Here is a 56,521-nt window from a genome sequence, read left to right as displayed (position 1 = left end):
TCCGCAAGGCGATCCGCGCGCAGCCTGTCTGCTGTCGATGTTGGCGCCGTCGCGAACGACGAGCGAGCTGATTGCTTGCGTGGACAGCCTGACGGGCATGCAGCCCACCATCGATATTGCGTTTGCCGCACTCGTCGAGCAGTGCGAGTTGCAAAGAGACGCGGCCTTCGCGCTGTTCGCGATCGCACGAAGCGTAGGCTGGGCCGCGCACTCCATCGAACAGATGACGAGCGGCAGTCTGTTGCGTCCTCGCGCGCACTATAACGGGCCTGCCGTCGCGGAAGAGGACGACCTCGAAGCTTGAGCCCCGCGCCTTCACTACCAGCGCAACAACTTCGGCCCCAGCCACGCGCCGATGCCCGCGGGCAGCAACATCCCGATGGCGTACCACACGCTCCAGAACGCCGGACTCATCTCCGGGCAATGGAGGCAATAGACGATCGTCGCCGTGGAACTCGCAAGCAGTCCAGCGACGGCGCCCGCAAGCCGCAACTGCGTCGGCGCCAGCGATTTGACGGCCCAGAACACGGCAGGAAACGTCGGCACGGACAGCAGCACGATGTTGAACGGACACGTGCGCCACGTATGACCGAGCACGATCGGCAAGCGTGTGCCGGGCTCCGCGCTATCGAGCACCATCATGCTCGCGATCCACACCGCGACGAACGGCAGCGCGATGATCGCCCACGAATAGCCGGCGCGCGCGCCCGGCCGGCCGAGCCGCATCACGGCGAGCATCGCGCCGACCGCGATCGCGAGCGGATACGCCATCTTCGCCCAGAAGATCGTGGTGCGCGCGACGCTGCCAAGATCGTGCCGCACGCCGAACACCACGCTCATCAGGATCAGCGAGCCCAACGCGCCGAGCAGCAGCGCTTTGGTAAAGCGGCGCGCAACGGCGCCTCGCTCGATACGCGTCACCTGGTTCGACAGGAGGCCAATGAGATCGTCGGTCTTCATCGCAGCCCCCGAATGAGCGCGGACAGCGCCTTGAGACCCCGGTGCACGCCGACCTTCACGGCCGATTCGGACAGGCCCGTGATGCGCGCCGTCTCCGTCACCGACAGGCCTTCGAGCTTCATGTGCACGATGGGCAAGCGCTGCTTGTCGGGCAGATGTTCGAGCAGCTTGCCGATGTCGTGACGCGCCTGAGCGGGTTCGTCGTCGGTGTCGGCGAGCAGTTCGGCGTAGTCGTCGAGCGGGTCGTTCAGGGACTCGCGGCGTGCGCGCGAGCGGAAGAAATCCATCAGCTTGTAGCGGGCGATCGCGTGCAGCCAGGCAGTCAGCGGCTCGTCCGGACGATAGGTGTGACGCGCATTGTGCACGGCGAGCAGAATCTCCTGGACGAGGTCTTCGACGTCGTCGCGATAGTGCGGAATGCGCCTGCGCAGAAAGGCGCGCAGATGTCGTGTGAGTGCTTGCAGAAAGCTGCGATAAGCGTCGGCATCGCCGTCGAGTCCGCGCACGAACAATGCTTTCAGGCGGCTTTCCGCTTCTTGCAACATGGCTCCCTTATTGGCAGAACGGCGATTCGACGACCCGTGCGCGTGGCTCGCCGCCGCCGCTAGCGGGGCGCTGAGCTTCAGATCGAGCGTTTCGGCGTAGCCGAAACCGTGATGCGCCACTATAGCGCGGTCGTCGTCCATCGTCGTCACCCGCCTCCTTTATGGGGTTAATTCGCTCTTTCGCCCTCTCCGGTTACACCGCGCAAAAAAATTTCGCGAGCGGAGGAAATTGATCGCAAAAGAACGCGAGGCTGTAACCAATCCCGTGTCCCCGACGAATTGACGAGTAACAGACCGTCATGGTGATCGACATGGACACGATGAAAGCGACACTCACTCCGGCGCGCGAAGCCGCACCGCGCAATACGCCGATTCATCCAATCTGGCTGCGCATCACGCATTGGCTCAATGCGATTGCCGCACTGGTGATGATGTTCTCCGGCTGGCGCATCTATGACGCCTCGCCGGTGTTTCATCAAATCGTCATTCCGCCGTCGATCACCCTCGGTGGCTGGCTCGGCGGCGCGCTGCAATGGCACTTCGCGGCGATGTGGCTGCTGGTGTTCAACGGCATCGTGTATCTCGCGCTCAACATCGCGAGCGGGCGCTTTGCCGCAAAGTTCTTTCCGGTCTCGCCGCGCGCCGTGCTGCGCGACCTCATCGCCGCATTGAGCGGCAAGCTCTCGCACACGGATTTGCGTCAGTACAACGCGGTGCAGAAGCTCGCGTATCTCGTCGTCATCGTCGATCTGATCGTGCTCGTCCTGTCAGGGCTGGCGATCTGGAAGTCGGTTCAGTTCCCGCTGTTGCGCGAACTGATGGGCGGTTATGACAACGCGCGCATCGTGCACTTCTGCGCGATGGCCGTGATGGCGGCGTTCGTCGTCGTGCATGTCGCGATGGTCGCGCTCGTGCCGCGCTCGCTGCTGACCATGCTGCGCGGCCGCTGATCCCAGCACGAGGACACGATATGAAGCCCAACGACAAACCCATCATGAAGCTCGACCGCGCAGCGATTCTCGCGGATGCGCGCCGCGAACTCGACATGCCTTCGCGCCGTCTGTTCGGCAAGCGCCTGTTGACCCTGGGCGGCCTGTCGCTGCTCACAGGCTGCTCGATCACCGACGACAAATCGGTTAACGCGTTTCTGACTGCCGTCTCACGGCTGAACGATCGCGCGCAGGCCTTCCTGTTCGATCCGCACCAGCTCGCGCCGACCTACACCGAAGCGCAACTCACGCGGCCGTTTCCGTTCAATGCGTTCTATGGCATCGACGACGTGCCCGAAGTGAACGGCAGCGACTACCGGCTGAAGGTGAGCGGCCTCGTGACAGGGCAACGCGTGTGGACGCTGCCCGAGTTGTACGCGCTGCCGCACGCGGAGCAGATCACGCGGCATATCTGCGTGGAAGGGTGGAGCGCAATCGGACGCTGGGGCGGCACGCCGTTCTCGGAGTTTCTGCGCCGCGTCGGCGCGGATACGAGCGCGAAGTATGTCGGCTTTCGCTGCGCGGACGACTACTACGAAAGCATCGACATGCCGACGGCGCTGCATCCGCAGACCTTGCTCACGTTCGAGTACGACGGCCAGCGTTTGCCCGCGAAATACGGCTATCCGATGAAGCTGCGGATGCCGACCAAGCTCGGCTACAAGAATCCGAAGCATATCGTCGAGATGTTCGTCACCAACACCTATCCCGGCGGCTATTGGGTCGACCAGGGCTACAACTGGTTCGGCGGTTCCTGAGCGTATGCAGTGCTTTTTCTGGTGCCGGTCATGCCGGATGCCACTTTTAACCCACGAAGGAGATGAGCAATGAAACGACTGATGACGGCAGTAGTGGTAGCAGCGATGGCCATGGGCACGACGGCTGCATTCGCGCAGGCAAGCGGCGCAATGGCAAACGACGCGATGAGCAAAGACAGCATGTCGCACGACGCGATGAAAAAGGATAACATGTCGCACGATTCGATGAAGAAGAGCAACAAGATGAAGAAGCACGACGCGATGGGCATGGATCATCCCGCATCGGGCGCGATGTCGCAGTAAGTCTGCGCGACCACGCAAGCCGGGCGTGTGACCGCGCCCGGCTGATTCCGTATTGCCCGTTCAGGCCTGTGCCTGAAAAACCAGATTGAACGGCGTTTGCGTCGCGCGCCTGAAACGCGTGAAGCCGCCCGCCATCACGACCTCTCTGAGCCGCGCTTCCCCCGCCTGCGCACCAAGCGCTTTTCTGCCTTCCTGCGACAGCGACGCGCCCGTGCAGATCATCGTCGATGCCGAATAGAACACGCGCCCTATCGGGTTGAGATTGTCTTCGAGCCGGTCGTTCGCAAAGGGCTCGACGATCATCCACGAGCCCCCGGGCTTCAGCGATTGCAACACATGGGCTGCCGCGCCCGTCGGGTCGCCCATATCGTGCAGGCAATCGAAGAATGCGACGAGATCGTAGTCGTTTCCCGGATATTGTTGTGCGCTCGCGAGTTCGAACGTGACACGCTCGCTGAGACCCGATTCATCGGCGAGGTCCCGGGCTCGCTGCACGGACGGTTCGTGATAGTCGAAGCCGACGAAGGTCGCATCCGGATAGGCCTGCGCCATCAGCATCGTCGAAACGCCGTGGCCGCAGCCGACGTCCGCCACTTTCGCGCCGCGCCCCTTGAGTACCGCCTCGACGCCGTTCAGAGCGGGAATCCACTCGTCGACCAGATGCGCCGCATAGCCCGGACGAAAGAACCGCTCGGTGCCCGTGAACAGCGATGGATGATGCTGATGCCACCCGACGCCCAGGCCCGTGCGGAACGCGGCTTCGAGCTTCGGCAGGCTGCGGAACATTGCTTCGGCGCAGTCGGCGAAACCCGGGATGAACGTCGGGCTGCCTTCTTCCGCAAAGCACATCGCCATTTCGTTTTCGAGCTGGTAGCGGGCGGTGTCGGCATCGTAGCGGACGAAACCCGACGCGGCTTGCGCCGCCAGCCATTCGCGCACGTATCGCTCGGCGAGGCCGGCGCGTTCGGCGACCTGTTCCGAGGTCATCCAGCCCTGTTCGGTCATCGCCTTGTACAGGCCGAGCCGGTCGCCCAGCGCGATCAGCGGCGCCGACGCGACCGCGCCGAACTCTCCGACCATGCGCACCATGAAGTCCTGCACTTTCTGTTCGTCGTATTGCACGTGCCACCTCCCGGAAGAAGGCAGAATTGATATGACGAAAAGCGCGTCAGCCGAGGCTTGCGTTTCGCCGACTTCGCCCATGCAAAGTATAGATAGTGAAAAGACAGATGAAAGGCAAAGTCGATGCGACAACGGGCGATCTAACCGTGTGTGTATGATCCGCGACATCACGGTGTATTCATCCAATTCTCCAGGACTTCAGATGAGTTCAAGCAGACAGTCCAAACGTGACCTTCCGGGCAAACAGGATCTGGAAGCGATGTCGGTATTCCGTTACGAGCTGCGCAAGTTCTTGCGCGTGTCGGAAGAGATTTCGAACGCGGCGGGCATTACGACGCTGCAGTATCAGCTGCTGTTGCATGTGCGCGGTTTCGAGGGGCGGCAGTGGGCCACCGTCGGCGAACTGGCGGAGCGTCTGCAGGCCGCGCCGAACGGTACGGCGGCGCTCGTGTCGCGTTGCGAATCGGCCGGTCTCGTGACGCGCAAGCCCGACGCCGAAGATCGCCGCCAGGTGCAGGTGCATCTGACGCCGAAGGGCGAGCGCTGCCTGCTCAAGCTCGCAGCCGAGCACAAGGCGCATTACGGCTCGTTTGGCTGGGTGTTCGGCGACGCTGACGAATAGCCATTCGCGCGGGGGCTGCACGCGTCGAAACGGAGGATCGCGCATTTATGTCACAATGTGCCTTACTTTGTCTTGGTCACACTGACGCCCCGATGCGCATTCCCGTACTTCTCGACCGACGCGCGTTGCTGCGCGCCAGGCGGCTTTGGCTGCATTACGGCGTGTTCTGGCTCGGCGCAGTCGCGACCGGCCTGGTCGCCGTTATGTATGCGCGGCTGATCGATTTCGGCTACGACGCTTTTCTGCGCTACACGACGGAGTTCCGTTGGCTGCCGCTCGTGCTCACACCCGCGGTCGCGGCGCTGGGTGTGTGGATCACACGGCGCTGGTTCGCGGGCGCCGAAGGCAGCGGCATTCCGCAAGTCATCGCGACGCTGCACGAAGGGCGCGACCTCGGCCCGCGTCTGCTGAACATGCGCATTCTGGTGGGCAAGATCGCCGTGTCGTTTCTGTCGATACTCGGCGGGTTCACCATCGGACGCGAAGGGCCGACCATCCACGTCGGCGCCGCGCTGATGTTCAGCCTGCGGCGCTTCTATCCGGCGCGCTTGCGCAGCCTGCGCGGCGAAGGCCTGGAGCGCAAGCTCGCGCTGGCGGGCGCGGCGGCGGGATTGTCCGCTGCATTCAATGCGCCGCTGGCGGGCGTCGTCTTCGCAATCGAAGAATTGACGCGCAGTTTCGAAACGCGAACCAGCGGGGTGCTGATTACGGCGATCATCTTCGCGGGCATCGTCTCGCTGGGCTTACAAGGCAACTACACGTACTTCGGCACGATCGACATCGACGGGCATTTTCCCGATCTGCTCGCGGTCGCCGTCGTGATGCTGGGTGTCGTGACGGGCGTGGCAGGCGGCGCGTTCTGCTGGCTGCTGCTGAATACCGATCGCTGGATGCCCGCGCGGCTCGTAGCGTGGAGAAAGGCGCATCCGGTTGCATTCGGTGCGGCGTGCGGTCTCTTCATTGCGGTGATCGGCGTCGCGGCGGGCGGTCAGACGTTCGGCAGCGGCTATGCCGAAGCGCGCGGCATGCTGGAAGGCAATTCGCAGCTTGGCGCGAGTTATCCGCTGCTGAAGATGGCGTCGATGGTCGGATCGTATCTGCCCGGGGCGCCGGGCGGCTTGTTCGCGCCATCGCTGGCGATCGGCGCGGGCATCGGCAACGCACTGCACCTGGTGTTCGGGCAAATGCAGCTGCCGATGCTTATCGCGCTCGGCATGGTCGGCTATCTCGCGGCCGTCACGCAGAGTCCGATCACCGCGTTCGTGATCGTCATCGAGATGATCAACGGACACGCGCTCGTGCTGTCGCTGATGGCGACCGCGCTCATCTCCAGCCAGGTGTCGAAGCTGTTTGCGCCACCGCTTTATGAAGCGCTGGCGCAGCGGTACATCGCAAAGCAGTGAGCGTCATTTGTCCGGCAGCGCATACGCGATCACGTAATCGCCGAGCTTCGTGCCGAACGACCCGTGTCCGCCCGCAGCAATCACCACGTACTGCTTGCCGTTCGCTTCATAGGTCATCGGCGTGGCCTGGCCGCCAGCGGGAAGCCGCGCGCGCCATAGCTCCTCGCCCGTATCGGTGCTGTAGGCGCGCAGATAGTTGTCGGCCGTCGCGCCGATGAAGAACACGTGTCCTGCCGTCGTCATCGGGCCGCCCAGCATCGGCATGCCCATCTTGAACGGCAGCGGAATGGGCGCGCTATCGCGAACGGTGCCGATGCGTTTTTTCCACACCACCTGATTGGTCTTCAGATCGAGCGCTGCGACGTAGCCCCATGCGGGCTGCTTGCAGGGCAAGCCGACCGGCGACAGGAACGGGTTCAGCTCCACGCCGAACGGCACGCCGTATTGCGGCTGGATGCCCGCTTCCGTGCCCGTGCCGCCCTGGCTGTTCTCAGGCGGCTGAATCGGGTTGTGCGGCCCGCGTGGGATGAGCTTCGAGACGAACGGCAGCGCGATCGGGTTTGCGATGGCGAGTTGCCGGTCGGTATCGACGGCGAGACCGCCCCATTCGAACATGCCGAGATTGCCCGGAAACACGAGCGTGCCGTTTTCGGACGGCGGCGTGAACGGACCTTCGTAGCGCAGCCGGTGAAACATCACGCGGCATGCGAGCTGATCGAACATCGTGGCGCCCCACATGTCGGCGCCCGTCAGGTTCTTCGCCGGACGGAAGGTCAGTTGCGAGTACGGCTGTGTCGGCGACACATGATCGCCTTCGGCCGCGCCCTGCGGCACGGGCTGCTCGGGCGCGGGGACGATCGGCGTACCCGTGCGGCGATCCAGTACGAAGATGTTGCCCGTCTTGGCAGGCGCGTAGATCGCGGGCACGACGTTGCCGCTGCGGTCGGTGATATCGGCGATGGTGGGTTGTGCGGGCAGGTCCATGTCCCACAGATCGTGATGCACCGTCTGATAGAACCACGCAAGCTTGCCCGTCGATGCATTCAGCGCCAGCAACCCGCTCGCGTAACGCTCGTACAGCGGCGTGCGATCACCGCCCCAGATGTCGGGCGTCTTCACGCCCATCGGCAGATAGACGAGGTCGAGTTTCGCATCGTAGGCGGCGGGCGCCCACGAGTTGGGAGAATTGAACGTGAACGTGTGCTGGTCGTCGGGAATGGCGTTCGGTGTGGCCGAGCCTGGATCGAACGCCCACACGAGTTGCCCCGTTTCGACGTCGAAGCCGCGTATTACGCCGGACGGCTCGCGGGTCGAGTAGTTGTCCGTCACCGATCCCGCCATGACGATGATCTTGTCGGTGACGATGGGCGGCGAGGTCGGCTCGTACTGCCCCGCCGTCGTCACCGGTTGCAGATGTTGCAGGTCGAGGTCGCCGTTGCTGCCGAAGCCAGCGCAGCGCTGTCCCGTTGCGGCATCGACTTCGAACAGATGGCCGTTGTTGACGGGCAGGATCACGCGGCGCGCACATGCGGGTAACGCGCTTCGCGCAGCTTCGTCTTTTGCGGCGGCGGCAGCCGCCGTCTCGTGATACGACACGCCGCGGCAGGTCACGTGCTGGAAGCTCGGGTCGGTTTTCAGGCCCGGATCGAAGCGCCATTTTTCCTTGCCTGTCGCAGCGTCCAGCGCGAACAGGATCTGGTGCGGCGAGCACAGATAGAGCATGTCGCCGACCTTGAGCGGCGTCACTTCGTCAGTGATTTCACCGGGATCGTTGGGGCCTTTCTTGTCGCCCGTCTGGAAGGTCCACGCGACCTGCAAGTCCTTCGCGTTGTCCTGGTTGATCTGCGTGAGCGGCGAATAGCGGGTGCCCGCCTGCGTGCGGCCGTATGCCGTCCAGTCGCCGGGATGCGCGTCGGGTTGCGCCGGCGACACGGCCGCGTTGTCCACGACCTTGCCGTTGATCTCCTGCGGGTCGTTGAAGGCCGCATACGCGAGCGCGACGCCCGTAAGAACGAGGCACACCAGGAGCGCAACGGCGCCGCCGCGCCGCGCCGACACATCGAATAGACGGAAGACGAACGGCAACAGCAGCCAGATGCCGAACAGAACGAGGATATCGGTGCGCGGCGCGAGCGCCCAGAAATCGAAACCTGCTTCGAAGACAGCCCAGATCAGCGTGCCGATCAGCAGAAGCGCATAGAGCGACAACGCCAGCCCATTGCCGCGATAGATCAGCCATGCGACGGCAAGCAGAACGATGCCGGCAACGATGTAATAAGGCGAGCCGCCCATCATGACGAGCCAGATGCCGCCTGTCAGCAGATACAGACCTGCCAGCAGCGCGAAGAGAATCGTCAGCCATGCGATGACGGGCGGCGACGTGTCCCTCGACGGGCCTTTGGAGATGTTCGCTTTGCTCTCGTTGTTCATGCTGTAGGCCTCCTGTTTCGTGCTTCACGGCGCGTTGCGCGTGCGACGCTCAAGCTGTATCGCCTAGCAACATGCGGACCTGATCGCTTATGCGAAGTGAATCATTGCGGAAGGCAATGCGCTAGCATGCGGCGCATGAGTCCTGCTGACGCGACTCATCGTGCACCCTGTCCTGATACATCGCAAGCCCGAGGTCATTACACGAAACTTTCGAGAGGGGTGATGCGTGCGATCGCACGCGCGCCCATTCAGGCCACGCTGAATTCGAGCGTGCGCGTATCGATCGGCCTGATGACGCTTTCGCAAGCAGGCGCGCCCGTCTTCAGATGAACGACGAGATCGTAGGTTGTCGAAGGGCGGGTCAGCATGAGGCAGGTGGACTCTGTGTTCGTGACACGCGTCGCGTGCCAGACGTCAGGCCGCATGCAAAGACCTTTACCGACGGGAATCTCGAATGCGCGCAGTGAATTGAGGTCCGGCTCGCCGTCTTCAAGCGACGTCGCCACGATATGCACGACGGGCGCTGTCAACGGCACGATGGCCTGTTGCGTCAGCCGATGCAGTTCGAGCGCGGAGATCTCTGCGCTGCGATTGCGGTACACGACCCAGAGTATTTCGGTTTCGCCCGCCGTGCCCGTATCGAACAGATGCTCGCGCCAGAAGTCCGAGGCCGGGCTGACGAACGCCGGCGCGTCGCCGTCCGTGCGCACAGGCTTGCCGAGCATCCAGCCGTACGGTTCACAGCGATTTGCTTCGAGCGGTTCGATTGGAATGGAGAGCGTAGTCAGCATATCGGCGTACTCGTGTTGATGAATGGATCGGTCATGCAGGCGAGATGGCGTCGTCCGATGGCGGGAACAGCGCGAACTCCGGCCCATGTTTCAGGCTGAAATCGAGCACGACGTTCAGCGCGAGGCGCGTGATCGACTCGGCAAGCAGGCTGTCGGGCGTGCGCCGGTACGCGGCGACCAGCGGCAACGCGGGCACGCGATGCGTGACTTGCAGCAGTTGCAACTGGCCTGCTTCGAGTTCGCGCATCACGAACGCGGGCGGCAGCACGGCAATGCCGAATCCGTCGACCACCAGCCGGATGATGGCCGCCACCGACGACAGACAATTGATCTGCACCTGCACGTCCCCGCTGGCCGCGAACAGGCCCGTCAGAAACTCATGCGGCGGCGAATGGCGCGCGAAGCTGATCACGGGATACGCGGCCAGTTCGGTTTCGGTCAGCGCCTGCGCGGACAAGTTGAGCGCCGGGCTCGCCATCCAGCGCATCGGCAGACTGCCGAGCGGAACATTCGTCATGTCCGCGCCGGCGACGCTCGTCGTCTGAAACGACACGTCGATATGGCCGTTCGCCAGTTGCGCGGAGAGGTTTGCGGACGTGTCGCTGGTCAGTTCGATCACGAGATTCGGATATTCGTCGCGGATGCGCTTGAGCAGATCGGGCAGCCACGTATGCACGATCGACTCGATCGCGCCGAGCCGCAGCAGGCCCGACACCTTTGAGCGATCGCCGACACTCGCGAGCATCGCCTGATTCAGCTTCAGCATCTGTTCGGCGAACGGCAGCGCCTTGCTGCCGTCCTGCGTGAGCGTCGCTTCCTTCGAGCCGCGCTCGAACAGCCGCACGCCGAGTTCCTGTTCGAGCGCGGAGATGCGGCTCGAAATGGCCGCCTGGGTCGCGTGCAGCCGCTCGGCCGTCAGGCGGAAGCTGCGCAGCCGCGCCAGCCAGACGAAGGTTTCCAGAAATCGCAGATTCATTCACAACCCTGACGAGGCAAGCACGAATGGCTCAGTGTAGCGCCGCGTCCCGCCTTGGGTGACAAGAAAAATTTCCACCGCGCGACAACTTTAATTTGTTGGACACGCCTGCGGCGCGCGCCAAAACTTTGCAACAGATGCCCGTCGATGAAAGGGCAAACACACTGTCAAACCAGAGGACGTTGCGATGAAGAAAGTGTCATGCGAAATCGAAGGCGGATTGCCGGTCGAAGTGAGCGCGAGCCGTCTCGTGATTGCGGGGTGGGCGGGACGGGACCATGCGGAGGTCGAGCATCATATTCGCGAGCTGGAAGCGATCGGCGTGCGCCGGCCGTCGAGCGTGCCATGCTTCTATGAAGTCGCGGCCGCCTTGCTGACGACGGCGGACAGCATCGAAGTGATCGGCGAGCATTCGTCGGGCGAAGTGGAAGTCGTGCTGATCCAGACGCAAGAGGACGGCTTGCTGGTCGGCATCGGTTCGGATCACACGGACCGCAAGGTCGAGGGCTATGACGTTGCCGTGTCGAAGCAGATGTGCGCGAAGCCGCTCGGCACAACGCTGTGGCGTTATGCGGACGTGGCCGCGCATTGGGACGCGCTGATCGCGCGCAGCTGGCGTATCGATGCGAGCGGCGAGCGCATCCGTTATCAGGAAGGCACGCTTGCGCGGCTGATGCATCCCGAGCCGCTGATCTGGCGCGCGTTCGGTTCGACGTCGATGATTCCCGAGACCGTGCTGTTCTGCGGCACGCAGCCCGTGCTCGGCGCGCTGACATCCGCGGGCGCGTATGAACTGGAGTTGCACGATCCTGTGCTTGGACGCAGCTTGCGGCATCGCTACAGCGTCGATGCGCTGGCGCATGCGGAGTGACCGCGATGCGCACCCTTCGTGATTCCGGCAAGGCGCTCGCGAGCAGAAGCCTGTCGGCAAGCGAACTGCTCGACGCGAGCCTCGCGGCTATCGATGCCGACCTCGCGCGAGGCGGATCGACCTACACGCATATCGACCGGCTGGCGGCGCGCGAAGCGGCCTCCAGCAGCGACGCGTTTCGCCAGCGCGGCTATGTGCCTTCCGCGCTGGCGGGCGTGCCGGTTTCCGTGAAGGATCTGTTCGACATCAAAGGGCAGGTGACGACAGCGGGCTCGCGCATACTTCGCGACGCCGCGCCTGCCGTGCGAGACGCCGCCGCCGTTGCGCGCTTGCGCGAGGCGGGCGCGGTGTTCGTGGGCCGCACCAACATGAGCGAGTTCGCGTTCTCCGGCCTCGGGCTGAACCCGCACTACGGAACGCCGCTGAATCCCGCTCATGCAAAGCGTCTGGCGGGCGGTTCCAGTTCAGGCGCCGCTGTGTCCGTTGCGCTCGGTCATGTGGCCGCTGCGCTCGGCACCGACACGGGCGGCTCGGTGCGCATCCCTGCCGCGTTCTGCGGACTGGTCGGATTCAAGCCGACCGCGCGGCGCGTGCCGCTCGACGGCACCGTGCCGCTGTCGACGTCGTTCGATTCGATCGGGCCCATTGCGCGCAGCGTCGACTGTTGCGCGCTGATCGACGGCATCGTCTCGGGCCAGGCGCTCGACACGGCGCCACGCGCGCTCGCGGGACTTCGGCTGGGTGTCACGTCCGACTATGTGGCCGACGATCTCGACGAGACCGTCAGCACCGCGTTCAATCGCGCGATCGGTATGTTGCGGCGCGCGGGCGCGTCGGTGGAGCGCTTTGCGTTTCCCGAGTTGCATGAGGTGGCGGGCCGCTATCCGCTGGCGGGCATCACGGCTGCGCAGGCGTGGGCGTGGCATCGCGAGCACGTCGCGCGCGATGCCGATGCGTACGACCCGCGCGTGCTCAAGCGGCTGCGTGCGGGAGAAGGGCGCAGCGCCGCCGACTATATCGACCTGCTTGCCGCGCGCGAGCGCTTCGTGCGCGATACGCGAGCCCGTCTGGCGAGATTCGATGCCTGGCTGATGCCGACTGTCGCCATCGTGCCGCCTGCTATTGCGAGCGTCGAAAGCGACGACGAGGCGTTCTCGTCGACGAATGCGAAGGTGCTGCGCAATCCCGCTGTCGTGAACTTCATGGACGGCTGCGCGTTGACGCTGCCTTGCCATCGGGAAGGCGAACTGCCCGTCGGCCTGTCGATCTGCGGGCCTGCGCTTGCCGATGCCTCGGTCCTCGCAATAGCGCGCAGCGTCGAAGTGTTGCTGCGGCATGGCGAGACGGTGGTGACCGCGAGTTCTCAAGTTTGAAGTGCAACACCCCGCCTCATATAAGGTGTTGCTATGGAAAAACGATACCAACAACTCCAGCCTGAAGAGCGGCTGACGATTGCCAGCCAGCATCTGCAGGGTTCAAGCATACGGGCCATGGCCCGTATGCTTGGGCGCTCACCTGCAACGGTGAGTCGCGAACTGGCTCGCAACTGCGGGCCTGACCGCTATGCTTCGGTGCCGGCCCAGGCGTTAAGCGTGGCGCGACGTGTGGCTGGCCGGCGCCCCGCCAAGCTCGATCCGCAGGGTGTTACATGGCGCATCGTCCTCACGCTGCTGGACTGGAAATGGTCGCCTCAGCAGATATCAGGTACGCTCAAACGTATGCACCCGAATGATTCGTCCCAGCGGGTCTCGCATGAGACCATCTATACGGCTATCTACGCTCGTCCGTATGGGGAACTGCGTCGCCAGCTCGTCGCCTGTCTGCGCCACCATCGCAGCGATCGCATGCCGCGAAGTCGAGGCACAGACCGGCGCGGTCAGATTCCAGATATGGTCAGCATTCATGTGCGCCCACCCGAGGTGGACGACCGCGTGATGCCGGGCCACTGGGAAGGCGACTTCATCAAGGGTGCAAACAATGCCTCTTCCGTGGGCGTGCTGGTCGAACGCTCCAGCCGCCTTGTGCTGCTTGCCCGCATGGACGATGCGACAGCTGCCTCGGCACTCGCGGGCTTCTCTGCCAAACTGAATTCCATCGCTGCGCCGCTACGACAGAGCTTCACGTACGACCAGGGCAAGGAAATGGCGTGCCACCAGGAGCTCGCTGCCGCGACCGGTGTGAAGGTCTATTTCTGCGACCCTCACAGCCCCTGGCAGCGTGGCACGTGCGAGAACACCAATGGTCTGCTACGCCAGTATCTGCCCAAGGGCACAGATCTCTCGGTCTACAGCCAGGACGACCTTGATGGCATCGCTGACAGCCTCAACAGCCGGCCACGTGCCACACACGCTTTCCACTCGCCGTTCGAAGTCTTCGCCACCATGCTTGCACTTGCTTCTCAACCTGATAATTCCGTTCACTAGGCATTGTGTTGCGCTTCACATTTGAAACCGCCCCGCATAAGGTTTGTTTATCGGCAGCAAAAGAAATTTCTCGTTGGACGCGCAATTACGGCGAACGAATACTGGATTTCAGGCGCAATCAACTCAATACCGCGCTTCTTCTTCATCACCGCATTTCATGACCCAAGTGAGGCAGCCCGTGAATCAAACTTTCCGCTCTCTAGCCGGTGTCGTTGCGCTGGCCGCTATCCAGACATCCGCGCATGCCGCCGATGCCGCTTCCGCTGTCGTGCTGATCGGCCACGCGGCGCCGCTCACCGGGCAACTCGCAAACATGGGCAAGGACAGCGAAAACGCTGCGCGCCTCGCGGTCGATGAGATCAACAGTCAGCACCCTGTGATCGGCGGCAAGCCGGTACGTCTGCAACTGGACTCGCAGGACGATGCCGCCGACCCGCGCACGGGAACCCAGGTCGCGCAGAAGCTGGTCGACGACGGCGTGGTGGCCGTGGTCGGCGATATCAATTCGGGCGTGTCGATTCCCGCGTCGCGTATCTATAGCGAAGCGCAGGTCGTGCAGATCTCACAGGGTTCGACGAACCCCGCTTACACGCAGCAGGGCTACAAGACGACGTTTCGCGTCGTGGCAACGGATGCACTGCAGGGACCGGCGCTCGCGCGTTACGCGCTCAATTCGCTGCACGCAAAACGGATTGCCGTGATCGACGATTCGACGGCCTATGGACAGGGGCTTGCCGACGAGTTCGTGAAAGCGGCGAAGGCGAACGGCGGCACGATCGTCGCGCGCGAAGCGACCAACGACAAGGCCACTGACTTCCGCGCGATCCTCACGAAGATCAAGGGATTGCGGCCCGACGTCATCATGTATGGCGGCTCCGATGCGACGGCCGGACCGCTGGTGAAGCAGGCCGCGAATCTCGGCATGACGGCGAGCGTGCTCGGCGGCGACGGCGCATGCACGGACAAGATGGTGAGCCTTGCGGGCGACGCGATCGGCAACCTGGTGTGCTCGGAAGCGGGACTCGCGCTGTCGAAGATGCCCAAGGGACAGGAGTTCGATCGTCGCTACACGGCGCGCTACAAGGTGCCGATCGATGCGTACGCACCGTTTGCCTACGATGCCGTCTACGTCATTTACGATGCGATGAAGCGCGCCAATTCGACGGAGCGGACCAAAGTTCTGGCCGCCATGCCCGTGACGCAGTATGACGGCGTGATCGGCAAAATCGCATTCGATACGCACGGCGATCTGAAAGATGCCGCCATCACGATCTATCAGTTCAAGGACAAGAAAAAGACGGTGATGGATGTGATCCGCATGTGAGATCGAATCCGCGCATTGCGCGGATAAAAATTACCGCTTCGTTACCGGCAACGGTCGACAACCACTTTTTATGGCATCCGTACTTTCGGGGAGGTACGGATCGAAGATTACGCATCAGAAAGGCAATCGGCAGGAGGCTGAAAGTTCAGGCGTGCTATCACCGCCCTGCGCAAACGTTGGCGCGCATAAACCGCTACCACGGGCGTCGTATAAATGCCGAAACTCGGAAAAGTCCAAGTATTACGGCGTATTACGTGTGCTATCTTTCGGACCGTTCGAGACTTTTCTTAGACTAGTCTGCCCACCCAGGTCGCATCGGCCGCAAGTGAAGAGTGTCCGGTAGTCCGGCAAACAACATTTCATGCAAGTTCAAAATGCCCGTCGCTGGGCGCCTCGCGGGGCACGGCGATGGATTGCCGCGATAGCCGCACTCTGTATCGCGAGTGGCGTGCGTCTTCTGCTGCACCCGCTGCTGGGTCCTGTCATGCCGGGCACGGCGTTCAGCGTCGCGGCCGTGCTGATCGAGTATTACTTCGGCCTCGCGCCCGCGCTCACCGTGATGCTGGCCGGCCTGTGCATCGCCGACTATCTGTTCGTGCCGCCTTACGCAGTGCTCGGTTTTATCGATCGCTCCGATGTGCTGTTCATCGTTTCGTTTCCGCTCGTTGCGCTCATCTTCATCACGCTGGTCGAAAGGCTGCGGCGCGCGCAGTTTCGCGCGGAGCTGATTGCGTCGGTTGCGCAGTCGCGCTATGAGATGCTGCTGCGCCACGACAACGATCGCATGCTCGCGCGCCGCGCCGTCGATGAAACGCACAGGCTGCTGCGTCATCTCTCGCAACACAGCAAGCAGTTCGTGCTGATCCAGGCACTCGAGCGCACACCCGAGTGGACCAACGGCACTGACGCGGGCAGCCCGCGCGACGCCGTGGCGGGCGTCCTCGCCGTCACGCTGCCACCAGCCGAGATCGCGCCGGGTCCTCGCTTCGACGATGTCGAACCGGAGGATATTCGCCGCCTCTCGAATGCACTGTGGCCCGGCTCGCATCGCGTGCGGCTGCGCGCGTGCGAAGCTGCCGCGCTGCATGCATCGACAGGCATGCAATGCGAGACGGGCGACAGCGCTGCGCAACTCGTCGATTGTGTTTGCGAGCGCTTCACGACGCACGCGGGCGATTTCCTCGTGCTGCGCATCGGCGAGTAACACCCATGAAAACTTCCGTCCGGACTATCTTCAACGAAGGCGACGGCCACGCCGTGCTGATGTTGCATGGCCTGTCCAGTTCGCCGCTGGAATTGCGCTACCTCGCGCGCTTTCTGAACGACGAAGGCTTCACGACCTGCGTGCCCGTGCTCAACGGCTACACGGCCGGCTCGCAAGAGCAGGCGATGGAGCAGTGGCTCGATGCGGCAACGCGCGAATACGATGCGCTTGCCGCGCGCTACGAGCGCGTGTCGATCTGCGGGCTTTCTATCGGCGCGGCGCTGTCGCTCGCGCTCGTGCACCGTCGCCCGCAGGCACAGGCCGTCGCGCTGCTGTCGCTGACGCTCGCCTATGACGGCTGGGCGATTCCGTGGTATCGCTTCTTGCTGAACTGGGCGTACTACTCGCCGTTGCGTTCGCGCTATCGCTACCGCGAATCGGCGCCGTATGGGCTGCGCAACGACGCATTGCGGGCCAAGATCGCCCGCGCGATGGAACGCGACGACTTCAGCGAAGTCGGCCCGTCGACGATCTCGCTGCCCGCATTGCACGAGGCCAGCCGGCTTGCGGCGAGCGTGCGCTCGCACGTGCGCGCGATCCGCAACGACTGCCTGATCATCCACGCAATCGACGATGAGACCTCGAGTCCGCGCAATCCGCGCTTCGTGGCGTCGTCGATTGGCTCGACGTTCTTGCGCACCATCTGGCTCGACGATTCGTATCACATGATTACATCCGACAACGAGCGCGAGATCGTCGCGCGCGAGACCGCGCTGTTCCTGCGCGAAAGCGAAATCACGAGCCGTACGGGCGATGCGGGCGGAAAGCCCGTGGTGTCGAAGGCGCTTGCGCGCCGGTTGCGGCAGCTTGCAGCGATGGGCAAAGGGCGCGCGTGATGGCGAAGCAGCATTCGTTCAAGGCGGCGACATGCGCTGCCATGGTGTCCGCTTCAATGACGTTGATGCTCCACGCAGCGGGCGCATGGGCCGACGACGTGCCGCCTCCCTCTTCGTCAGGTTCGCAGCAAACCGACGCGACAGCACAGCCCGCCAGCAAATGGAAGATCGGCGTCGGGCCAGGCGTCGTCATCACGCCGCTGTATCCCGGCTCGCGTGAACTGCGTTTTTTTCCCTATCCCGCACTCGACATCGCTTACGATGACCGCGTGTTCTCACAAGGTCCCGATGTGCTGGGGCTGAACGTGCTGCGCAGCGAGGACTATCACGTCGGCGCTGCGCTCAGCTTCGATTTCCAGTCGCGCCAGGAAAAGGACGATCCGCATCTGCATGGACTGGGTAACGTCGACGGCGGCCCGAAACTGAAGCTGTTCGCCGACTACACCGTGTGGATGTTCACCGGGTCCGTGGCCTTGTATCAGGACATCGCCGGACATGGTCAAGGCAAGACCGTCGTCACCGACCTTTACGCGTCGCTGCCCGTTGGAGGCTGGCTGTTTTCGATCGGCCCCGGCTTCACCTGGGCGGATGCGGAGTACACGCGAACTTTCTTCGGCGTATCGAGCCAGCAGAGCGCAGCGTCCGGGCTGCCTGCCTATAACACGGGCGCAGGCATTCGTGACGTGCATCTGAACGGCTACGTCAGCTACGACATTTCGAAGCACTGGGCCACCTCGGTCGCGGTGACGCTCGGACGTCTGCAGCATTACGCCGCCGCGAGCCCGATCACCGAGCGTCGCAGCGAACTCAATACGCTCGCATCGGTGAATTACCGTTTCTGATCTCAGGCGAGATCCAGCCTGAACAGCAACGAATCCCGATCCGGATACGCGTACTTGACGGGCAACTCTCCAGCCGCAATCTGCCGAAACCCCTGACGTCGATAAAACGCATGTGAGCGCGTCGAAACGGAAGGGGTATCGAGCAGGATCGTCTCGATGCCTTTGAGCCTCGCATGCGCCAACAGCGTGTCGTAAAGGCGCGATGCGCATCCCATCCCCGCGCCTCTCCACGCCGCCGACACAAAGAACTTCTTCAGCACGGCAACCGTCGCCGTCTCGATCTGCAGAGCGATCGTGCCGACGACACGGTCTTCGGCGTCGAGCGCAATCCAGAAACCGCCGCCCTTCGCGATGAAGTATCGATCGATATCGAGTAGCTCGGGCTGATCCTCGATCGATATGCCGACCTTGCTTTCGTCATTCTGGATATGCAGGATCAAGCCGACTATCTCGTCGGTGAACGAGTCCTGAAAGGTGGCGATGCGAGGGAGTGTGGTGGCGATGTGCATAGGAAAGTGCGCTCGGGCAAATGTGCGAGGCACTACCTTATGCGTCGTGCAGGATGCGATCTAGAACGTTTTTGCGCTGTTTCGCCGCGCGACGGCGCCCGGCGTCACGCCGAACACGGCCTTGAAGTGGCGTCCGAGGTGGCTCTGATCGGCGAAGCCGGTTGCGGCGGCAGCGGCGGAAGGCGTCATGCCATCCAGCAACAACTGCTTTGCCGTTTTCAGACGCAGCACGAGCTGGTAACGATGCGGACTCAGCCCAAATGCCGCCGTAAAGCGGCGGCACAACTCGGACGCCGAGAGCGACGCCTCGCGCGCCAGTTCGTCGAGCGACACGTTACGGCCGGAAAATGCCTGCAAATAGGTCTGCGCGTCGCGCACACGCCGGTCGGCGACAATCGAAGACGACTGCGCCGACGCATGCCGATCGTTCATCGAACCGAGCACGGCTTCACACAACAGCGCCCATTCGTCCGGCCATGCCGACGATAGGCGGGGGCTTTGCATCGACAGCGCAGCGAACTGCGAGAATGGAGCCATCGCGTGGCGCATCTTCACGGGCTGCGACAACGCGTGCGGCGACACACCGTGAATATCGCACTGCAAGCGCCATTCGGCATCGGGCACGTAGAGCATCACGTATTCGCATCCTTGATCGCCGATGGACATGCCCGCATGCGCGATGTGCGGCGGGATCGCGTACACCTCGCCGGCACTGACGATCGACGGATGCCGTGCACTCGTCATCGAGTCCTTTGCGCCGCGTAGTACGGCGCCGATAGCCCATGTGTCGTGTGCATGCGCCGTGAACCGATGGCGCTCGAACCGGGCATGCAGCACTTCGATACCCGTGCCGTCGACATAGCCATACTGCGCATGCTCGTTGTGAGTGGAACGGGACATCGTGCGTGTCATGAGTCGAGCAAGCGGCGCGAACTACGCATGCCAGAGCGAAGCCTTCGCCCTGAGCGTTTCGATTGCGAGATCGAGAAAGGCGCGTACTTTCTGATTCGCATGCTTGCCTTCGCGATGGACGACATGAACGGGCAACGTGGCCAACTCGTAATCGGCCAGCACGGCGCGCAACGTGCCTTCCGCCAGTTCCTGCGCGACCTGATACGACAACAGGCGTACGATGCCCAACCCCGCCACTGCCGCCGAGATCGCGGAGTCGTTGGTCGTGGTCACGAGACGCGGCTGGATCGGCACCGTCAGCGGCTTGTCGTCCACGCGAAAGCGCCACTCGGGCGCGGACGTGAGGCCTGTCGCCTGGATCGTGACGTGCGAGGCGAGATCGTCGGGATGTTTCGGCACGCCATGCGCGTCCAGATAAGCGGGCGACGCGCACAACACGCGGCGCACCTTGCCGACGGCGATCGCCTGCAACGAAGAATTCGGCAACTCGCCGATCCGGATTGCGACATCCGCCCCTTCGTCGACGAGATTCACGACGCGGTCCAGAAACCAGCAGTTCAGATTGACGGCCGGATAGCGCGTCAGATAGTCGTGAGCGATGGGCGTCACATACATCTTGCCGAACAGCACAGGCGCCGTCACGGTCAGCTGGCCGCGCGGCGTGGTGTTCGCGCCAGCAGCGGAAAGCTCGGCCACCTCGATTTCCGCGAGGATGCGGCGGCAATCCTCGAAGAACGTGGCGCCCGCATCGGTCATGCGCACGACGCGCGTCGTGCGGGTCAACAGCCGCACGCCAAGGTGTTCTTCGAGCTCGTTCATCACCCGGCTGATGACCGACGGCGACACGTTGAGCTTGCGCGCCGCGGACGCGAAGCCTTCCGTCTCGACCACGGTCACGAAGGTGTTCATTGCCTGGAGCCTGTCCATGTCTGCGCAGATGAACGGGAAGGTGATAGAGGCGCCCGCCGGGAGGCGACGGGCAAGCGAGCGTCAAGGATATCAGTGATTCGCCCCCCTCCGCGCGCGGCCTGCCTCACAGATCGAGCAGCAGACGGTCTCCGCCGCCCGTCTCCGCATTGGCGGGCACGGCGCAACAGATCAACGCTTCGTCGTCGGGCACCGTGAATTCCGGCGTCATGGTGTATGCGACCGCACCCTCCACGATGCGCGTTCGGCAGGTGCCGCAACTGCCGCCCCGGCAACCGAATTCAGGATTCAGTCCGCGCGATTCCGCGAGTTCCAGCAACGTACCGCTGCCCGGACTCCAGCGCGCTTCCTTTCCCGACTTGACGAACGCGATGGGGACGGGTTGTTCCGCTGCGACGCGTGCGGGACCGGCGACGGCGGCGGCGTCTTTTCTGCGTTGCAGCCCAGACGGTCCGAACGCCTCGGCATGAATACGGTTGTCGGCGACGTTGAGGTCGCGCAAGCCGTCGTACATGGACTGCATGAACGACGACGGTCCGCAAAGGTAGAAGTCGTAGTCGTTGAAAGGCAGCGTGTCGCACAGCAGCGCAACGTCGATCCGGCCTTCCACGTCAAAGTCCTTGCCCTCTCGCGCGCCGTTGGTGTCAGTCAGCGCGCGCACCACGTTCACCGCGCCGTTCGCCGATGCCGCGAGACGTTCGATTTCCCGGCTGAACGCGCGCTCTTTCAGCGAACGCGCCGATTGGAAGAACCATGTCGGGCGCACGCGCCGCTTGCGCAGCCCTTCGTAGACGATATGCCTGAGCATCGCGAGCATCGGCGTGATGCCGACGCCGGCAGCGAGCAGCACGGCGGGCCGGCGCTCGGAAGCGTCGATCGTGAACTGGCCGGCGGGCGCACGCGCTTCGATGATGCTGCCTATCCGCAGCGTGTCGTGCAGATGCGACGACACGAGTCCATCGCGCTTCACGCTGATCCGGTAGAGACCGTCGGCGGGCGCCGTCGACAGCGTATAAGTCCGGATCACCGGCTTGTCGTGACCGGGCAGCGTGACGCGGATCGGCAGATGCTGACCGGCGATGTGGGGAATGAGCCCCGCGCCGTCCACGGGTTCGAGGTGAAACGAACGGATCACCGAGCTTTCATCGACGACGTTCGTCACCTTGAACGGCCGCCATGCATTCGCCAGTTCGGCGGCCTTCAGGCGGCTCGTCACTTCGTCCCAGCTACCTGTCATCAGCGAGTTCGGCGACCAGCCATTGGCCTGAAACTTCCACCGCAGCGGCAGCGCGCCCTTGCGATAGACGATGCGCCGCGGCGTGAAATGCCACAGCCGCTCCGCGCCCTGAAACGCGGCGATCTCGGGCGAGTCGAGATCGACGGTTGCGTCGCCCGTCAATTGCAGGACATCGCCCGTTTCGAAGTCGGCGAATATCAGCCCGGCGCGCGGATTGACGAGGAAGTTGCCGAGTGTCGCGAAGAACAGGTTGCCTGCGAAATCGGGAATGGTCAGCCGGCCGTCGTCGCCGATACGGACGAAGCCGGCCTTGCCGCCGCGATGCGACACGTCGACCTGGCGTTGCTCGCCGTCGCCCACGTAGGACGCGACGAACAGCGTGTCCGCTGCTTCGATCAGCGCGCGGGCGTGGCCGGTCAGGCCGTCGAACTCCGTGGGCGCGGCATCGGAGAACACACCAGGGTCGCGGATGAATTCGAAATCGCGGGCCTGGATATATTGCGGGCAGTTGCCGAAGCTCTGCACGACATTGACGTCGAAACCCTGCGCTGTCACGTCCCGCAACAGACCGTTCATCCGATTGCGGCGGCGCGTGTTCAACTCGATCCCGAGCAGACCGATTGCCGCGCCTTCATGAAAGCCGCTGGATGCGGGATCATGCGGATCGGCGGCAACGTTCATGTGCAGAATCTTCCCGCTCGGCGACTGCATGAAGCCTGGTTGACCGGCAACGAGCGTCGCCCATACGTCGCCGTCGTCGGCCACGGCGCCCGCCACGATGAACGGCAATTGTCCGTAGAACGTGCGGTGCTGATCCGGCATGTAGTCGCGGACCACGCGGCGGCCGAGTTCCCGCATCTTCGCTGCCACGCCGACTTTCTCTTGCAGCGCCAGTTCGCCTGCGTGCCAGGGCGACCCTTGATCCGTCGATACCGTGCTCATGATGTGCCTCCAGGCGTAAAGCCGGGAAAGCCGCGCATTGGGCTTCCCGCTTACTGACGCGCTCAGCTGTTGGCGGCGAGGCCGACAGGGGTCTTCTGGAATTCGACGAAGCCAGGCAGCGCCTCGATGCGGCGCAACCACGCGTTGACGTTCGGGTAGAACGACAGGTCGACGTTGCCTTCCGGCGCACGCGCGATGTAGCTGTACAGCGCAACGTCGGCGATCGTCGGATGCGCTTGCGCAATGAACTCGCGCCCGGCCAGTTCTTCGTCGATCAGCTTGAGGATGCGATGCGCGCGGGCAATCAGCTCTTCCGCGTTGTATTTTGCGCCGAACACGGTAATCAGTCGCGCGGCGGCCGGGCCGAAGGCGATCTCGCCGGCGGCCACGGACAGCCAGCGCTGCACGGCGGCTTCCAGGGCGGGCGTTTGCGGCAGCCAGTCGGTCTTGCCGAACTTGCGGGCGACGTACACCAGAATGGCGTTCGAATCGGAGATCGTGGTGTCGCCGTCGACGAGAACCGGCACCTGGCCGAAGCGGTTGAGCTTCAGAAATTCGGCGGATTTGTGCTCGGCGGCGGCGAGATCGACCTGGATCGGCTGATGCTCGATGCCGAGCAGCGACAGGAACAGGCGAGCACGGTGCGAGTGGCCGGACAACGGGTGGTAGTAGAGCTTCATGGCGGTTTCCTTTGGTCAGATGTGACTGGGACATCCCGATCACTTGATGCAAAGTCTAGGGACGCTGCCTTCGCTGCAGAATCCCTCGCCAGGTCAATTGATACTTCTCGAAACGAGAACGGTGGCCGGACGCCCGAGAACAATGGTGTCAGGGCGCCCGTTTGTCGCGTTGCACCTTGCCGAAGTGAAGCGCAAGGAAAATACCGATCGCCAGCGCGCCCAGCAGCATGACCGTGGCATCCGGAACGATGCGAGCCGCGTCCCAGTGATGCGAGGTAATCAGGAGCGCCAGCGCAAGATTCGCGAATCCCCACAGGATATTGACCAGGGGTGACGATTCACCGACGCCGTGCGGTTTCGCAAAAGGCGTGGGAAACGGATGCCCTTGCAGGCCGGACGACAGATGCGGGACGCTATTGCACAGAAGTGCTCCGGCGAGAAAGAGCCAGACATGCTGCATGGTTTGACCTCTTGCGTGGGGAGAGAAAAGGGGCGTTTTACAAAGACCCAGATCGATCGATTGCCGAATGCACGCGCTTTGCAATGAAGCGCGCTGCCGCCGGGCCGATCAGGAGCACGGCGACGAAGCGGGCCATCTGCATCGCCATGACGAAGCGCACGTCGACGTTGCTCGATGCCGCGATGATCGCCACCGAATCCGCGCCGCCCGGACTCGTCGCCAGATACGCGGTCAGCGGATCGACGCCCGCCGTCACGACGAGCGCGCCGCCGATGCCCGCGCAAATCGCGATCAACGCGATCGAGCACGCGATCAGACGCGGCAGCGCCTTCACCGCATGCGCGAGCAGCGGCCGGGTGAACCTCAGGCCGATGCGCCAGCCGACGAATGCGTAGGCAACGGCGAGCAGCCAGCGTGGCAGTTCGATCGTGAGCCAGCCGTGATGCGCGAGCACTACGCCCGCGACGATCGTGACGAGCATGGGCCCGAGTGGAATGCGCAAGCGTTGCCCAACGAGCGAGCCAACTAACGCGAGTGCAAGCGTCTGGATGAGCGGCATGACCGTGACGGGCGCGAACCACGCGACGACGTGCGCCGCGTGGGGCGCGCTCCCTCCGACGATCCGGGCGAGCACGGACGCCACGGCGGCCACGATCAGCACCCTGAGGTACTGCATGACAGCGACCAGCTGCGCATCCGCGCCGAACGATTCCGCCATCAGCGTCATCACCGTCGCCGCGCCAGGACTGACGCCCCACAACGCGGTCGTGCCCGGCAGCACATCCATGCGGACCAGCAGCCACCCGAGCAGCGCGCTGGCCGCGATGACGGAGAACACGCCCGCGGCAAACAGCGGCCAATGAACGGCAAACTCCATCGATGCCGACGACGGCAGCATCTTCGCGATCATGCAGCCGATCAGCCCCTGGACAGGCACGAACGCGCGCCGCGAAAGCGGCAGCCTCGCACCGCTACCCGCGACCACGATCCCCGCGAGCAACGGGCCGATCAACATGGCGGCGGGAATATCGAGCCAAACCAGCACGGCGCCGAACGCAAGCGACAGCCCGATGAGCGCCGCCCACTGTAAGGCGCGCGGCGAACGATCGATCCACACGAAAGGCTTGCGGAGCATTTTCTGGAACATGACGAATGAACAGTGCGACCGGTGACAATTAAATGCGAGGTTATCCTCGCAAAACATACTAGAGGATACCCTCGCATAAGTCAAATGACCACTCATTGCAGCTAATTGCATGAACCCGACGCGTAGCAAACGGAGTGCGATAATATGCGAGGAATGCCTATCAAATCCTCGCATATCGTCGAACCGCAATCACTATGAGCACACCATCGACCGACCCGGCGCGCGCCACCGAACCCAAACGCGAACGAGGGCGGCTGCGCGTCGCCGCGATCATGGCCGCGGGCGTCGAGGTATTTACGGAGAAGGGCTACGATGCCGCCACGATGACCGAGATCGCGGCGCGTTCGGGAACGGCGATCGGCTCGCTGTATCGCTTCTTTCCGACCAAGGAGGCGCTTGCCGATGCATTGCTGCTGCACTACGCGCAGCAGGTGAAGAACGGGCTGACCGAACTGAAGCAACAGGTGCCCGGCATGTCGCTGGAGCGTGTGGCCGACGCATTCGTCGACATGATGCTGTTGCTACGGTCGCAGCGCAGTTTCGCAATCGCGTTGATGGATGCGCGCGGCGGTAGCGCGGACGAACGCAAGCGCTTTCGCAAGGTCATGCGCGGCGGTGTGGCGGAACTCCTGTGCGAAGCGATGCCCGCGCTGCCCGCCGCGAAGGCGAAAGTCATGTCGGTGGTGCTGATTCACATGCTCAAGGCCGTCGTAGGCATCGCCGATGAGGAATCGTCGGTGCGAGCCGCGCTGCTCGCCGAAATGCGTCAACTCGTGCGCATGTATCTCGTCTCGGCGGCGGAGCAAAGCGGCCATTGAATGCGGGCCGCTTTGCCGCTAACGGACGCGCGCCTCAAGCACCCAGCTTGAAGAACCCAACCGTCGCGTTCAGATCCTTGCCTTGCGTGCTGAGCGATTCGGACGTGGCGGCAATCTCTTCCACCAGCGCCGCGTTCTGCTGGGTCGACTGGTCCATCAGGGACACTGCCTGATTCACCTCGCCGATCGCGCGGCTTTGCTCCCGTGCGGAATCGGCGATTTCGCTGGTAATCGTGGCCAGGTTCGAAACGGCATCCGTCAGTTCGGCGATCGTCTTGCCCGCCAGGTTGACCTGTTCGGCACCCGCTTCGACATTGCCGACGGACGCCTCCAGCAGTGCCTTGATCTCTTTGGCTGCGCTGGTCGAACGCTGGGCCAGGTTGCGCACTTCGGCGGCGACGACAGCGAAACCCCGACCGCTCTCGCCTGCACGCGCCGATTCGACAGCCGCATTCAACGCCAGGATGTTCGTCTGGAACGCGATGCCCTCGATCATCCCGACAATGCCGACGATGCGGCCCGATTGTTCGACGGCCGCGTTCATCGTCTTCGCCGCGCCTGCGACGGCCTCGTTGCCGCGCCGCGCGGCATCCACCGCGCCCGCAGCCACGGCATTGGCCGTCGTCGCCTGATCGGCCGTGCCGCGCACCGTGCCCGCCAGTTCTTCCATGCTGGCCGCCGTTTGCTGGATCGACGCAGCCTGTTGTTCGGTTCGCGACGACAGATCGAGATTGCCCGCCGACACTTCACTCGCAGCAAGTTCGAGATGACGGCTGTTCGTCCTCACCTTCAGCAGCACGCCATGCAGCTTTTCGACGAATGCATTGAACTGCTTCGCGAGATGGCCGACTTCGTCGTTGCTGAGTTGAGGCAGACGACGCGTCATGTCACCGTCGCCGGATGCGATTTCGTGCATCGAGTTGGCAAGGTTGCGAATGGGATCGGTCATCCGGCGGCCGAGTGCAATCATGATGAGCACGGCAACCACGAGCACCAGCAGCCCCATTCCGATCAACGTCCACGTGAGCCGGTTGGCAGCCGCCATCATTTCCGATTCGGGCACGAGCGCGTAGTACTTCCAGCCGTTCTTCGGCGACGTGTAGATGAACGACTGATAATCGACGCCGTCCATCTCGATGCGAACGAGCCCGTCGCTGCCGTTGGACAGTTGTTCGTATCCGCCGCCCAGGCCCTTGAGTTCCTTGAACTCGTGTTTCTTCTCGCGCGGATCGATCAGGATTTTTCCGCTGCTGTCCGTGACGAGCAGATAGCCGGTCTTGCCGAACTGGATGCCGCTGGTGAGCCGCGCGAAGTCATCGAGCGAGATGTCGCCTTCGAGCACGCCGAGAATCTCGTCCTTGCTGTCCTTCACGACGCGCGCGAACGGAATGATCGCGCCGCCGGAACCGGCCGCGCTCAGATAAGGCGCGGGCCGCACCACACGGTCGGGCGCCGTCATCGCCAGCTGATACCACGGCCTGACGCGCGGATCGTAGTGCTCGCCGTTCAGGCTTTCGATCGGCCATTGCACATAGCCGCCCCAATGCGTGCCGATGTCGAGATACCGCATGTTGGGATGCGTATCGCCGAACTGCTTGAGCAACGCGAAAATGGTCTTTTCGATTTCGCCGTTCTTGTCCGGCGTCATCTGGCCGCCGTGGTTCAGATAGTCGGTGACGCTCTGGTCGGCGGCTTTCAGCTGCGCCGTCTGCGTCAGATACGTGAGGTTCTGTTCGACTTCCTTGAAGCTCACATCGAGCGATTCGTCGGCCTGGACGATTCTGGCGTGACTGGATTGCTCGAACTCGTCGACAGCCTGATGGCGCACGTTCAATGCGCCGACCGTCGTGAGAAGTAGAACCGTGACTGCGAGCGCGGCGCCCGATGCCGCGCTGAATTTGAATGCGATCGAATCCGTAAGCTTCAAAATGACCTCTGCCCCAATGACGAACTACCAACCGATATCGACTCGCGTTGCGCTGAAGACGAAGCAATGCGCATCGTTGACTACGTTGGTTGTCGGCCGATATCGGGGCGGCTTGAGCGGATCGGGTGCTGGATTCGATTTATTTTTCTAGTGACTTTTTCGTACCTTTTTTCATGTCGTATCGCGTGGGAATCGTGTCGCGATTTCGATGACGGAGAAGCGGCAAACGGGTTAAAAGCGCGGCACTTATACGGCCGCGTTCGTCTCTTGCAGAAAAGGCGTGATATTGCGCATCGCCCGCGCGACGTACTCGTCCTTTTCGCCGACAGGCGCGACGTGATGCATCGCGCTCGCAGCGGCATCGACGCCTTCGAAGCGCGCAATGATCCACGCAGCCAGATACTGGGACGCAAGACATCCGCCCGCAGTCGCGACGTTGCCGCGTGCGACGAACGGCTGATTCAGCACGTCTACACCGGCTTCCTCGACCCACGGTTTCGTCGTCAGGTCCGTGCACGCGGGCACGCCGTCGAGCAGCCCGAGCTTCGCCAGAATGAGCGTCCCCGAGCATTGCGCGCCCAGCAGTTGCCGTGACGGATCGAATTGCATCTGCGCCATCAACGTTTGATCGGCGACGACGTTTCGCGTCATCACGCCACTACCAACGATCACTGCATCCGCAGCATTCGCCTCGTGCAGCGCGATCTGCCCTTCGATCACCACGCCGTTCATCGACTTCACGCGCGCATGCGGCGTCGCAATCGACACGCGCCAGTCCGGCTTCCTGATCCGGTTGAGAATGCCGAGCGCAATCAGCGAATCGAGTTCGTTGAAGCCTTCGAAAGTGAGAATCGCGATGTGCATGATGTCCGCCGCCAGGGAGTGTGATGAGGACATGCTATGCGCAGAGTCCATTACAATCAAATAATTGTCATGGATACATCTGCAGATGGCTCAGCCCCGGTACAAGGAACTCGTCGATACGCTCGCCGCGGATATCCGCTCGGGACGCCTGCGCGCCGGCACGCGCCTGCCGACCCATCGGCAGCTCGCGTCGGCGCACGGCCTCGCGCTCGTCACGGCAACGCGGGTCTACGCCGAGCTCGCGGCGATGGGTCTCGTCAGCGGCGAGACGGGGCGCGGCACGTTCGTGCGGGAAATCTCGTTGCCGCCCAGACAGGGCATCGATCAGTTCGCGCTCGCGGCGGGCATGGTCGACCTCAACTTCAACTATCCGGCGCTGCCCGGCCAGGCCGATCTGTTGCGCAGCGCGTTGCGCCAGCTTGCCGCATCCGGCGATCTCGAAAGCCTGCTTCGTTATCAGCCGCATGGCGGACGCCAGCACGAACGCGCGGCGGTGGCGCGTCATCTGGCGAGCAGGGGACTGAAAGTCGGTTGGGAACAGGTATCGCTCGTGAATGGCGCGCAAGCGGGCCTGGCCGCAACCGTGATGGCGTTGCTCGGCCCCGGCGACGTGGTCGCAGTGGACACGTTGACGTACCCGGGTTTCAAGGTGCTGGCCGAGGCCTGTCGCCTGGAGCTGGCGCCGATCCAGGCGAGCGGGCAAGGATTCGACCTCGACGCGCTCGAACGATTGTGCAGGACCCGGCGCGTGCGCGCCGTGTACGTGATGCCGACGCTGCACAATCCGCTCGGTTGGGTGACGGGCGCGCAATGGCGCAGGCAACTCGTATCGATTGCGCGCCGGCATGGGCTATTGATCATCGAAGACGCGGCGTACGCGTTTCTCGCCGACACGCCGCCCGCGCCGCTCGCCGCGCTTGCGCCGGAAACGGCCGTGTACGTGTCCGGCTTTTCGAAGAACATTGCCACCGGGTTGCGGGTGGGGTTTGTCGTGGCGTCCGCTGAATCGATGAAAGCCATCGAGCGGATCATCCGGGCGACGACGTGGAATACGCCCGGCGTGATGACGTCGATCGCATGCGCGTGGCTCGACGATGGCACCGTCGAGCGGCTGGAAGCGGAGAAGCGCCGCGACGCGAAGATCCGGCAATCGATGGCCGCCGAGATTCTCGCAGGCCTGAATTGCGTTCGTCACCCGTCGTCGTATTTCGTCTGGCTGCCGTTGTCGGACGAAGTGCGCGCTGACCAGGTTGCCGCGGCGCTCATGCGCGAACAGATCTCAGTGTCGACAGCCGAGCCTTACGCGACTTCGCATCATGTGCCGCATGCCGTCCGCCTTGCGTTGGGTTCCGTCGAACTGGATGTGCTGCGTGAATCGCTGGAGACGGTCAGGCGGGTGATAAGCGGATACGCGTATTGAACGAGGTGCGTGCGCGTCACACGTCGCTCAGGCACGTGCATGAGTCCACGCAGACGCAATGTGGATAAGCCGTTCTAGTCACGGCCCGGCCTCGTCGTCGGTGAGTCCCGGCTTCGCGGCGGCATAGCGTCCCGGCGTGGTGCCCGTCGCCCGCTTGAACATGTCGATAAACGCGCTCACGTTGTCGTAGCCCAGTTCGAGCGCGATGGTCGTCACGCTGATGCCTTCGGCGACGAGTTCCAGCGCGCGCAGCAAGCGTGCCTGCGCGCGCCACTGCGCGAAGCTCATCCCCGTTTCCGCGCTGAACCTTCGGCTCAACGTGCGCGGCGACAGCCCGGCCCATTCGGCCCATTCTTCGAGGCGGCGCGAATCGGACAGATCGCGGGCGAGCGCATCCGTGATGCGCGCGAGCCGCGCGTCTTCAGGCGCGGGCAGTCCGAGCGATTCGGCTTTCGATGCCGCCAGCTCATCGAGTATCACGTCCGCGATGCGCGCCTGCTGCGCGTCGAGTTGCATGCCGTCCCAGCTTGCCGCGCGTCTGACGGCGGCGCGCAGCAGCGGCGTGGTGCGGATTGCGCGAGGCTCGGGCGGCAGCGCCGCGCACCGTTGCTCCGCGATGAACACACTCCACCCCGAGAACGGCCCGTGCGAGCGCACCGAATGCTCGCAGTGCGGCGGAATCCAGATCGCGTGAATCGCGGGCACGACCCATTGCTGACGGTTCACGCCGACCGAAACGAGGCCGCTCAGCGCGCCCATCAACTGCCCGCGCGCATGGCTGTGCGACGACGTCGCGCGTGACTCGCGTTGCGTGAGTTCGGCGGCAGCCAGAAAAGGCCCATCCGACGACAGGACGAGTTCGGGACGAATCAGCGGAGTGGTCATGGCCGGAAAACCGTATCGAATGGCCTTTATACCTGAGACGGGCCGATCCTGCAGACCTAGACTGGCCGCATCACCACTACGAGGAGTTCAGTCGATGCGAGCCGAACAGCTTCTTCCCGACCACGCCGATCATATCGACGTTCGCGGCACGTCGATCCGCAAGGGCACCGTCGCGGCGTTTCTCGCGAATGCGCGCGTGTGGAGCGATACACACGCGAGCGAGACGGCGCGCGCGCAGGCCGCCGCCGATATCGTCGATGCTTTGTCCGCGTTGCACGCAACGGGGCTTTTCGAGGTACTCGCGATTCGCGACCCCGAACTGCGCGAGTGGATCGATGCGCAGATGACGCGTGTGCTTTCCGCCGAGGTGCAATCATGAAAGCGGCCGTCGTTACGCAAGCGGGTCAGATGCCCGTCTACGCCGAGTTCGATGCGCCCGTGGCCGAAGCGGGTCACGTGCTGATCGATGTCGAAGCTTCCGCGTTGAGTCACGTGACGCGCGCGAAGGCGTCCGGCGCGCATTACTCCGCGACGGGACGTTTTCCGTTCGTTGCGGGCATCGACGGCGTTGGCCGCCGCGAAGACGGCAAGCGTGTCTATTTCTTCGGGCCGAAGGAGCCAGCGGGCGGTCTCGCGCAGCGCACGCTCGTGCCGGAAGCGCAATGCTTCATCATTCCCGAGACGCTCGATCCCGTTACGGCCGCAGCGATGGCGATTCCGGGCATGTCGTCGTGGGCGGCGCTCACTGAACGCGCGAAGTTCGTGGCGGGCGAGACGGTGCTCATCAATGGCGCGACGGGTGCGTCGGGACGACTGGCAGTGCAGATCGCGAAGCACCGGGGCGCGGCGAACGTGATCGCGACGGGGCGTCATCCGCAGACGCTCAGCGAGTTGAAGGCGCTCGGCGCCGACCATGTCGTTTCGCTCGATCAGGACGAAGCGGCGCTGCATCGCGCGGTCGAGTCTCATTTCCGCGCGGGCGTCGATGTGGTGCTCGACTACCTGTGGGGACCGAGTGCGCAAGCGTTGCTGACGGGCGCGGCCCGTTCGCTGCCCGACGGCTACCCGATGCGCTTCGTGCAGATCGGCTCGATTGGCGGCGCGACGCTCGAATTGCCGGGCGCCGTGCTGCGCGCGTCGGCGATCAGCTTGCTTGGCAGCGGCATTGGTAGCGTTCCGTTCGAACGTTTGCTGCTTGCAATCAGCGAGGTGCTGCACGCTGCGTTGGCGGCTCGTCTGGACATCGCGACTCAGGCAGTTCCGCTCGCTGAGCTGGCAACGCATTGGCAGGCCGATGCAGGGCGGGCGCGGACTGTGTTCACGATGCGGCCGTGACGAAATGGCCTGCTGCAGGTTCGACGTAGCGCCGTGCTCTGGCCTCGGCGGACGGATGCTTGCTGGACGCTAACTGGGCCGCTACGCACGCTCCCGCACTATCGCCAGCCGCTTCTTCCCAGCGCGAGCACGCTGGGCCCCGCGAACGAGGCTCATCGCTTCCGCGTGGGTCGCCACGCAGGGACCCGAGCCGAGCAACGGCTTGCATGAAGTCTCGCGCAGCGCGAGCACCGACACGATACCGATGATCGATGCGCCCATCAGGTAGTAGGCGGGCATCATCGCGTCACCGGTACTGTCTACGAGCCATGCAGCAACCAGCGGCGTGGTGCCACCGAACAGCGACACTGACACATTGAAGCCGATCGCGAGCGCGCCGTAACGGATCTTCGTTGGGAAGAGTGCGGGCAGTGACGACGGCATGACACCCGTGAACGTCGACAGCAGCGTGCCGAGAATCAGCAGGCCGCTGAACACAGGCAGCACCGTGCCGACACGGATCAGCAGCAGCGCGGGAATCGACAGCACGAACAGACCCACGCAGCCGAGCAGCATGACGGGCTTGCGGCCGATCTTGTCCGACAGGTGACCCGCGTAGAGCGTCATCGGCATCATCAGCACCATCACGAGCAGCACGAGGAACAGGCCGTGCGATTCGTTGAAGTGCAGCGTCGCCGACAGATAGCTCGGCAGATACGACAACGCCATGTAATCGGTCACGTTGAAGATCAGTACGAGGCCGACGCACAGCAGCAGCGGCTTCCATTGCTGCGCGAGCAGTTCGACGAAGCTCTGCTTCGGACGGGACAATTCGTCCGCTTCACGCGCTTCCGCTTCCTTCTTGAAGGCGGGCGTTTCTTCGAGCTTCATCCGGATATACAGGCCGACCAGACCCAGCGGACCCGCGATGAAGAACGGCACACGCCAGCCCCACGACAGCAGCGCTTCCTGCGACAGCGTCGCCGTCAGCACGGCAACCGTGCCGGCGCCGAGGATATAGCCGACCAGCGTGCCGAATTCGAGGAAACTGCCTGCAAAGCCACGGCGGCGATCCGTCGCAAACTCGGCGATGAAGGTGGCGGCGCCGCCATACTCGCCGCCCGTCGAAAAGCCCTGCACCAGACGCGCAACGAGCAGCAGCGCGGGCGCGAGTATGCCGATCGAGCCGTAGCTCGGAATCAGGCCGATCGCGAAGGTGCCGACGGCCATCATGATCATCGTCATCGCGAGCACGCGCTGACGGCCGATGCGGTCGCCGAGCGGGCCAAACACCATGCCGCCGATGGGGCGCACGAGGAACGCGGCGGCGAACGTGCCGAAGGTCGCGATCAACTGCGCGGACGGACTGCTCGACGGGAAGAACACTTTGCCGAGCGTGACAGCGATATAGCTGTACACGCCGAAATCGAACCATTCCATGGCGTTGCCGAGCGCCATGGCGCCGACGGCACGTTTCAGCAGGCTGTGGTCGACGATCGTGATGTCGTCGAGCGTGAGCGACGGGCTTGAAGAATCGCGGCTTGCGATGCGCGCTTGCGATTGGCTCAATTGACACACTCCATGATTGCGCGGCGAACCCGTCGGATGCAGCAGGCATGCGACCGAACCGATGCCGATCGCGTAGTGGGGCGCCAGTGGGCTGTGGAATGCCTTCGCGTCGAACACGCGAGGCAAAATCATCAAGTAGAGTGTGCTGATATGGCCACGACCGGGCCGTCGCTCATGCGTCCGGAAACCGGCGGAAAACGACAGGAGGCGAATTTGGTTGATGGGGCCGGGTTATCGCAGCGCGTGACGATCAGGCTTGCGACATCCGATGACGCACAAGCGATAGCGGCTCACGGAAGTGCGCGTTACACGCGAGATTGCAAACTGACGGAAACTCAGGCTGAAATCACACATACGGAAGCGCCCGCGCAACCAGAGCGCCCCCGTTCGAACAGTTCAGCGGCTGCTCGCTTCCAGCACCGCCTTGAGGCGCGTCAGCCCCGCCAGATACAGGCTCCGATAGTGTGCGGTGAGCGACTCCGCCTCGTTCGGGTCGTTTGGCTCGAAGCGGCTCGCCCATGTCACCGTGGTGCGATGCGCGTCGATCCTGCGCAACGACATCGACGCGGTGTAATCCGCCACAGGGTCCGGACCTTCGAGGATCGTGTAAAGGTATTGCAGGTTCTGATCGCTGTGATCGAGCAGCCTTTCGACGATCGACAATCCGTTCACTGCTTCGAGATGTCGAACCCGTCCACCGTCCGACAGCCGCGACGAGCGAATGAGTTCGAGCCAGCGTGGCAAACCGTCGAAGTCGCCGACCACGGACCACGCATTTTCTGCTGATACAGCAATGTCTATCGATACGCTAACGCTTGCCATGTTGTTTCGTTTCCCAGTTGTTCGTCAGTCGTTCGTGCCCGTGAGAGCGGGATAATCCGTGAGCCCTCGCGCGTCGCCGCCAAACAGCGTGTCGCGATGATGCGTGGCAAGATCAGCCCCACTGCGCAGACGCTGCGGCAGATCGGGATTCGCAACGAAGGGGCGGCCAAATGCAATGAGATCGGCCCAACCTGCGGCGATGGCTTCGCGAGCACGCTCCGCCGTGTATTTCCCCGCATAGATCAGCGTGCCCGGATAGGCTTGCCGGATGCGCTGCTTGAACTCGACGGGCATATGCGGCGCATCGTCCCAATCGGCTTCCGCGATATGGATGTACGCAACGCCGATTTCGCCGAGCAGCTTCGCGGCTGCGATGTAGGTCGTTTCCGGGTCCGCATCGACGCATCCGTTCAGCGTGGTCAGCGGCGCGAGCCGGATGCCGACGCGCTGCGCGTCGCCCGTTCCGTCGATCAGCGCACGCGTGACGTCGTCCAGAAACCGCAGGCGATTCTCCAGCGATCCACCGTATTCATCCGTGCGGTGATTCGCTTCGGAATCGATGAACTGATTGACGAGGTAGCCGTTGGCCGCATGCAGTTCGACGCCGTCGAAGCCCGCGAGCATCGCGTTGCGCGCCGCGTCCCGATACTGCCCGACCACATCGGCGATTTCCGTCGTGCTCAGCGCGCGCGGCGCCGATGCCTGCACGAAGCCAGGCACGTTGCTGCCGTCGCTCGCTATGAACACGTTGACGCCCTGTGCCTGAATCGCGGATGACGACACCGGCTGTTCGCCGCCGAGCAGGCTCGTATGGCTCAATCTGCCGACATGCCACAACTGCGCAAAGATGCGGCCGCCCGCTTCGTGGACAGCCGTCGTGACCTTGCGCCAGCCGTCTATCTGCGCCTGCGTGTGAATGCCGGGCGTCCATGCATAGCCTTTCGCGAGCGGCGAAATGTAGGTGCCTTCGCTGACGATCAGACCGGCGCTTGCGCGTTGCGCATAGTAGGCGGCCATCAGATCGTTGGCTTCGTCGCCGGGCTGGCTGGCGCGCGAGCGCGTCATCGGCGGCATCACGATCCGGTTGGGAAGGGTGAGCGCGCCAAGCGTGAGGGGTTCGAAAAGCGGGTCGTTCTTCATGTGCGGTTCCTTGCGACGCTCGCGGCATGTTCGCTACGAGCGTCGAGCGTGATTGCGTGGTGACGCGTTAGTCCCAGACAGGCGCGAGACCGGCGGGGCTGACTTCGCGGCCATTGCGTTCGAGGGCTGCGATCTGCGCCATGTCGTCGTCTGTGAGCTTCAGCTGTTGCGCGAGCAGGTTGCTGGCGAGGTTCTCGCGCTTCGTCGATGACGGAATCACCGCATAGCCCAGTTGCAGCGCCCAGGCGAGCGCGACTTGCGCCGGCGTGGCGTCGTGCCGTTTTGCGATTGCGCCGATAACCGGGTCCTTCAGCACCTTGCCGTAGGCGAGTGTCATGTACGACGTGACATGAATGCCTTGTTCGGAGAGGAATTCGACGAGCTTGCGGTTCTGCAGATACGGACTCAGTTCGATCTGATTGGTCGCGATGCTGTCTTTGCCGACCACTGCAATGGCCTGCTTCGTCAGTTCGATGTTGAAGTTCGAAATGCCGATCTGGCGCGTGAGCCCTTGCGCCTTTGCATCCGCGAGCGCGCTCATGAATTCTTCGAGCGGCACGCCGTTGTCCGGTGCGGGCCAATGGATCAGTGTCAGGTCGACGTGATCGGTGCGCAACTTCGTCAGGCTGTCCTTGAGGCTCGGGACGAGTTTGCTGCGCGAGTAGTTGTCGACCCAGATTTTCGTCGTCAGAAACAACTCGTTGCGCGCAACGCCCGAAGCGGCGATCGCTTCGCCGACTTCGGCTTCATTGCCGTAGATCTGCGCGGTGTCGATGGTGCGATAGCCCAGTTCGAGGCCGTTGCGCACCGAATCGATGACGACCTGGCCTTGCAGCCGAAATGTACCGAGACCGAATGCCGGAATGTGACTCATGGTGAATACTCCCAGTTTGATAGATTCGTTTGCCGATGAACGAGGTTCATTCTGCCTCGTTCGATTCATCCGAAAAACCGCTTGAAACGGGAAAGAAACTTGATTTCAAGTCAAGAGCCGATCGTCGCTTCCGGTGCCTGTTCGACAGCTTCGATCCACATTCAATGCGTCACCGCGACGGCTTCGGCCGTGCGCTCGGCGAGCCCGGCGCGACGGTCGAGACTGCCGCTCCACGCCGTCAAGCCGAACGCCAGCAAGGTCACGACGGCGGCGATCCACGGCGTGTGCCCGAGCCCAAGATGCGCGACGATCGCGCCGCCCAGCGACGAGCCGCCCGCCACGCCCAGGTTGAACGCGGCGATGTTGAAGCCCGACGCGACATCCGTGGCTTGCGGCGCGAACTGCTGCGCCTGTTTGACGACATACACCTGAAGGCCCGGCACGTTGCCGAACGCGACAGCACCCCACGCGAGCATGGTCAGCACGGCGAGCCACGCGTTGTGCGACGTGAACGTGAATACCAGCAACACGGCAGCGAGCAACAGGAAGATGCGCTTCAATGCCTTCACGGGCCCTTGCGCGTCGGCGAGCTTGCCGCCCCACACGTTGCCGGCCGCGACGGAAACGCCGTACGCGACGAGCACCATGCTGACCTGCGACGGCGTGAATCCCGTGATCTGTTCGAGAATCGGCGCCATGAACGTGAAGGCGATCAGCGAGCCGCCGTAGCCGACGGCCGTCATCGCATACACCAGCAAAAGGCGCGGATGCACGATCACGCGAGCCTGCTGGGCAAGCGGAGCGGGACGCTTGTGCGGCAGGTTGTTCGGCATGAACAACAGCGCGCCGAGCATCGCGACGAAGCCGAACAGCGCGACGACGAGAAACGTCGCGCGCCAGCCGAAATGCTGGCCGATGAAGGTGCCGAGGGGAATGCCCGCGACGAACGCGACGGTCATGCCGCTGAACATCGTGGCAATGGCGCTGGCGGATTTCTCTTTCGGCACGAGCGTCGTCGCGATGATCGAGCCGACCGAGAAGAACACGCCGTGCGCGAGCCCCGTCAGAATCCGGGCAACGACGAGCGATTCATACGAAGGCGCGCGCCACGCGACCAGATTGCCGATCGTGAAGAGCGCCATCAGCGCGATCAGCAAGGTCTTGCGCGGCACACGTCCTGTCAGCGCGGTCAACAGCGGCGCGCCGATGGCGACGCTCAATGCATACAGGCTGACGAGCAGACCCGCAGAGGGGAGCGTGACGCCGAGATCGCCGGCGATCGTCGGGATGAGTCCGACGATGACGAACTCGGTCGTCCCGATGGCAAAGGCGCTGAGAGTCAGCGCGAAGAGGGCAAGTGGCATGGTCGTCTACCAGGAAGCTTTGTGGAAAGGCTTTAACGGATGGACGAAGTGTGCCCGCTTTACTTTTGCAGAAAAACTGGTCTATAAAGGAAACACTTTTGATTTCAAATCAAGTATGAAAGTCACTCTCGACGAACTGCAGACCTTCGCGACCGTGGTCGACACAGGTTCGATCACGGCCGCTGCCGAGCAACTGGATCAGACCGTGTCGGGCGCGAGCCGCTCCTTGGGACGGCTCGAGGAGAAGCTCCAAACCACGCTGCTGCGCCGGACCACGCGGCGCCTCGAACTGACGGAAGAGGGCAAGGCCTTTCTGCAAAACGCGCGCGAGATCATCGATGCAGTCGAGAACGCCGAAGAGCAACTCGCCGCGCGCCGCGAGCGGCCTTCCGGACGTTTGCGCGTCGACGCGGCCACGCCGTTCATGCTGCATGTCATCGTGCCGCTCATCGCGGGTTATCGCGCGCGCTATCCGCAGGTCGAACTGGAGCTGAACAGCAACGAAGGCATCATCGATCTGCTCGAACGCCGCACCGACGTCGCGATCCGGATCGGGCAGCTTAAAGATTCGACGCTGCATAGCCGGCCTGTGGGCAGCAGTCGCATCCGGATACTGGCCACGCCCGAGTATCTGAAGGCGCACGGTCATCCGAAACGCGTGGACGATCTGGCGAAGCACTCGCTGCTGGGATTTACGCAGCCCGAGTCGCTCAACGTGTGGCCGCTGGTCGGGCCGGATAAGGAGCCGTATCGGATCGAGCCGGCCATCGCGTCCTCGAGCGGCGAAACGCTGCGGCAACTGGCGCTGGAAAGCGCGGGCATCGTTTGCCTGTCCGATTTCATGACGGGCCGCGACCGTCGCGAAGGTCGCCTCGTCCAGTTGTTTGCGCGGCAGACGCAGGACGTGCGGCAACCGATCAATGCTGTCTACTATCGCAACACGGCGATATCGGCGCGCATTGCTTCGTTCGTCGATTATCTGGCCGAGGCGGCAAAGACGACGGAGTTCGCGCGCTAGTCTTCACGGTCGTCCCCGCTTCATCTCTCTGCAAATTCCCTTCTCGCGTCACCGCGTATTGTTGTCGTGCGGGCAACATGGTGAACGCGTTCGCGGTGCTTCTGGCGTTCGTTTTCCAAACCTACAATCCGTCTCGACGATGGTCGCACGAGCAATGTCTCCAACGGCGATCAGGCGCGTTCACCGGCGCTTTGCGCAAGCGTTGCTGCGCCTGCCGTCGACTTCGCAACTCTCTAAACGAAGGCAATAATCATGTCGCAGAAGATCCTGATTGTGGGTGCCGGCTTTGCCGGCGTGTGGGGCGCGCTAGGCGCAGCCCGCGTGCTCGACGGTGCAGGTGTGAGAAGCAGTGACGTCGAGATCACGTTGATTTCGCCGAAGCCCGAATTGCAGATTCGTCCGCGGATGTACGAAGCGGAGCCGCAGAAGATGGCTGCGCCGCTGCTGCCGTTGCTCGATGCCATTGGTGTGAAGTATGTCGAAGGCAGCGTCGACGGGATTTCGGTTCAGGACAGGACGGTGAGCGTCGTGTCAGCCAACGGGCAACAGCATTCGCTCGCTTACGACCGTCTGCTGCTGACGAGCGGCAGCAAACTCAGCAGGCCGCCTGTGCCGGGTCTGGAGCACGCGTTCTCGGTGGACCGTATCGAGGATGCAGTGGAACTGGATAACCACCTCGACAAGCTGGCGAAGCTGCCGGCTTCACCCGCCCGCAATACGGTTGCCGTAGTGGGCTGCGGCTTCACGGGCATCGAAGTCGCGACGGAACTGCCGAAGCGGCTGCGCGAGAAGTTTGGCGCAGACGCGGCGATACGCGTCGTGGTGATCGGCACCCAAGAGGAGATCGGTCCCGATCTCGGAGCGAATCCCCGCCCGTTCGTCGCCGAAGCGTTTGCATCGCTGGGCGTCGAGACGGTGCTGGGATCGGGCGTGGTGGCCGTCGATGCGGACGGCGTTCGCACGGCCTCGGGCCAACGCATCGAAGCCAGCACGGTGATCTGGGCAGGCGGCATGCGCGCAAGCCCGCTGGCCGCGCAGGTGTCTTCGAACCTCGATCCGCTCGGGCGCGTCGAAGTGGCGCCGGATCTGCGCGTGCCCGAAGCGCCCCATGTATTCGTCGCGGGTGACGTCGCGAAAGCACTGACCGACGATAACGGCCGCTACGCACTGATGTCCTGTCAGCACGCCATCGTGATGGGTCAATTCGGCGGACACAACGTCGCTGCGGATCTGCTGGGTGTTCCGACGCTGACGTATCGGCAGCCGTTCTACGCCACGTGCGTCGACCTGAGCGAATGGGGTGCGGTCTATTCGGAAGGCTGGGATCGACAGATCAAGCTCACGCATGCCGAAGGCAAGGCTCGCAAGCAGATGATCAACACGCAGTGGATCTATCCGCCGGCGCCGAATCGCGCAGAGGCGTTGGCTGCGGGTAATCCGCAAGCGTCTTTCGGCTAAGCCGTTGGCGCCGCCCAAACCTTCGTGGTGCGGGCGGCGCACGCACGTTCTGACTTTTCAATGGAGCGCACCATGAGATCCAACGTTCTGTTGCGAGCAACGATCGGCTCTGCGATGCTAATGGCGATCGTACCGGTGTCGGCTGTCGCCGAGCCGTTCACGGTCAAGGTCGATGGCCTCACGCGTGGACAGTTCGTGAACGAGCAGGTGTACGGCGGATTCGGCTGTCATGGCGACAACGTGTCGCCTCATATCTCATGGTCCCATGTGCCGCCCGCAGCGAAGAGCATCGTCGTGACGATTCACGACCCCGATGCGCCAACGGGCGGACTGGGCTGGACGCATTGGGAAGTCGTCAACATTCCGGCGTCGGAATCGTCGATCGAGAAGGGTGCATCCGGCAATTCGAAGCTGTTGCCGACAGGTGCAATGGAAACGTTGACGGACTTCGGCGAGTCGAAATACGGCGGGCCTTGCCCGCCGCAAGGTACATCACATCGATACATCGTCACCGCGTCGGCGTTGAGCGTGCCGAGTATCGATGTGAAAGCGGCATCGAGCCCCGCGCTCGTCGCCTATCAGATGCATGGGAAAGTGATCGCACAAGCGCGCTATGTGGCGAAGTATCACCGGACGGCGGAATGAGCGCATGAGGCGATGAAAGGGCGGATGGTCATATCAACGACATTCCGCCATCCACATTGAGATTGACGCCGTTCACGAAGCTACCTTCGCCGCTGACGAGAAAAAGCGCTGCGCGAGCGAGTTCTTCTGACTGACCGAGACGGCCGAGCGGAATACTGTTCGCAACAGCGGCCTCGAATGCGGGCCGGTCGGCGGATTCAATGCCGAGCTTGGACAGGATTGGTGTATCGACAGGACCGGGACTGATCACGTTGACGCGAATGCCGCGGGACTTGAATTCGATCGCCCAGCTGCGCGCAAATGCTTCAATGGCGGCTTTCGTACCCGCATAGACAGCGTGTCCATCGAATACTTTGGTACTGGCAATGGAGCTCGTCAAAAGGATGGCGCCGCCTGCGCGCATCTGCGGCGCGATTTTCTGTACACCGAAGAACACGGCTTTGGTATTGGTGGCGAAATGCGCGTCGTACGATTCATTGCTGACGTTATCGGACGAAGCGATCGTGTTGATGCCCGCATTCGCGACATAGATATCGAGTCCGCCAAACTGTTCGGCAACTAGCGCAGCCACGCGCTCATGCGTTTGCGGATCGGACATGTCGCCTGTCAATCCGATTGCGCGATCGCCGAGTTCAGCCGCTGCCGCATCGACAGCATCGGATCGACGCCCAACTATCACGACGCTGGCGCCTTCCGCCACGAACAGCTTTGCCGTGGCGAAGCCAATCCCACTGTTGCCGCCCGTCACGACAGCCACTTTATTTGCGAGCCGGTTCACATCATTCTCCGTTGTTTCCGCCAGTCTGGCGTACCTCGCCAATCTAGACTGACGCGCAAGTGCTCTCCAGTCAAACAGCGGCACTATCAGTTTTGCCAAACGGTCATCAATGTCAGTCGAAAAATTGAGTGGTCTGCCCGCGTTCGTGCGGTCCGTTGAAGCAGGCTCATTTACGGCCGCGGCGCGAGCGCTCGGAACGACACCGTCCGCCGTGTCGAAGAGCGTCGCGCGCCTTGAAAAGCGACTGGGTGTCACGCTGTTTCAGCGGTCCACGCGAGCCTTTATCCTCACGAGCGAAGGACAAACCTACTACGAGCACATTGCGCCCCTCATGCGCGGTCTTGCCGAAGCGGATGAAGCGCTGGCGAAGCCCGCAACAGCCGTCGGCACATTGCGCGTAAGTTTGCCGGGCGATCTCGGGCGCGCGCTGCTCGAACCGGTGACGCGGCAATTGATGGCGCGCAATCGGGAACTGTCGCTGGAAGTGAGCGTCAGCGATCGCCATGTCGACGTTATTCGCGAAGGCTTCGATATCGCCATCAGGGTCGGACATGCGGTGGACAGCAGCTTGTACACGGTTCCGATGGCCAGTCTGCCGCTCGTGCTGGTGGCGTCTCCAGCGTATCTGCAGGCCGCTGGTGCGCCACGAACGATCGAGGACCTCACCGCGCATCGTCATGTGCGCTACCGGCTCAATGGGCGTGCAATTCCCATTACCTTTGCGAACGGGACCTCGCTGTCGATTGACGGATCGTTCGACGCCGACAGCGGTGACGCAATGCGAATAGCCGCCGTGAACGGGCTGGGTATCGCGCAGATTCTTCGAACGACGGTGCAGCACGATCTCGATGCGGGCCGCTTGCACATCGTATTGCCCGATGTCTCATTGCGTTCAGTGCCCGTGCAGGCGCTTCACGCTTTCGGTCGAAGCGTGCCGACTCGCGCGAGGCTATTCATCGACTTCATTGCGGAACAACTCGCCCTTTCTGAATAGCGCAGATCACGTCCTTTTCGTTGTCGATAAGACTGCTGAAGTAGTCGAAACGTTTCGGGTCGATTCGACATCACATGTTTTCAACTCGCTGAAAACAAAGCGTTCTTCTGCTGGCCCGATCCTTGTTAGAGGAAGTGGGTCGCAATGGCCTGCACGACAGGTCGACGACAAGAGAACCTGATCGACGAATGAAAAGGAAAGAACTATGTTTGAAGGATTTGAGAATCGCCTTGCCGTGGTGACGGGGGCGAGTTCCGGGATTGGTCTTGCGACGGTCGATCGCCTGCTCGCAAGCGGCGCTCGCGTGCTGGCGATGAGTCGCACGATGGGTGAACTGGATTCATTGCAGTCCAGATATGGTGACACGCTCGAATGGATGAAAGGGGATGTCACGCAAAGCGCGGATCTCGGAGCGCTTTCTGAGCGTGCCCATCAGATGGGCCCTGTCGACTTTCTAGTCCCCAATGCGGGTATTGCTGAACTGGCCAACGGCCTGGAAGTATCCGCATTCGAGCGGCAATGGGCGGTGAACGGCGCGGGTGCGCTGAACACGTTGTCGATCATGAGAGAGCGGTTGGCAAAGTCTGCATCGGTCGTTTTCATCGGGACGTTTCTGTCGCAGGTCACGTTTCCGGGACTCGCCGCCTATATCGCCTCGAAGACCGCGCTCAAGGCACATGCAAGGACGCTCGCAGTCGAACTCGCGGCTAGCGGGATCAGAATCAATATCGTGTCGCCCGGTCCAACGGCCACTGCAATCTGGTCAAGCCTGGGATTGCCCGAAGATCAGCTTTCCGCCGTTGCGGGGCGCGTCAATCAGCGTTTGCTGCCTGGTTGCTTCCTTGAGCCCGCCGCCATTGCGGATGCGATCATGTTCCTGCTATCGCCTGCGGCACGCGGAATATACGGGCAAGATCTGATCGTCGATAACGGATATACGCTGCAGTAGCGAGCTCCAGCGGCTGCGTCGATTAGAGTTCAACGCGGCCGCTCATCGCGTAGTTGTGCTTTGGCGTAATTGACCAGTCGACGGCATTCGGCTTTTGACTTGCCGATTACCGCAGCGACCTCGCGATAGTCCGCGCCGAAGATCTCGTGCAGCAGGAAAGCCGCGCGTGCTTCTGGCGACAGGCGTTCGAGCCGCATCAGGAGCGCGACTGATACATCGTCGGCGCGTTCGCTCATTCCGTCTGGCGTCGCGGGCGGGTCGGTCATGTCATGTCGCCTCGCGCAAGACAGTGGCGACCTGTTGCGCGGCCCGGTCGATTTCTTCCTCATTAAAAGCCGCGAAACCCATCACGAGACCTGGCGGGTGGCGATGGCGCCGCGTGTATTGACCCAACGGCGGCGCGTCGATGCCGGCTGCTTTCAGCATTTGAACAGCCGTGTGCTCGTCCACTGAAAGCAGCCGGCCAATGACGTCGAGGCCTGCAATGGCCGGCTGAACGTCGATCAGTTCTTGCCAGTGCTTCTGTGCCGCGCGCTCGAACGCATGCGCGCGGCTTGCATAGACCTTCCGCGTGCGGCGCACGTGCCGGTCGAAATGACCTTCTCCAAGGAAGTCCGCAAGAACGGCTTGCGTCAAACCGTTCGCGCTACGGACGGTGAGGGACGCCGCGCGAACGAAAGGCTCGACGAGACGCGGCGGCAGCACCGCGTAAGCGACACGCAGCGACGGAAACATCAGTTTGCTGAACGTTCCCGCCAATACGACATGCTGATCGGCACCGGGGAGACTCCGTAACGCCGGCAGCGGATGCGAGCGAAAGCAGTACTCGCTGTCGTAATCATCTTCGAAAATGATCGTGCCATTCGCGGCGGCCCACTGTAGCAGCGCTGCACGCCGTTCGCTCGACAAAGGCACGCCGAGCGGCGCATGACGCGTCGGCGTCACATAGACGAGTGCGGCTGAAGGCGCTTCGCGTATGCCGTCGTGTACGCGCAAGCCGTCGTGATCGACGGCAACATCGACGACGCGCGCGCCGCTTGCGTGCATGATCTGACGCGCGGCCACATAGCCGGGGTCTTCCATCCACACGGTGTCGCCGGGTCCCGTCAATAACCGCATGCAAAGGTCCAGCGCGTGTTGCACGCTGCCGATGACGACGATCTGTTCCGGCGGCACTCGCACGCCGCGCGCAATGGCGAGATGCTCGGCTATCGCCGATCGTAGCGCGGGCAATCCGGCGGGACTCGTGTCGTTGAGTGTGAGCAGACGTGAGGGCCGCAATTGCCGCACGTGCAACCTTCGCCATAAATCGATGGGAAAGAGGCGTATATCGCCGCGATGCGGGAAGAAGGGCTGCGGCAAAGTGTTTGCGCCCGAGAGCGGAAAAGGCGGATCGTTCTCCTTGAGCCGTTTGATCCAGGGCGCGTGCGATTCACGCGCAAAGCCTGCATGTGCAGCAATTGAGGATGCGGGTATTGGTTTGGCATGGTGACGTGGGTCCGGCAACACCGTGCTGACCCGTGTACCGCTACCCGTGCGGGTGACCAGATAACCTTCGGACAACAACTGTTCGTACGCAGCCGCAACCGTGCCCCTCGCAAGATTGTATTGCTGCGCGAGGGTACGGGTGCCCGGCAGCACGCTGTCGGCGGGCAACCGGCCACTGACGATTGCCCGCCTCAACGCTTCGTAGAGCCAACGCTGCAGACCTTCTTTAGGATCGGGTGTGCCCAAAGGCAGGGACCATACGATGGTCGACTTTTCGCGTCTATTCGTACCCACCAGGGCGTCGCACCGATCATTCATAACATTTGCAGAGTCTCTATCTGTGGCGTGTGGCTGTAGCGGGATTGCGTACTACTGACGCCAATAACTGCGGCATGAAACAAGCGGGAAATCATTTCCTCATAGTCCAAGACGTTCTATGCGCGGAGTTTGTGACATTGGAGAGCGGGATAAGAAAGTGGACCAGCTTACGAATTGCAAAGTGGCACATTACATGCAAGTACTTTCGTCGCAATATGCGATATCGATTCGCCGATTTCAGTCAGAACAATCACGACGGGCGAATCGCTCGACCGCTCTACCGCTCTACCCACTGTTGCGATGATGAACGCCCGACGCCTGGCTCCAGATTACGCGGAATGTATTGGCATCGTTGCTCCGCGACCTCGCAAACTGCCGCGTCAGTCTCGCGCCGCACACACGATCGAAGCCGTGCTCGAGGCTGCCGTGCAGATCATCACGGCGAACGGGCCGCGAGCGCTCACGACGACCCGGGTCGCCAAGCGATCGGGGTTTGCGGTGGGAACGATTTACCAGTACTTCGCGAACAAGAACGAACTGATGGGTGCGATGGTGCGTCGTCACGTCGATCATGTCGTGTGCTTTCTGGAGATCGCGTGTCGCGATGCGCACGGCGGACATCCCGAAGAAATGGTCGATGCCCTGGCGAATGCCTTTATTGCCGCGAATGCCGGACACACGCGCGAAGTGCGCGCTATTCATGCCGTCTGGCAGCAGATCGGCAGGGCGGCGTTGCTCGATGAGGGTTCTGCACGTCTGCATCAGGCAACGCTCGACATGATATCGGGCGTCGATGAGATGCACGCGGCACGGCAGGAAGCGACCAGTCACGCACTGGCCTCTATTCTGATAGGAATGCTCCATGCACTTTTCGAACGTGGCATGGACGAAGCACTGATGATCGTCATGCGGGAGCAACTCATGAGAGTCCCTATCGAGGAGACGGGCGACCGTCTCGTCGATAGATCGACTAATTACTCAACACCGTACGCCGCCAACGCTGTGACATGAGTATCCCGCATACGCTCATCAACATCGAAATAGTCAAAGTCATCCAGTCGATCACGGCGGTTGGATCCGCAATTCTCAGTATCACGAGAGAAAGCGGCGGGCACAGATACGATATCGATCCGAGAAGCCCGGGCTCGCAGAATCTGGACGCGTGATTCCATGCGACAAACGCTATGCCCAACGGTCCCACGCCGATTGCTGCGACCCATGCCAGATCGTGAGCGGACAATTCGACAGACGGGCCGGCCACGGCGTGCACGGCAAGCGCAGCAAGACCGCTTGCAGCGCAGAACCCGCCGACAGCCCACGCGCTGTGGGTTTCGAACCTGGGTATGAAGAACGTATAACCCGCCCAGACTGCAGCGGCCGCAGCGGCGAAGCCATATCCGATCGCGTTGCGTGCTTCGAACGTGCCATTCGTCACGGGTTGCAGCACCAGCACCGCGCATCCGATGAACCCGATTGCACAGCACGTCACCTGGGCAAAGCATCCCCGTCTGCGTCCATTGCAGACGCTCGACATGAGGACGAGCAGAAACGGCCATGTGTAGTTGATCAGGTTGGCAATGGGCACCGACCCATACGTGAAAGACTTCAACAAGCAGAAGTGATAGAGGAAAAGACAGCCGGAACCGAACAGAAACGTGGACCACCTGACCTTCCATGCGTTGATGTGCCGCAGCGTGACGAGACTGCCGGCCAGCAGTGCGAGCCCCGTGACCAGCAACGGCGGAAGATGTCTCAAGGGCAGGCTCAGCGTCGCAAATGCGGACCAAAGAACGATCGCGGTGAACGCAGCAAGATAAGGTCTCATCGCGCGCTCCCGTGCGACCTGCTGGTCGCCATGTCATCTACTGCGCACTGAAGGTTGAGCATTCGTATCTGCTCGAGCATGAAGTCGATAAAGAGTCGCGTGCGGGACGGCATATGTTGTTTGCTGAGATAGCAAAGAAAATGGCTTCGATCGTCTGGTGCATACCGGTCCATACAGGAAATCAGTCTGCCCGTCGCGAGGTGGTCGCAGGCCTGATAACCCGCCAGTTGCGCGATTCCCTGACCATCGAGGACTGCATTGAGCACGAGATCCGCGTCGTTGAAGGTCAGATGCGCGGACGGAGCGTGTTTGATCAGATCGCCTCCCACCTTGAATTCCCACTCGTAGATTCTTCCAGACGAGAAACGGAAATTGATCGCGCGATGCCCTGGCAGATCGTGGACTTCCATCGGTACTCCGTTCTCTCGCACGTACTCGGGAGAGGCGCAGAGAATCATATGCATGGGAATGATGCGGCGGGCAATGATCTGGCTGTCGTCCACCCGGCCGTTCCTGAAAGCGATATCGATACCGTCACTCGTAAAGTTGGCGGGACTATCGCACAGCATCAGGTCGATCGAGACCTCCGGGTACAAACCCTGAAACCTGGTCAACAGCGGCGCGACGACCTTTCTTCCGAAACCAACGGTCGAGCTGATCCGCAATAGACCACGCGGCGGGCCACCGCGCAGATCGCGCATTCGCTCGATCGCATTCAGGATGCCGTCGATACCGGGCTTGCACGATTCGTAAAAGATCTCCCCTTCAGCCGTCAGTCCGACGCTGCGAGTGGTGCGCGAAAAGAGCTTGGTTCCAAGCTGCTGCTCCAGTTTCTGTATGTTCCGGCTAACGGAAGACCGTCCGATACCGAGACGATCTCCTGCCTTGGCGAAGCTCTCTTCCTTCGCCACGGCGATGAAAGTCATGACGGCCGCGTAGCTCGTCGTGAATCCTGCTGACAGCGTATCCATCACCTCTTCCGGCGGGGAGCCGGAGTGATTGCGCATGGTCGATTCCATGAAGACGTTTTCCTCGCGAAGTCGATTCGACGCTGGTTTATAGTTGATTAAACAGCGTTAGAGGCAAAACACTATGGACTTATCGCAAGCGCTAACAGCCGCTAACAACAAATAGCAGACAAAAATGGCGGGATAGACGAACATTTGCGCTCGTTGATCCCCTAAGGAAAACGGGATGCGTGATCGGGCAAACCGAATACGGAAGACCGCACAACAAGACGCACGAGTGATCGGCTCGTTTCTGCTGGCGCTCAATAACGCCGATGCCACCGCTATGGCGGCGCTCTTCAGAGACGACGCGCTCGTCAACGATCAGCTTCGTGATTTCTGGGGACGCCCCGCAATCGAAGCCTGGATCGCAAGAGAAGTCATTGCCGATAACCTGAGAATTGAAGTTCTGCAGACATCTCAGCACTATCGCGTAACGACGGTGGTTGGGGCCGTCACAGGTACATTCGACTCGAGAGGATTGCCAAATCCACTCGTCGTCAATCTTCATTTTTCGCTATTCAACGGACAAATCGCGCGGCTCTTCTTGCTGCTCAACCGTCAGGTCGATACGTTCCCGGACGTACGCAGTCGAACCCTTAAAGCAATATAGTGCGTACCGAAGCAGGCCCATTACGAGGCGCTGAATGCCAAAGTTTCAGTTTCTCTCGTTTAGTGGTTTGAAAGATTCGGTTTCGTGTAAGCCTCGGATAGAATCGGTGGAAACCACGACTTCCAGCGAGACGATACTTGTTTTCCAGCTTATCGAAATTTGGAACGACGCCATTGCATTCAGTTGCGACGAACTTTTCGTTCGGGCCGTTCTTCCTGTTTCCCGACAAACGACTGCTTGTTTGTCATGGCAAGCAGGTCAAGCTGGGTAGTCGCGCGCTCGACATTCTGATTGCACTCGTGCGTCGTGCGGGAAGCGTCGTCAGCGCGCGCGATCTTCTCGCCGAAGTATGGCGCGATACAGTCGTCGAAGAAGGGAGCCTTCGTTTTCATCTTGTCGCACTGCGTAAAGCGTTTGCCGATGGCGATCCCGGCGTCACGTATGTGATGAACGTGCCGGGAAGGGGCTATACATTTGTTGCGACAGTGACGCCGTGTGATGGAATTCAGTCCGGCGTCGAACTCAAGACCACACGGCCACCGGCGCGCGGTCAATTGCGGTTCGTGCATGCGGGCGCCGCCATTGTCGGTCGGGAACGCGACATCGGGCAGATCGCCCGGCAACTCGAAGAGCACCGGTTCGTCAGCATTGTCGGCGCGGGTGGGATGGGTAAGACGACGGTCGCGAATGCAGTGATCGACCGGCTCCGCGACGAGTTCGACGGCAAGATCGTGTCCGTCGATCTTTCGGTGATTCAGGATTCGGACCTGGTTTCGTCGACACTGGTGGCCGCCTTGTGTGAAGGACAGGAAGCCGCCGCTTCCATCAGTGAAGTATGTGCGTCGATTGGCCATACCCGCATGCTCGTCTTTCTCGACTGTTGCGAGCATCTGATAGACGGTGTCGCTCAGGCTGCGGAAATTCTCTATCGAAACGCGAGCGGCATTTATATCCTCGTAACGTCGCGAGAAATCGTGAATGTCGATGGCGAATTCGTATTCCGCCTTCCTCCGCTCGACGCACCGCCGCCGGGTGAACTGCTCAAAGCATGCGATGCGTTGAAGTACTCGGCAATCCGGCTATTCGTCGAGCGCGTCGTGCAGGCGGGCTGCCGTTTCGAATTGACCGACGATAACGCGCAGTCGGTGGGCAGGCTTTGCCGGGCGCTGGATGGCATTGCACTGGCGATTGAACTCGCCGCGCGACAGATGCCGACGTTCGGTCTGGTCGGAATTCTGGAACTGGTGGACAAGAAGAGCCGGCTCATGTGGCACGGACGCCGCACGGCTGTGCCGAGGCATCAGACGCTCGGAGCGACGCTCGACTGGAGCTACGGCCTGTTGACGGGACTGGAACAGGTCTGTCTGCGAAGGCTCGCGGTGTTTGTCGGCTGCTTCGCGCTCGATGCGGCTGTAGCCGTGATCGGTGCGGAGGACATCGATCGCGCCGACGTGCTGAGAGCCATCAATCAATTGTCGAACAAGTCGCTGCTGGATGTGAGGCCTGACGAGAGCACAGTTCGATACTTTCTGCTCGACACGACCCGCTCTTATGCGCGCGTAAAACTCGAAGATGCCGGCGAGCTGGATCAGTTCTGCGCGCGCCACGCGTCATATTATGCGGCCGCGTGGCCCGCCGACGGATCGACGGAACAGGGGGGAGACAACTGGCTCGCCGATCTGGGCAATCTGCGTGCGATGCTGGAGTGGACGCTCGTACGCGAGCAGGACGTCGTGCAAGGCTGCAGGCTGGTCGCGTCATACGCGAAACTGCTGCTGCGAAAGTCGATGCTCGGCGAGGCCAGAAAATGGACCGAAATCGCATTGTCGAAACTGGACGACGTGGAGCGAGGGAGCCTGACGGAACTCGATCTCATCGCGGCCCATGGCCATGCATTGCTCTTCACAGGCAGCGACGGTGAAGAGGTTGGCCGGGCATACGAACGTGGTCTTTCCATTGCATTGTCGCTGGGAGATTCTGCTCGACATGACCGGTTGCTATGCGGACTCATCATGTACCTCTATCGAACCAGCAATTTCGAGGGGGCCTATATGTTCGCGAGCGATGCCGCGCAATGGATCATCGCATGTGGGCGCGACGCTTCCACGGTTCATTCGATGCTGGGCGCGGCATTGCATATGAAGGGCGAGATCGCGTCGTCATCCGGTCTCTGGGAGGCTGTGATCCTTTCGACCAGGGCGAACGGAGCAGAGGCGGCGCAGCCGGCAGAATTCGGCACCAATCCTTATCTGCGTGCGTTGAGCGGAAAGGCGAGGAATCTTTGGCTGACGGGTCAATCTTCTGAAGCGGAACGGCTCGCCAATGACGCCATCGAAAGCGCGCGCCTGCTGTGCCATCCTGCCACCCAGTGTGTGACGCTGATATGGGCGGGAGAAGTTTTCGCGTGGGCGGAGAACTGGCCGAGACTAGGTGAAATAGCGGATGAATTCGACGCCATCGTCAAGGTGAATGGCTTCACGCCATACCAGTATGTGGTGCTCGGGCTTCGTGGTCAGCTTTCGTATGCCGGAGGCCGATTGGAGGAGAGCATTTCGCTGCTCGAAAGCTGCCTCGACGGCATGACGAAGTGCCAGTACACGATGACGGCATCGGCATTCAGGAATTCACTGGCAACGGCACTATGCGCGAACTCGGATACCACGCGCGCAATGGCGGTCTGCGACGAAGCGATCAAGGCAATCGAACTGCACGGTGACGAGTTGTACCTCCCTCCGCTGCTCATGACCAAGGCTCATGCTTTTGGTCTTGAAGGAGATCGCGACGCAAGCGCTGCCTACTTGCGTCGTGCGTGTCTTGTGGCGAGGAAACAAGGCGCGGCCGCCTACGAGTCGCAAATCAGGCGAAGGGGTTCATACGATGTCGAGACTGGTTAGTCGTCGGACGCGGATGAAAGAAGATACGCATTCGATGTCCGCATGAAATGACCCAACGCAACGGGGCATAGTGTGCAGTTCTTCGACCACACGAAGCTGGGAATGTCTCCGAACCGCGCGTCCGATTGTCCATGATTCACCTCGGATTCGACTGACGCGTGCCTCGGCAGGCGAAGCGTCTGCCGTGTGAACTGGTGTTTGTCACGCGTCACGTCTTCAACTGCATCCTTGCTAGCGATACCAATCGTGTTCATTTTTTTTCTGGTTCGAGAGCGGCTTAAGCGTTCGCGCGGGCAAGCGGTTTCCTTTGCGCGATATATCCGCCTCTGCCATCAGGCACGAAGTGTGAATGGAGATAAAAAAGGCAAGCACGGCAGTGCTTGCCCCTACGCGTCATTTTTCGACCGGGCTTAACTCTGAATGAACGCCAGAAGATCCGCGTTGAATTTTTCTTTGTGCGTGTCCGTCAAACCATGCGGCGCGCCGGGATAGACGATCAGCTTCGAATTCCGGATCAGCTTCGCCGACGCACGTCCCGCTGCATCGATAGGCACGATCTGGTCATCGTCGCCGTGGACGATCAGCGTGGGAACATCGATCTTCTTCAGGTCTTCGGTAAAGTCCGTTTCGGAAAACGCCTTGATCGAATCGTAGGTGTTCTTGTGGCCGCCTTGCATGCCCTGCGTCCACCACGAATCGATCAGACCCTGCGACGGCTTGGCGCCTGGACGATTGAAGCCGTAGAACGGACCCGCCGGCACGTCCCTGTAGAACTGCGGCCGGTTCGCCAGTTGGGCGGCACGCAGACCGTCGAATACGTCGATTGGCAATCCGCCCGGATTGGCAGGCGTTTTCAGCATCAACGGCGGCACAGCGGACACGAGCACCACTTTGGACACACGCTTCGTGCCATGCCGGCCAAGGTAGCGGGCCACTTCTCCGCCACCCGTCGAAAAGCCGACGAGAATCGCGTCGTTCAGACCTAGCGCCTCGAATACGGTGGCGAGATCGTCCGCGTAGGTGTCCATCTCGTTGCCGTTCCAGGGCTGGCTAGAGCGTCCATGTCCACGACGGTCATGAGCGACAGCACGGTAACCGTGCGACGCCACGAACATCATCTGCGACTCCCAGCTATCGGAACTGAGCGGCCAGCCGTGACAGAACACGACCGGGCGGCCTGAGCCCCAATCCTTGTAATACAGCTGCGTGCCGTCTTTCGCCGCGATGTAGCTCGCCGGATGTTGGCCTTGATGCTTCGACGCGCCTGAGGACGCACCGGGCTGCGCCGCCTGCAGCGTGCCCGGAATCAGCGATGCGGCGAGTCCGCCTGCCGCTGCGGCGCTGCCGATCAGAATGCTTCGGCGCGTGGAATTTTGCTTCTCGTTACTGTTTTTCGACATAGTCATTGCCCTTGTTTTCATGCCTTGCTTCAAATGCACTACTCATTCAACCTTTAGCTCATCGGTGCTCTTAGCGTGTCGGCGAGAATCATGTCGAACGCGTTTCGCGGCAGCGCGCCGGCTCGCTGTAGCGGCCGGAACACCGGGTCGCCGCGACGAACGGGCACACCTGTCAGACCGCAAATACCCGAGGTGCGCGCAAAGCCTGCGCGCCATGTCTGATCTTCGAACCTGCCTAACGTCGAATCGCTCCACGAAATCAGAATCGTGCAGGTGGTCTGCCACTCGATGCGACGGATCGACGAAGCATTGGCCATCGCGGCGGTCATCGGACTGGATCGTTCGCGTGGCCCGCGCCCTGCGGATGCGGGGTTTTGCTGCGCGGCGAAGCGGCTGCGACCGTGCAACCCGCTGACTATCTGGCACCATGGATCGATTCTGTTCATTTCCAACCTCTCTACGATGTGGCGAACTGCGTCACGACTCGCGGGTCTCGTCAGCCACGACGAGCGCGACGACATTCACGATGCCCTGCCTTGCCATCTTCGTGTACGGGCAAAAGCGTTCGGTCTTGCGAACCAGTTCTTCAGCGACGGCGCGATCGACGCCCGGCAAATGAACGCGCGTATGCGCGCTCAGCACGAACAGGCCATCCATCGGGTCCCGGCCGAAGTCGACGGTGACATCGACCGACGCGTCGCGAATACGAACAGCAGAGCGGGCCGCCAACAAACTGAGCGCGCCGTGAAAACAGGCCGCATATCCCGCGGCGAATAACTGCTCCGGATTGGTTCCACCACCGGGTCCGCCGAGCGCTTTGGGCATGCGCAGATCGACGGTGAGTTGCCCGTCGTCCGAGCGCGCGATACCTGATGCACGTCCATGACCCGTGCCGCCGCCCGTGACGGTGACCGTGGTCGAATACAGGATCTGAGGCTCTTGTCCGGAGTACTTGTCGAGTAACGTCAATGGCGGCGGGCGTAGCGTTGTCATTCGTTTCGGGGTGTAGTAGCGGCTAGTTTCGTTGCATGGGTACGCGCGATTCGATTCGCACGCCTTCTGCGCAGGATGAATCGTAGGGGGAAGCAACGTTGCGCAGAAGACTCGCAGAGGGGAGCACCGTGTTGCATCCGGAACATCAATCCAGACGAATTCGGATTTAAGGGCGTGATGCGTTGAATACGCTGACTTGAGCCTTCACCGGTACAGTGTCGTTTTGTGAAGAATTGATTGCTCATATAATTCGGATGACGAACTATATGGCGGATACCTGATAGAAAGAAATAACTACACCGCTAACCTGCTTGCAATTCGAACGAACGTATCAGTTCCGCAACCAGCCTTTTAGCTTCTTCGCGATCTCGAACGTTCGTGAATCCGAGCAACAGGCCGCGGCGTCCGGGTGCGCCATTGCGCCATGTCGTGAGGGCATGCACGGCGAAGCCTGCGGCGCGGGCGAGGCTGGCCAGCACGACATCGTCGAGATCGTCGCGTACGTCGACGAGAAGATGCATGCCGCCGTCCTGCAAATGAACGACGAAGCCTTCGGCAGCGTACGGCGCGAGCGCTTCGGCCAGCAGCGCTCGCCGCCGGGCGTAGAGCGTTCGCATTCGCTTGATATGCCGGGAGAAGTGGCCTTCGCTGATGAACCCGGCGACGGCTGCTTGCAGCAGTTCGGGGCAGCCGCCGTGCGCGGTACGCCTGCACGCCTGTTCGAAGTGCGGAACGAGGTTTTGCGCGACGACCACATACGAAAGCCGCAGCCCCGGAAACAGTACCTTGCTCAGCGTGCCGCAATAGATCACCCGTCCGCCCGAGTCCATGCTTTTCAGCGCGGGCAATGGATGACCGCGATACCGGTACTCGCCGTCATAGTCGTCCTCGACGATCCATGCGTCACGTTCGCTCGCCCAATCGAGAAGTTCGACGCGGCGCTGTAACGGCAACGCGACCCCTGTTGGACTCTGATGCGACGGCGTGACGACGGCGAGCCGCGCGGTTGGGAAATGGGCCCGGCCAAAGGCGACGTCGATGCCGTGTTGATCGACGCAGACATCGCAGACCTGTAAGCCGAGTCGTTTGAGCGTCTGCGCGGTGGGTGGATAGCCCGGATGCTCGACCCAGGCGCTTTCGCCTGCCAGGCCGAGTGCGTCGACGGTCAACGCGAGGCTGGCGGTATAGGCGGGCACGATGAACACCTGGCCCGCATACGCGTCGATGCCGCGCGAGCGGTGCAGATAGGCCGCCAGCGCCTCGCGCAACGGCATGTATCCGGCGGGCGCGGGCTTGGTGAGCGATCCCGCCTTACGAACTTGCCGCGCCATCAGTCCCGCCCAGAGCTTCCTCGGGAATTCATCGAGCGCGGGCAGCCCCATCTGAAATGGCGCGGGCGTGCCGCCATCCACTTCGATGATGTGGTCGGGCGCGTCCTGCGTCGGCGGCGGGCGCGCGACGACAGCAGCCTGCGTCACTCGAGCGGGTTGCGCCGGCGTCGCGTGCTCCGAAACGAACGTCCCCGCCGGACCACGGGCAACGAGGTAGCCCTCTCCGAGCAGGCGGTCGTAGGCGACCTGCACGGTGCCGCGCGCCACGCCCAGTTCGGTCGCCAATGCCCGCAACGACGACACCTTCTGGCCGGGGCTGAGCTGCCCCTGTTCGATCATCGCGCGAAACCGCGCATAGATCTGCTCGTGGATGGGCGAAGCGCCGGGTTTCGCCTGGGCGGCTGGCTGTGTCATGGCCTGGTCTGAAGCAGGAAAAATGGCCCTGTTGGCTGGGTCATCGAACGACGACACTGAAGCCTACACCAACCCCTCTCCATCGGCATCATGACTGACACACCGACCCTCCGACATGCCGAAACA

General features: G+C 62.2%; 55 protein-coding genes and 1 pseudogene (2 of these 56 only partly in view). 26 read left to right on the top strand and 30 right to left on the bottom strand.

The features are described 5' to 3' along the window. On the top strand, positions 1-304 hold the end of the coding sequence (locus tag PPGU16_RS38760) for a citrate synthase family protein (protein ID WP_180727232.1). 848 nt of this gene lie to the left of the window's left edge; only the last 304 of its 1,152 coding nucleotides appear in the window; its start codon lies beyond the left edge, outside the window; it ends in the stop codon at positions 302-304. A 14-nt stretch (positions 305-318) separates the two neighbouring features. On the opposite strand, the gene PPGU16_RS38755 is transcribed toward PPGU16_RS38760, so the two are convergent. Continuing rightward, positions 319-960 (bottom strand): DUF1109 domain-containing protein, encoded by a 642-nt coding sequence (locus PPGU16_RS38755; protein ID WP_180726084.1) that lies wholly within the window; start codon positions 958-960, stop codon positions 319-321. After that, complete coding sequence (locus PPGU16_RS38750; protein ID WP_180727231.1) at positions 957-1,502, bottom strand: sigma-70 family RNA polymerase sigma factor; 546 nt, start codon at positions 1,500-1,502, stop codon at positions 957-959. The genes PPGU16_RS38755 and PPGU16_RS38750 overlap by 4 nt, the downstream gene beginning before the upstream one ends. 314 nt (positions 1,503-1,816) lie before the next feature. On the opposite strand from PPGU16_RS38750, the gene PPGU16_RS38745 reads away from it, so the two are divergent. The 3 genes from PPGU16_RS38745 (at position 1,817) to PPGU16_RS38735 (ending at position 3,555) form a co-directional block, all read left to right on the top strand. Then, positions 1,817-2,455: a cytochrome b/b6 domain-containing protein gene (locus PPGU16_RS38745; RefSeq protein ID WP_180726083.1), complete on the top strand. Its 639-nt coding sequence runs from the start codon at positions 1,817-1,819 to the stop codon at positions 2,453-2,455. 20 nt (positions 2,456-2,475) lie between these two features. Then, complete coding sequence (locus tag PPGU16_RS38740) at positions 2,476-3,252, top strand: molybdopterin-dependent oxidoreductase (protein ID WP_180726082.1); 777 nt, start codon at positions 2,476-2,478, stop codon at positions 3,250-3,252. 69 nt (positions 3,253-3,321) lie between these two features. Beyond that, entirely contained in the window at positions 3,322-3,555 is a 234-nt protein-coding gene (locus PPGU16_RS38735; protein ID WP_180726081.1) for a pentapeptide MXKDX repeat protein, read from the top strand. Positions 3,556-3,615: 60 nt separating this feature from the next. On the opposite strand, the gene PPGU16_RS38730 is transcribed toward PPGU16_RS38735, so the two are convergent. Further along, on the bottom strand, positions 3,616-4,677 hold the full coding sequence (locus PPGU16_RS38730) for a class I SAM-dependent methyltransferase (RefSeq protein ID WP_180726080.1): 1,062 nt from the start codon (positions 4,675-4,677) through the stop codon (positions 3,616-3,618). A gap of 202 nt (positions 4,678-4,879) precedes the next feature. On the opposite strand from PPGU16_RS38730, the gene PPGU16_RS38725 reads away from it, so the two are divergent. After that, on the top strand, positions 4,880-5,299 hold the full coding sequence (locus tag PPGU16_RS38725) for a MarR family winged helix-turn-helix transcriptional regulator (RefSeq protein WP_180726079.1): 420 nt from the start codon (positions 4,880-4,882) through the stop codon (positions 5,297-5,299). A 92-nt stretch (positions 5,300-5,391) separates the two neighbouring features. Beyond that, entirely contained in the window at positions 5,392-6,702 is a 1,311-nt protein-coding gene (locus tag PPGU16_RS38720) for a chloride channel protein (protein ID WP_180726078.1), read from the top strand. A gap of 3 nt (positions 6,703-6,705) precedes the next feature. Here PPGU16_RS38720 and PPGU16_RS38715 read toward each other — a convergent pair whose 3' ends face one another. The 3 genes from PPGU16_RS38715 to PPGU16_RS38705 form a co-directional block, all read right to left on the bottom strand. Further along, on the bottom strand, positions 6,706-9,132 hold the full coding sequence (locus PPGU16_RS38715) for a glucose/quinate/shikimate family membrane-bound PQQ-dependent dehydrogenase (protein ID WP_180726077.1): 2,427 nt from the start codon (positions 9,130-9,132) through the stop codon (positions 6,706-6,708). 248 nt (positions 9,133-9,380) lie between these two features. Continuing rightward, positions 9,381-9,923 (bottom strand): ureidoglycolate lyase, encoded by a 543-nt coding sequence (locus tag PPGU16_RS38710; protein WP_180726076.1) that lies wholly within the window; start codon positions 9,921-9,923, stop codon positions 9,381-9,383. A 31-nt stretch (positions 9,924-9,954) separates the two neighbouring features. Next, complete coding sequence (locus PPGU16_RS38705) at positions 9,955-10,899, bottom strand: LysR family transcriptional regulator (protein WP_180726075.1); 945 nt, start codon at positions 10,897-10,899, stop codon at positions 9,955-9,957. A gap of 187 nt (positions 10,900-11,086) precedes the next feature. Between PPGU16_RS38705 and PPGU16_RS38700 the strand changes: the two genes are divergently transcribed. The 7 genes from PPGU16_RS38700 to PPGU16_RS38670 all read left to right on the top strand — a co-directional run bounded on the left by PPGU16_RS38700 (position 11,087) and on the right by PPGU16_RS38670 (position 18,459). Further along, positions 11,087-11,770 (top strand): DUF2848 domain-containing protein, encoded by a 684-nt coding sequence (locus PPGU16_RS38700; protein WP_180726074.1) that lies wholly within the window; start codon positions 11,087-11,089, stop codon positions 11,768-11,770. Between the two features lie 5 nt (positions 11,771-11,775). Then, positions 11,776-13,143, top strand: coding sequence for an amidase (locus PPGU16_RS38695; protein WP_180726073.1), 1,368 nt, complete (start codon positions 11,776-11,778; stop codon positions 13,141-13,143). A 33-nt stretch (positions 13,144-13,176) separates the two neighbouring features. Next, positions 13,177-14,193, top strand: coding sequence for an IS30 family transposase (locus tag PPGU16_RS38690; protein ID WP_180722129.1), 1,017 nt, complete (start codon positions 13,177-13,179; stop codon positions 14,191-14,193). A 157-nt stretch (positions 14,194-14,350) separates the two neighbouring features. Continuing rightward, entirely contained in the window at positions 14,351-15,517 is a 1,167-nt protein-coding gene (locus tag PPGU16_RS38685; protein ID WP_180726072.1) for a branched-chain amino acid ABC transporter substrate-binding protein, read from the top strand. 361 nt (positions 15,518-15,878) lie between these two features. Then, positions 15,879-16,721 (top strand): DUF4118 domain-containing protein, encoded by an 843-nt coding sequence (locus tag PPGU16_RS38680; protein ID WP_180726071.1) that lies wholly within the window; start codon positions 15,879-15,881, stop codon positions 16,719-16,721. A 5-nt stretch (positions 16,722-16,726) separates the two neighbouring features. Then, positions 16,727-17,617, top strand: a complete 891-nt coding sequence (locus tag PPGU16_RS38675; protein WP_180726070.1) for an alpha/beta hydrolase — start codon at positions 16,727-16,729, stop codon at positions 17,615-17,617. Continuing rightward, positions 17,617-18,459: a MipA/OmpV family protein gene (locus PPGU16_RS38670; protein WP_180726069.1), complete on the top strand. Its 843-nt coding sequence runs from the start codon at positions 17,617-17,619 to the stop codon at positions 18,457-18,459. Before PPGU16_RS38675 ends, PPGU16_RS38670 begins: the two co-directional genes overlap by 1 nt. Positions 18,460-18,461: 2 nt before the next feature. Here PPGU16_RS38670 and PPGU16_RS38665 read toward each other — a convergent pair whose 3' ends face one another. The 7 genes from PPGU16_RS38665 to PPGU16_RS38635 form a co-directional block, all read right to left on the bottom strand. Beyond that, positions 18,462-18,968, bottom strand: a complete 507-nt coding sequence (locus tag PPGU16_RS38665) for a GNAT family N-acetyltransferase (protein ID WP_180726068.1) — start codon at positions 18,966-18,968, stop codon at positions 18,462-18,464. A 60-nt stretch (positions 18,969-19,028) separates the two neighbouring features. Further along, positions 19,029-19,868, bottom strand: a complete 840-nt coding sequence (locus PPGU16_RS38660; RefSeq protein ID WP_243460708.1) for an AraC family transcriptional regulator — start codon at positions 19,866-19,868, stop codon at positions 19,029-19,031. Positions 19,869-19,901: 33 nt separating this feature from the next. Then, the gene (locus PPGU16_RS38655) at positions 19,902-20,807 is read right to left on the bottom strand and encodes a LysR family transcriptional regulator (RefSeq protein WP_180726066.1); all 906 of its coding nucleotides are present in this window, start codon (positions 20,805-20,807) and stop codon (positions 19,902-19,904) included. 106 nt (positions 20,808-20,913) lie between these two features. Then, on the bottom strand, positions 20,914-22,986 hold the full coding sequence (locus tag PPGU16_RS38650) for a 2Fe-2S iron-sulfur cluster-binding protein (RefSeq protein ID WP_180726065.1): 2,073 nt from the start codon (positions 22,984-22,986) through the stop codon (positions 20,914-20,916). A gap of 62 nt (positions 22,987-23,048) precedes the next feature. Continuing rightward, positions 23,049-23,666 (bottom strand): glutathione S-transferase family protein, encoded by a 618-nt coding sequence (locus PPGU16_RS38645; RefSeq protein ID WP_180726064.1) that lies wholly within the window; start codon positions 23,664-23,666, stop codon positions 23,049-23,051. Between the two features lie 148 nt (positions 23,667-23,814). Beyond that, positions 23,815-24,126: a hypothetical protein gene (locus PPGU16_RS38640; protein ID WP_180726063.1), complete on the bottom strand. Its 312-nt coding sequence runs from the start codon at positions 24,124-24,126 to the stop codon at positions 23,815-23,817. 37 nt (positions 24,127-24,163) lie between these two features. After that, complete coding sequence (locus PPGU16_RS38635) at positions 24,164-25,261, bottom strand: AbrB family transcriptional regulator (protein WP_180726062.1); 1,098 nt, start codon at positions 25,259-25,261, stop codon at positions 24,164-24,166. Positions 25,262-25,467: 206 nt separating this feature from the next. On the opposite strand from PPGU16_RS38635, the gene PPGU16_RS38630 reads away from it, so the two are divergent. Beyond that, positions 25,468-26,091, top strand: coding sequence for a TetR/AcrR family transcriptional regulator (locus tag PPGU16_RS38630; protein ID WP_243460707.1), 624 nt, complete (start codon positions 25,468-25,470; stop codon positions 26,089-26,091). 34 nt (positions 26,092-26,125) lie between these two features. Here the strand turns inward: PPGU16_RS38630 and PPGU16_RS38625 are convergent, their stop codons facing one another. Continuing rightward, a complete protein-coding gene (locus PPGU16_RS38625; protein WP_180726061.1) occupies positions 26,126-28,018 on the bottom strand; it encodes a methyl-accepting chemotaxis protein in 1,893 nt (630 codons plus the stop codon). Positions 28,019-28,264: 246 nt separating this feature from the next. After that, positions 28,265-28,882, bottom strand: a complete 618-nt coding sequence (locus tag PPGU16_RS38620) for a DJ-1/PfpI family protein (protein ID WP_180727229.1) — start codon at positions 28,880-28,882, stop codon at positions 28,265-28,267. 85 nt (positions 28,883-28,967) lie between these two features. On the opposite strand from PPGU16_RS38620, the gene PPGU16_RS38615 reads away from it, so the two are divergent. After that, positions 28,968-30,302, top strand: a complete 1,335-nt coding sequence (locus tag PPGU16_RS38615; protein WP_180726060.1) for an aminotransferase-like domain-containing protein — start codon at positions 28,968-28,970, stop codon at positions 30,300-30,302. 78 nt (positions 30,303-30,380) lie between these two features. Here PPGU16_RS38615 and PPGU16_RS38610 read toward each other — a convergent pair whose 3' ends face one another. Next, on the bottom strand, positions 30,381-31,187 hold the full coding sequence (locus tag PPGU16_RS38610) for an AraC family transcriptional regulator (RefSeq protein ID WP_180726059.1): 807 nt from the start codon (positions 31,185-31,187) through the stop codon (positions 30,381-30,383). Between the two features lie 94 nt (positions 31,188-31,281). Here PPGU16_RS38610 and PPGU16_RS38605 point away from each other — a divergent pair, with 94 nt between their 5' ends. After that, on the top strand, positions 31,282-31,566 hold the full coding sequence (locus tag PPGU16_RS38605) for a hypothetical protein (RefSeq protein WP_180726058.1): 285 nt from the start codon (positions 31,282-31,284) through the stop codon (positions 31,564-31,566). Further along, on the top strand, positions 31,563-32,522 hold the full coding sequence (locus tag PPGU16_RS38600; protein WP_180726057.1) for a quinone oxidoreductase family protein: 960 nt from the start codon (positions 31,563-31,565) through the stop codon (positions 32,520-32,522). Before PPGU16_RS38605 ends, PPGU16_RS38600 begins: the two co-directional genes overlap by 4 nt. An 81-nt stretch (positions 32,523-32,603) precedes the next feature. Here PPGU16_RS38600 and proP read toward each other — a convergent pair whose 3' ends face one another. The 5 genes from proP to PPGU16_RS38575 form a co-directional block, all read right to left on the bottom strand. Then, a complete protein-coding gene (gene proP, locus PPGU16_RS38595; RefSeq protein ID WP_180726056.1) occupies positions 32,604-34,070 on the bottom strand; it encodes a glycine betaine/L-proline transporter ProP in 1,467 nt (488 codons plus the stop codon). Positions 34,071-34,466: 396 nt separating this feature from the next. Then, positions 34,467-34,892: an SRPBCC family protein gene (locus PPGU16_RS38590; protein WP_180726055.1), complete on the bottom strand. Its 426-nt coding sequence runs from the start codon at positions 34,890-34,892 to the stop codon at positions 34,467-34,469. Positions 34,893-34,916: 24 nt separating this feature from the next. Continuing rightward, a complete protein-coding gene (locus PPGU16_RS38585; RefSeq protein ID WP_180726054.1) occupies positions 34,917-36,032 on the bottom strand; it encodes an alkene reductase in 1,116 nt (371 codons plus the stop codon). 67 nt (positions 36,033-36,099) lie between these two features. Next, entirely contained in the window at positions 36,100-36,906 is an 807-nt protein-coding gene (gene dkgB / locus PPGU16_RS38580) for a 2,5-didehydrogluconate reductase DkgB (protein WP_180726053.1), read from the bottom strand. Between the two features lie 161 nt (positions 36,907-37,067). Further along, positions 37,068-38,270 (bottom strand): MFS transporter, encoded by a 1,203-nt coding sequence (locus PPGU16_RS38575; protein ID WP_180726052.1) that lies wholly within the window; start codon positions 38,268-38,270, stop codon positions 37,068-37,070. A 115-nt stretch (positions 38,271-38,385) separates the two neighbouring features. Here PPGU16_RS38575 and PPGU16_RS38570 point away from each other — a divergent pair, with 115 nt between their 5' ends. The 3 genes from PPGU16_RS38570 (at position 38,386) to PPGU16_RS38560 (ending at position 41,391) form a co-directional block, all read left to right on the top strand. Beyond that, positions 38,386-39,288 (top strand): LysR family transcriptional regulator, encoded by a 903-nt coding sequence (locus PPGU16_RS38570; RefSeq protein WP_180726051.1) that lies wholly within the window; start codon positions 38,386-38,388, stop codon positions 39,286-39,288. A 252-nt stretch (positions 39,289-39,540) separates the two neighbouring features. Beyond that, positions 39,541-40,746 carry an NAD(P)/FAD-dependent oxidoreductase gene (locus PPGU16_RS38565; protein ID WP_180726050.1) on the top strand — a complete coding sequence of 402 codons (1,206 nt, stop codon included), beginning with the start codon at positions 39,541-39,543 and terminating at the stop codon, positions 40,744-40,746. Between the two features lie 72 nt (positions 40,747-40,818). Beyond that, positions 40,819-41,391: a YbhB/YbcL family Raf kinase inhibitor-like protein gene (locus PPGU16_RS38560; protein WP_180726049.1), complete on the top strand. Its 573-nt coding sequence runs from the start codon at positions 40,819-40,821 to the stop codon at positions 41,389-41,391. Positions 41,392-41,419: 28 nt separating this feature from the next. Here PPGU16_RS38560 and PPGU16_RS38555 read toward each other — a convergent pair whose 3' ends face one another. Then, the gene (locus tag PPGU16_RS38555; protein ID WP_180726048.1) at positions 41,420-42,169 is read right to left on the bottom strand and encodes an SDR family NAD(P)-dependent oxidoreductase; all 750 of its coding nucleotides are present in this window, start codon (positions 42,167-42,169) and stop codon (positions 41,420-41,422) included. Positions 42,170-42,278: 109 nt separating this feature from the next. On the opposite strand from PPGU16_RS38555, the gene PPGU16_RS38550 reads away from it, so the two are divergent. Further along, positions 42,279-43,163, top strand: a complete 885-nt coding sequence (locus PPGU16_RS38550; protein ID WP_180726047.1) for a LysR family transcriptional regulator — start codon at positions 42,279-42,281, stop codon at positions 43,161-43,163. A 205-nt stretch (positions 43,164-43,368) separates the two neighbouring features. Then, positions 43,369-44,112 (top strand): SDR family NAD(P)-dependent oxidoreductase, encoded by a 744-nt coding sequence (locus PPGU16_RS38545; protein ID WP_180726046.1) that lies wholly within the window; start codon positions 43,369-43,371, stop codon positions 44,110-44,112. A gap of 32 nt (positions 44,113-44,144) precedes the next feature. Here the strand turns inward: PPGU16_RS38545 and PPGU16_RS38540 are convergent. Both PPGU16_RS38540 and pdxR (PPGU16_RS38535) read right to left on the bottom strand, forming a co-directional pair. Then, positions 44,145-44,378, bottom strand: a pseudogene (locus PPGU16_RS38540) (sigma factor-like helix-turn-helix DNA-binding protein); the annotation flags it as partial. Between the two features lies 1 nt (position 44,379). Further along, positions 44,380-45,918, bottom strand: coding sequence for a MocR-like pyridoxine biosynthesis transcription factor PdxR (pdxR, locus tag PPGU16_RS38535; protein ID WP_243460706.1), 1,539 nt, complete (start codon positions 45,916-45,918; stop codon positions 44,380-44,382). 426 nt (positions 45,919-46,344) lie between these two features. Here pdxR (PPGU16_RS38535) and PPGU16_RS38530 point away from each other — a divergent pair, with 426 nt between their 5' ends. Then, the gene (locus tag PPGU16_RS38530) at positions 46,345-46,929 is read left to right on the top strand and encodes a TetR/AcrR family transcriptional regulator (protein ID WP_243460705.1); all 585 of its coding nucleotides are present in this window, start codon (positions 46,345-46,347) and stop codon (positions 46,927-46,929) included. On the opposite strand, the gene PPGU16_RS38525 is transcribed toward PPGU16_RS38530, so the two are convergent. Continuing rightward, complete coding sequence (locus PPGU16_RS38525; protein WP_180726043.1) at positions 46,889-47,743, bottom strand: DMT family transporter; 855 nt, start codon at positions 47,741-47,743, stop codon at positions 46,889-46,891. The genes PPGU16_RS38530 and PPGU16_RS38525 overlap by 41 nt on opposite strands. Continuing rightward, positions 47,740-48,762: a LysR family transcriptional regulator gene (locus PPGU16_RS38520; protein WP_180726042.1), complete on the bottom strand. Its 1,023-nt coding sequence runs from the start codon at positions 48,760-48,762 to the stop codon at positions 47,740-47,742. Before PPGU16_RS38520 ends, PPGU16_RS38525 begins: the two co-directional genes overlap by 4 nt. 175 nt (positions 48,763-48,937) lie before the next feature. Between PPGU16_RS38520 and PPGU16_RS38515 the strand changes: the two genes are divergently transcribed. Together PPGU16_RS38515 and PPGU16_RS38510 are read left to right on the top strand one after the other, a co-directional pair. Next, positions 48,938-49,363: a Cif family virulence factor gene (locus PPGU16_RS38515; protein ID WP_180726041.1), complete on the top strand. Its 426-nt coding sequence runs from the start codon at positions 48,938-48,940 to the stop codon at positions 49,361-49,363. A 173-nt stretch (positions 49,364-49,536) separates the two neighbouring features. After that, positions 49,537-52,257 carry an ATP-binding protein gene (locus PPGU16_RS38510; protein WP_243460704.1) on the top strand — a complete coding sequence of 907 codons (2,721 nt, stop codon included), beginning with the start codon at positions 49,537-49,539 and terminating at the stop codon, positions 52,255-52,257. Between the two features lie 410 nt (positions 52,258-52,667). On the opposite strand, the gene PPGU16_RS38505 is transcribed toward PPGU16_RS38510, so the two are convergent. The 4 genes from PPGU16_RS38505 to pdxR (PPGU16_RS38490) all read right to left on the bottom strand — a co-directional run bounded on the left by PPGU16_RS38505 (position 52,668) and on the right by pdxR (PPGU16_RS38490) (position 56,395). Next, the gene (locus PPGU16_RS38505; protein WP_180727227.1) at positions 52,668-53,657 is read right to left on the bottom strand and encodes an alpha/beta fold hydrolase; all 990 of its coding nucleotides are present in this window, start codon (positions 53,655-53,657) and stop codon (positions 52,668-52,670) included. 53 nt (positions 53,658-53,710) lie between these two features. Then, positions 53,711-53,986 carry a DUF3331 domain-containing protein gene (locus PPGU16_RS38500; protein WP_243460703.1) on the bottom strand — a complete coding sequence of 92 codons (276 nt, stop codon included), beginning with the start codon at positions 53,984-53,986 and terminating at the stop codon, positions 53,711-53,713. A gap of 148 nt (positions 53,987-54,134) precedes the next feature. Then, positions 54,135-54,650, bottom strand: coding sequence for an Ohr family peroxiredoxin (locus PPGU16_RS38495; RefSeq protein ID WP_180726038.1), 516 nt, complete (start codon positions 54,648-54,650; stop codon positions 54,135-54,137). A 302-nt stretch (positions 54,651-54,952) separates the two neighbouring features. After that, positions 54,953-56,395 (bottom strand): MocR-like pyridoxine biosynthesis transcription factor PdxR, encoded by a 1,443-nt coding sequence (pdxR, locus tag PPGU16_RS38490; protein WP_180726037.1) that lies wholly within the window; start codon positions 56,393-56,395, stop codon positions 54,953-54,955. A 90-nt stretch (positions 56,396-56,485) separates the two neighbouring features. On the opposite strand from pdxR (PPGU16_RS38490), the gene PPGU16_RS38485 reads away from it, so the two are divergent. Next, positions 56,486-56,521, top strand: the beginning of a protein-coding gene (locus PPGU16_RS38485) for a GNAT family N-acetyltransferase (RefSeq protein ID WP_180726036.1). It continues 402 nt past the right edge of the window; the window shows 36 of its 438 coding nt (coding positions 1-36); the start codon lies at positions 56,486-56,488; its stop codon lies beyond the right edge, outside the window.

Source organism: Paraburkholderia largidicola (assembly GCF_013426895.1).
GTDB lineage: Bacteria > Pseudomonadota > Gammaproteobacteria > Burkholderiales > Burkholderiaceae > Paraburkholderia > Paraburkholderia largidicola.
This window is presented reverse-complemented; position numbering and strand designations above follow the sequence as displayed.

Coding starts and splice junctions, on each gene's coding strand:
- PPGU16_RS38755 (WP_180726084.1), bottom strand. CDS start 960: ATGAAGACCGACGATCTCATTGGCCTCCTGTCGAACCAGGTGACGCGT.
- PPGU16_RS38745 (WP_180726083.1), top strand. CDS start 1,817: ATGGACACGATGAAAGCGACACTCACTCCGGCGCGCGAAGCCGCACCG.
- PPGU16_RS38740 (WP_180726082.1), top strand. CDS start 2,476: ATGAAGCCCAACGACAAACCCATCATGAAGCTCGACCGCGCAGCGATT.
- PPGU16_RS38735 (WP_180726081.1), top strand. CDS start 3,322: ATGAAACGACTGATGACGGCAGTAGTGGTAGCAGCGATGGCCATGGGC.
- PPGU16_RS38725 (WP_180726079.1), top strand. CDS start 4,880: ATGAGTTCAAGCAGACAGTCCAAACGTGACCTTCCGGGCAAACAGGAT.
- PPGU16_RS38720 (WP_180726078.1), top strand. CDS start 5,392: ATGCGCATTCCCGTACTTCTCGACCGACGCGCGTTGCTGCGCGCCAGG.
- PPGU16_RS38715 (WP_180726077.1), bottom strand. CDS start 9,132: ATGAACAACGAGAGCAAAGCGAACATCTCCAAAGGCCCGTCGAGGGAC.
- PPGU16_RS38710 (WP_180726076.1), bottom strand. CDS start 9,923: ATGCTGACTACGCTCTCCATTCCAATCGAACCGCTCGAAGCAAATCGC.
- PPGU16_RS38705 (WP_180726075.1), bottom strand. CDS start 10,899: ATGAATCTGCGATTTCTGGAAACCTTCGTCTGGCTGGCGCGGCTGCGC.
- PPGU16_RS38700 (WP_180726074.1), top strand. CDS start 11,087: ATGAAGAAAGTGTCATGCGAAATCGAAGGCGGATTGCCGGTCGAAGTG.
- PPGU16_RS38695 (WP_180726073.1), top strand. CDS start 11,776: ATGCGCACCCTTCGTGATTCCGGCAAGGCGCTCGCGAGCAGAAGCCTG.
- PPGU16_RS38690 (WP_180722129.1), top strand. CDS start 13,177: ATGGAAAAACGATACCAACAACTCCAGCCTGAAGAGCGGCTGACGATT.
- PPGU16_RS38685 (WP_180726072.1), top strand. CDS start 14,351: ATGACCCAAGTGAGGCAGCCCGTGAATCAAACTTTCCGCTCTCTAGCC.
- PPGU16_RS38680 (WP_180726071.1), top strand. CDS start 15,879: ATGCAAGTTCAAAATGCCCGTCGCTGGGCGCCTCGCGGGGCACGGCGA.
- PPGU16_RS38675 (WP_180726070.1), top strand. CDS start 16,727: ATGAAAACTTCCGTCCGGACTATCTTCAACGAAGGCGACGGCCACGCC.
- PPGU16_RS38670 (WP_180726069.1), top strand. CDS start 17,617: ATGGCGAAGCAGCATTCGTTCAAGGCGGCGACATGCGCTGCCATGGTG.
- PPGU16_RS38665 (WP_180726068.1), bottom strand. CDS start 18,968: ATGCACATCGCCACCACACTCCCTCGCATCGCCACCTTTCAGGACTCG.
- PPGU16_RS38660 (WP_243460708.1), bottom strand. CDS start 19,868: ATGTCCCGTTCCACTCACAACGAGCATGCGCAGTATGGCTATGTCGAC.
- PPGU16_RS38655 (WP_180726066.1), bottom strand. CDS start 20,807: ATGGACAGGCTCCAGGCAATGAACACCTTCGTGACCGTGGTCGAGACG.
- PPGU16_RS38650 (WP_180726065.1), bottom strand. CDS start 22,986: ATGAGCACGGTATCGACGGATCAAGGGTCGCCCTGGCACGCAGGCGAA.
- PPGU16_RS38645 (WP_180726064.1), bottom strand. CDS start 23,666: ATGAAGCTCTACTACCACCCGTTGTCCGGCCACTCGCACCGTGCTCGC.
- PPGU16_RS38640 (WP_180726063.1), bottom strand. CDS start 24,126: ATGCAGCATGTCTGGCTCTTTCTCGCCGGAGCACTTCTGTGCAATAGC.
- PPGU16_RS38635 (WP_180726062.1), bottom strand. CDS start 25,261: ATGCTCCGCAAGCCTTTCGTGTGGATCGATCGTTCGCCGCGCGCCTTA.
- PPGU16_RS38630 (WP_243460707.1), top strand. CDS start 25,468: ATGAGCACACCATCGACCGACCCGGCGCGCGCCACCGAACCCAAACGC.
- PPGU16_RS38620 (WP_180727229.1), bottom strand. CDS start 28,882: ATGCACATCGCGATTCTCACTTTCGAAGGCTTCAACGAACTCGATTCG.
- PPGU16_RS38615 (WP_180726060.1), top strand. CDS start 28,968: ATGGCTCAGCCCCGGTACAAGGAACTCGTCGATACGCTCGCCGCGGAT.
- PPGU16_RS38610 (WP_180726059.1), bottom strand. CDS start 31,187: ATGACCACTCCGCTGATTCGTCCCGAACTCGTCCTGTCGTCGGATGGG.
- PPGU16_RS38605 (WP_180726058.1), top strand. CDS start 31,282: ATGCGAGCCGAACAGCTTCTTCCCGACCACGCCGATCATATCGACGTT.
- PPGU16_RS38600 (WP_180726057.1), top strand. CDS start 31,563: ATGAAAGCGGCCGTCGTTACGCAAGCGGGTCAGATGCCCGTCTACGCC.
- PPGU16_RS38590 (WP_180726055.1), bottom strand. CDS start 34,892: ATGGCAAGCGTTAGCGTATCGATAGACATTGCTGTATCAGCAGAAAAT.
- PPGU16_RS38585 (WP_180726054.1), bottom strand. CDS start 36,032: ATGAAGAACGACCCGCTTTTCGAACCCCTCACGCTTGGCGCGCTCACC.
- dkgB (WP_180726053.1), bottom strand. CDS start 36,906: ATGAGTCACATTCCGGCATTCGGTCTCGGTACATTTCGGCTGCAAGGC.
- PPGU16_RS38575 (WP_180726052.1), bottom strand. CDS start 38,270: ATGCCACTTGCCCTCTTCGCGCTGACTCTCAGCGCCTTTGCCATCGGG.
- PPGU16_RS38570 (WP_180726051.1), top strand. CDS start 38,386: ATGAAAGTCACTCTCGACGAACTGCAGACCTTCGCGACCGTGGTCGAC.
- PPGU16_RS38565 (WP_180726050.1), top strand. CDS start 39,541: ATGTCGCAGAAGATCCTGATTGTGGGTGCCGGCTTTGCCGGCGTGTGG.
- PPGU16_RS38560 (WP_180726049.1), top strand. CDS start 40,819: ATGAGATCCAACGTTCTGTTGCGAGCAACGATCGGCTCTGCGATGCTA.
- PPGU16_RS38550 (WP_180726047.1), top strand. CDS start 42,279: ATGTCAGTCGAAAAATTGAGTGGTCTGCCCGCGTTCGTGCGGTCCGTT.
- PPGU16_RS38545 (WP_180726046.1), top strand. CDS start 43,369: ATGTTTGAAGGATTTGAGAATCGCCTTGCCGTGGTGACGGGGGCGAGT.
- pdxR (WP_243460706.1), bottom strand. CDS start 45,918: ATGAATGATCGGTGCGACGCCCTGGTGGGTACGAATAGACGCGAAAAG.
- PPGU16_RS38525 (WP_180726043.1), bottom strand. CDS start 47,743: ATGAGACCTTATCTTGCTGCGTTCACCGCGATCGTTCTTTGGTCCGCA.
- PPGU16_RS38520 (WP_180726042.1), bottom strand. CDS start 48,762: ATGGAATCGACCATGCGCAATCACTCCGGCTCCCCGCCGGAAGAGGTG.
- PPGU16_RS38515 (WP_180726041.1), top strand. CDS start 48,938: ATGCGTGATCGGGCAAACCGAATACGGAAGACCGCACAACAAGACGCA.
- PPGU16_RS38505 (WP_180727227.1), bottom strand. CDS start 53,657: ATGTCGAAAAACAGTAACGAGAAGCAAAATTCCACGCGCCGAAGCATT.
- PPGU16_RS38500 (WP_243460703.1), bottom strand. CDS start 53,986: ATGACCGCCGCGATGGCCAATGCTTCGTCGATCCGTCGCATCGAGTGG.
- PPGU16_RS38495 (WP_180726038.1), bottom strand. CDS start 54,650: ATGACAACGCTACGCCCGCCGCCATTGACGTTACTCGACAAGTACTCC.
- pdxR (WP_180726037.1), bottom strand. CDS start 56,395: ATGACACAGCCAGCCGCCCAGGCGAAACCCGGCGCTTCGCCCATCCAC.